The 55,568-nt window shown below is 61.8% G+C and carries 53 protein-coding genes (2 of these 53 cut by a window edge); 30 read left to right on the top strand and 23 right to left on the bottom strand.

Annotated features, from left to right (window positions below):
* The 5 genes from PG881_RS15960 to def all read right to left on the bottom strand — a co-directional run.
* Positions 1 to 760, bottom strand: partial view of a TrkH family potassium uptake protein gene (locus PG881_RS15960; protein ID WP_166464622.1) — the 5' portion only. Its footprint begins 683 nt before the window's first position; only the first 760 of its 1,443 coding nucleotides appear in the window; it begins with the start codon at positions 758 to 760; its stop codon lies off the left edge, out of view.
* A 96-nt stretch (positions 761 to 856) separates the two neighbouring features.
* Positions 857 to 2,233 (bottom strand): Trk system potassium transporter TrkA, encoded by a 1,377-nt coding sequence (gene trkA, locus PG881_RS15965; RefSeq protein WP_011704263.1) that lies wholly within the window; start codon positions 2,231 to 2,233, stop codon positions 857 to 859.
* A gap of 147 nt (positions 2,234 to 2,380) precedes the next feature.
* Complete coding sequence (rsmB, locus tag PG881_RS15970; RefSeq protein ID WP_124252680.1) at positions 2,381 to 3,673, bottom strand: 16S rRNA (cytosine(967)-C(5))-methyltransferase RsmB; 1,293 nt, start codon at positions 3,671 to 3,673, stop codon at positions 2,381 to 2,383.
* A gap of 56 nt (positions 3,674 to 3,729) precedes the next feature.
* Complete coding sequence (fmt, locus tag PG881_RS15975; protein WP_270801295.1) at positions 3,730 to 4,674, bottom strand: methionyl-tRNA formyltransferase; 945 nt, start codon at positions 4,672 to 4,674, stop codon at positions 3,730 to 3,732.
* 12 nt (positions 4,675 to 4,686) lie between these two features.
* Positions 4,687 to 5,199: a peptide deformylase gene (gene def / locus PG881_RS15980; RefSeq protein WP_011704266.1), complete on the bottom strand. Its 513-nt coding sequence runs from the start codon at positions 5,197 to 5,199 to the stop codon at positions 4,687 to 4,689.
* Positions 5,200 to 5,307: 108 nt separating this feature from the next.
* On the opposite strand from def, the gene PG881_RS15985 reads away from it, so the two are divergent.
* From PG881_RS15985 to PG881_RS16025, 9 genes are all read left to right on the top strand, one after another.
* On the top strand, positions 5,308 to 6,396 hold the full coding sequence (locus PG881_RS15985; RefSeq protein WP_039214794.1) for a LysM peptidoglycan-binding domain-containing protein: 1,089 nt from the start codon (positions 5,308 to 5,310) through the stop codon (positions 6,394 to 6,396).
* Between the two features lies 1 nt (position 6,397).
* The gene (gene dprA / locus PG881_RS15990; RefSeq protein ID WP_270801301.1) at positions 6,398 to 7,513 is read left to right on the top strand and encodes a DNA-processing protein DprA; all 1,116 of its coding nucleotides are present in this window, start codon (positions 6,398 to 6,400) and stop codon (positions 7,511 to 7,513) included.
* Positions 7,506 to 7,979, top strand: coding sequence for a DUF494 family protein (locus PG881_RS15995; RefSeq protein ID WP_011704269.1), 474 nt, complete (start codon positions 7,506 to 7,508; stop codon positions 7,977 to 7,979). The genes dprA and PG881_RS15995 overlap by 8 nt, the downstream gene beginning before the upstream one ends.
* Before the next feature lie 55 nt (positions 7,980 to 8,034).
* The gene (locus PG881_RS16000; protein ID WP_017410581.1) at positions 8,035 to 8,592 is read left to right on the top strand and encodes a DNA topoisomerase family protein; all 558 of its coding nucleotides are present in this window, start codon (positions 8,035 to 8,037) and stop codon (positions 8,590 to 8,592) included.
* A gap of 74 nt (positions 8,593 to 8,666) precedes the next feature.
* Positions 8,667 to 9,170 (top strand): 5-(carboxyamino)imidazole ribonucleotide mutase, encoded by a 504-nt coding sequence (purE, locus tag PG881_RS16005; protein ID WP_016349078.1) that lies wholly within the window; start codon positions 8,667 to 8,669, stop codon positions 9,168 to 9,170.
* Between the two features lie 138 nt (positions 9,171 to 9,308).
* On the top strand, positions 9,309 to 9,869 hold the full coding sequence (locus PG881_RS16010; protein ID WP_270801304.1) for a Sua5/YciO/YrdC/YwlC family protein: 561 nt from the start codon (positions 9,309 to 9,311) through the stop codon (positions 9,867 to 9,869).
* Positions 9,870 to 9,963: 94 nt separating this feature from the next.
* Positions 9,964 to 10,872: an oxygen-dependent coproporphyrinogen oxidase gene (gene hemF, locus PG881_RS16015; RefSeq protein WP_270801306.1), complete on the top strand. Its 909-nt coding sequence runs from the start codon at positions 9,964 to 9,966 to the stop codon at positions 10,870 to 10,872.
* A gap of 108 nt (positions 10,873 to 10,980) precedes the next feature.
* Positions 10,981 to 11,802: a shikimate dehydrogenase gene (aroE, locus tag PG881_RS16020; protein WP_139705519.1), complete on the top strand. Its 822-nt coding sequence runs from the start codon at positions 10,981 to 10,983 to the stop codon at positions 11,800 to 11,802.
* Complete coding sequence (locus PG881_RS16025) at positions 11,799 to 12,059, top strand: DUF1488 domain-containing protein (protein ID WP_016349082.1); 261 nt, start codon at positions 11,799 to 11,801, stop codon at positions 12,057 to 12,059. Before aroE ends, PG881_RS16025 begins: the two co-directional genes overlap by 4 nt.
* A 791-nt stretch (positions 12,060 to 12,850) precedes the next feature.
* Here PG881_RS16025 and yihA read toward each other — a convergent pair.
* Positions 12,851 to 13,501, bottom strand: a complete 651-nt coding sequence (yihA, locus tag PG881_RS16030; RefSeq protein ID WP_029302461.1) for a ribosome biogenesis GTP-binding protein YihA/YsxC — start codon at positions 13,499 to 13,501, stop codon at positions 12,851 to 12,853.
* 142 nt (positions 13,502 to 13,643) lie between these two features.
* Here yihA and PG881_RS16035 point away from each other — a divergent pair, with 142 nt between their 5' ends.
* From PG881_RS16035 to hemN, 4 genes are all read left to right on the top strand, one after another.
* The gene (locus tag PG881_RS16035; RefSeq protein WP_270801314.1) at positions 13,644 to 14,261 is read left to right on the top strand and encodes a c-type cytochrome; all 618 of its coding nucleotides are present in this window, start codon (positions 13,644 to 13,646) and stop codon (positions 14,259 to 14,261) included.
* A gap of 826 nt (positions 14,262 to 15,087) precedes the next feature.
* A complete protein-coding gene (gene yihI, locus PG881_RS16040) occupies positions 15,088 to 15,666 on the top strand; it encodes a Der GTPase-activating protein YihI (RefSeq protein WP_041217267.1) in 579 nt (192 codons plus the stop codon).
* Positions 15,667 to 15,677: 11 nt separating this feature from the next.
* Complete coding sequence (locus PG881_RS16045; RefSeq protein WP_016349087.1) at positions 15,678 to 16,118, top strand: DUF2489 domain-containing protein; 441 nt, start codon at positions 15,678 to 15,680, stop codon at positions 16,116 to 16,118.
* 27 nt (positions 16,119 to 16,145) lie between these two features.
* Positions 16,146 to 17,519 carry an oxygen-independent coproporphyrinogen III oxidase gene (gene hemN / locus PG881_RS16050; protein ID WP_043163388.1) on the top strand — a complete coding sequence of 458 codons (1,374 nt, stop codon included), beginning with the start codon at positions 16,146 to 16,148 and terminating at the stop codon, positions 17,517 to 17,519.
* 68 nt (positions 17,520 to 17,587) lie between these two features.
* Here hemN and add read toward each other — a convergent pair whose 3' ends face one another.
* The 5 genes from add to glnA all read right to left on the bottom strand — a co-directional run bounded on the left by add (position 17,588) and on the right by glnA (position 23,377).
* Positions 17,588 to 18,589 (bottom strand): adenosine deaminase, encoded by a 1,002-nt coding sequence (add, locus tag PG881_RS16055; RefSeq protein WP_270801317.1) that lies wholly within the window; start codon positions 18,587 to 18,589, stop codon positions 17,588 to 17,590.
* A 141-nt stretch (positions 18,590 to 18,730) separates the two neighbouring features.
* Positions 18,731 to 20,149, bottom strand: a complete 1,419-nt coding sequence (gene glnG, locus PG881_RS16060; RefSeq protein ID WP_010635441.1) for a nitrogen regulation protein NR(I) — start codon at positions 20,147 to 20,149, stop codon at positions 18,731 to 18,733.
* A 9-nt stretch (positions 20,150 to 20,158) separates the two neighbouring features.
* On the bottom strand, positions 20,159 to 21,214 hold the full coding sequence (glnL, locus tag PG881_RS16065) for a nitrogen regulation protein NR(II) (protein WP_011704282.1): 1,056 nt from the start codon (positions 21,212 to 21,214) through the stop codon (positions 20,159 to 20,161).
* A gap of 80 nt (positions 21,215 to 21,294) precedes the next feature.
* A complete protein-coding gene (locus tag PG881_RS16070; protein WP_016349091.1) occupies positions 21,295 to 21,876 on the bottom strand; it encodes a DUF4124 domain-containing protein in 582 nt (193 codons plus the stop codon).
* Positions 21,877 to 21,967: 91 nt separating this feature from the next.
* Positions 21,968 to 23,377 carry a glutamate--ammonia ligase gene (gene glnA / locus PG881_RS16075; RefSeq protein WP_011704284.1) on the bottom strand — a complete coding sequence of 470 codons (1,410 nt, stop codon included), beginning with the start codon at positions 23,375 to 23,377 and terminating at the stop codon, positions 21,968 to 21,970.
* A 351-nt stretch (positions 23,378 to 23,728) separates the two neighbouring features.
* On the opposite strand from glnA, the gene typA reads away from it, so the two are divergent.
* The 3 genes from typA to dtd all read left to right on the top strand — a co-directional run bounded on the left by typA (position 23,729) and on the right by dtd (position 27,240).
* Entirely contained in the window at positions 23,729 to 25,540 is a 1,812-nt protein-coding gene (gene typA, locus PG881_RS16080) for a translational GTPase TypA (RefSeq protein ID WP_011704285.1), read from the top strand.
* 173 nt (positions 25,541 to 25,713) lie between these two features.
* Positions 25,714 to 26,586 (top strand): virulence factor BrkB family protein, encoded by an 873-nt coding sequence (locus tag PG881_RS16085; RefSeq protein ID WP_017410593.1) that lies wholly within the window; start codon positions 25,714 to 25,716, stop codon positions 26,584 to 26,586.
* Positions 26,587 to 26,802: 216 nt separating this feature from the next.
* Positions 26,803 to 27,240 (top strand): D-aminoacyl-tRNA deacylase, encoded by a 438-nt coding sequence (dtd, locus tag PG881_RS16090; RefSeq protein WP_076362588.1) that lies wholly within the window; start codon positions 26,803 to 26,805, stop codon positions 27,238 to 27,240.
* Here dtd and PG881_RS16095 read toward each other — a convergent pair.
* Positions 27,229 to 27,906 (bottom strand): spermidine synthase, encoded by a 678-nt coding sequence (locus PG881_RS16095; protein ID WP_044801139.1) that lies wholly within the window; start codon positions 27,904 to 27,906, stop codon positions 27,229 to 27,231. The two genes, dtd and PG881_RS16095, sit on opposite strands and share 12 nt — an antisense overlap.
* A 173-nt stretch (positions 27,907 to 28,079) precedes the next feature.
* Between PG881_RS16095 and PG881_RS16100 the strand changes: the two genes are divergently transcribed.
* The gene (locus PG881_RS16100; RefSeq protein WP_206819153.1) at positions 28,080 to 28,988 is read left to right on the top strand and encodes a bifunctional GNAT family N-acetyltransferase/hotdog fold thioesterase; all 909 of its coding nucleotides are present in this window, start codon (positions 28,080 to 28,082) and stop codon (positions 28,986 to 28,988) included.
* A 62-nt stretch (positions 28,989 to 29,050) separates the two neighbouring features.
* On the opposite strand, the gene PG881_RS16105 is transcribed toward PG881_RS16100, so the two are convergent.
* The 4 genes from PG881_RS16105 to gntU form a co-directional block, all read right to left on the bottom strand.
* Positions 29,051 to 31,117, bottom strand: coding sequence for an AsmA-like C-terminal region-containing protein (locus PG881_RS16105; protein WP_270801332.1), 2,067 nt, complete (start codon positions 31,115 to 31,117; stop codon positions 29,051 to 29,053).
* A 30-nt stretch (positions 31,118 to 31,147) separates the two neighbouring features.
* Positions 31,148 to 33,217 (bottom strand): ATP-dependent DNA helicase RecG, encoded by a 2,070-nt coding sequence (gene recG / locus PG881_RS16110; protein ID WP_270801334.1) that lies wholly within the window; start codon positions 33,215 to 33,217, stop codon positions 31,148 to 31,150.
* Positions 33,218 to 33,396: 179 nt separating this feature from the next.
* Positions 33,397 to 34,746 carry a CDP-diacylglycerol--serine O-phosphatidyltransferase gene (gene pssA / locus PG881_RS16115; RefSeq protein WP_016349097.1) on the bottom strand — a complete coding sequence of 450 codons (1,350 nt, stop codon included), beginning with the start codon at positions 34,744 to 34,746 and terminating at the stop codon, positions 33,397 to 33,399.
* Between the two features lie 146 nt (positions 34,747 to 34,892).
* Complete coding sequence (gntU, locus tag PG881_RS16120) at positions 34,893 to 36,233, bottom strand: gluconate transporter (RefSeq protein ID WP_017410600.1); 1,341 nt, start codon at positions 36,231 to 36,233, stop codon at positions 34,893 to 34,895.
* Positions 36,234 to 36,478: 245 nt separating this feature from the next.
* Between gntU and PG881_RS16125 the strand changes: the two genes are divergently transcribed.
* The 3 genes from PG881_RS16125 to PG881_RS16135 are packed head-to-tail and all read left to right on the top strand — an operon-like array spanning position 36,479 to position 39,443.
* Positions 36,479 to 36,988, top strand: coding sequence for a gluconokinase (locus tag PG881_RS16125; protein WP_039215262.1), 510 nt, complete (start codon positions 36,479 to 36,481; stop codon positions 36,986 to 36,988).
* Positions 36,985 to 38,781, top strand: a complete 1,797-nt coding sequence (edd, locus tag PG881_RS16130) for a phosphogluconate dehydratase (RefSeq protein WP_270801338.1) — start codon at positions 36,985 to 36,987, stop codon at positions 38,779 to 38,781. Before PG881_RS16125 ends, edd begins: the two co-directional genes overlap by 4 nt.
* Positions 38,782 to 38,801: 20 nt before the next feature.
* Positions 38,802 to 39,443: a bifunctional 4-hydroxy-2-oxoglutarate aldolase/2-dehydro-3-deoxy-phosphogluconate aldolase gene (locus tag PG881_RS16135; RefSeq protein WP_043162453.1), complete on the top strand. Its 642-nt coding sequence runs from the start codon at positions 38,802 to 38,804 to the stop codon at positions 39,441 to 39,443.
* 97 nt (positions 39,444 to 39,540) lie between these two features.
* Here the strand turns inward: PG881_RS16135 and PG881_RS16140 are convergent, their stop codons facing one another.
* Positions 39,541 to 40,548, bottom strand: coding sequence for a substrate-binding domain-containing protein (locus PG881_RS16140; RefSeq protein WP_263680846.1), 1,008 nt, complete (start codon positions 40,546 to 40,548; stop codon positions 39,541 to 39,543).
* A 90-nt stretch (positions 40,549 to 40,638) separates the two neighbouring features.
* Here PG881_RS16140 and PG881_RS16145 point away from each other — a divergent pair, with 90 nt between their 5' ends.
* Positions 40,639 to 41,289, top strand: a complete 651-nt coding sequence (locus PG881_RS16145) for a Qnr family pentapeptide repeat protein (RefSeq protein WP_270801341.1) — start codon at positions 40,639 to 40,641, stop codon at positions 41,287 to 41,289.
* A gap of 121 nt (positions 41,290 to 41,410) precedes the next feature.
* Here the strand turns inward: PG881_RS16145 and envC are convergent, their stop codons facing one another.
* Positions 41,411 to 42,760, bottom strand: coding sequence for a murein hydrolase activator EnvC (envC, locus tag PG881_RS16150; RefSeq protein WP_113995361.1), 1,350 nt, complete (start codon positions 42,758 to 42,760; stop codon positions 41,411 to 41,413).
* 9 nt (positions 42,761 to 42,769) lie between these two features.
* Positions 42,770 to 44,299, bottom strand: a complete 1,530-nt coding sequence (gene gpmM, locus PG881_RS16155) for a 2,3-bisphosphoglycerate-independent phosphoglycerate mutase (RefSeq protein WP_041217283.1) — start codon at positions 44,297 to 44,299, stop codon at positions 42,770 to 42,772.
* A 325-nt stretch (positions 44,300 to 44,624) separates the two neighbouring features.
* Here gpmM and PG881_RS16160 point away from each other — a divergent pair, with 325 nt between their 5' ends.
* The 3 genes from PG881_RS16160 to gpsA are packed head-to-tail and all read left to right on the top strand — an operon-like array spanning position 44,625 to position 46,587.
* Positions 44,625 to 45,056 carry a rhodanese-like domain-containing protein gene (locus PG881_RS16160; protein WP_124252696.1) on the top strand — a complete coding sequence of 144 codons (432 nt, stop codon included), beginning with the start codon at positions 44,625 to 44,627 and terminating at the stop codon, positions 45,054 to 45,056.
* A gap of 47 nt (positions 45,057 to 45,103) precedes the next feature.
* The gene (secB, locus tag PG881_RS16165) at positions 45,104 to 45,580 is read left to right on the top strand and encodes a protein-export chaperone SecB (protein WP_270801351.1); all 477 of its coding nucleotides are present in this window, start codon (positions 45,104 to 45,106) and stop codon (positions 45,578 to 45,580) included.
* 2 nt (positions 45,581 to 45,582) lie between these two features.
* A complete protein-coding gene (gpsA, locus tag PG881_RS16170; protein WP_039215255.1) occupies positions 45,583 to 46,587 on the top strand; it encodes an NAD(P)H-dependent glycerol-3-phosphate dehydrogenase in 1,005 nt (334 codons plus the stop codon).
* A 70-nt stretch (positions 46,588 to 46,657) separates the two neighbouring features.
* On the opposite strand, the gene nfuA is transcribed toward gpsA, so the two are convergent.
* Entirely contained in the window at positions 46,658 to 47,236 is a 579-nt protein-coding gene (gene nfuA, locus PG881_RS16175; RefSeq protein ID WP_011704302.1) for a Fe-S biogenesis protein NfuA, read from the bottom strand.
* An 80-nt stretch (positions 47,237 to 47,316) separates the two neighbouring features.
* Positions 47,317 to 48,045 (bottom strand): ComF family protein, encoded by a 729-nt coding sequence (locus PG881_RS16180; protein ID WP_270801354.1) that lies wholly within the window; start codon positions 48,043 to 48,045, stop codon positions 47,317 to 47,319.
* A 36-nt stretch (positions 48,046 to 48,081) separates the two neighbouring features.
* On the opposite strand from PG881_RS16180, the gene bioH reads away from it, so the two are divergent.
* The 4 genes from bioH to PG881_RS16200 all read left to right on the top strand — a co-directional run bounded on the left by bioH (position 48,082) and on the right by PG881_RS16200 (position 50,325).
* On the top strand, positions 48,082 to 48,846 hold the full coding sequence (bioH, locus tag PG881_RS16185) for a pimeloyl-ACP methyl ester esterase BioH (protein WP_270801356.1): 765 nt from the start codon (positions 48,082 to 48,084) through the stop codon (positions 48,844 to 48,846).
* A 71-nt stretch (positions 48,847 to 48,917) separates the two neighbouring features.
* Positions 48,918 to 49,151, top strand: coding sequence for a flagellar hook protein FlgE (locus PG881_RS16190; RefSeq protein WP_029302481.1), 234 nt, complete (start codon positions 48,918 to 48,920; stop codon positions 49,149 to 49,151).
* A 1-nt stretch (position 49,152) separates the two neighbouring features.
* Positions 49,153 to 49,950, top strand: a complete 798-nt coding sequence (locus tag PG881_RS16195; RefSeq protein WP_045528721.1) for a putative metalloprotease CJM1_0395 family protein — start codon at positions 49,153 to 49,155, stop codon at positions 49,948 to 49,950.
* 96 nt (positions 49,951 to 50,046) lie between these two features.
* Positions 50,047 to 50,325, top strand: coding sequence for a hypothetical protein (locus PG881_RS16200; RefSeq protein WP_011704307.1), 279 nt, complete (start codon positions 50,047 to 50,049; stop codon positions 50,323 to 50,325).
* 55 nt (positions 50,326 to 50,380) lie between these two features.
* Here PG881_RS16200 and PG881_RS16205 read toward each other — a convergent pair whose 3' ends face one another.
* On the bottom strand, positions 50,381 to 52,687 hold the full coding sequence (locus PG881_RS16205) for a Tex family protein (protein ID WP_270801361.1): 2,307 nt from the start codon (positions 52,685 to 52,687) through the stop codon (positions 50,381 to 50,383).
* A gap of 268 nt (positions 52,688 to 52,955) precedes the next feature.
* Positions 52,956 to 53,429 (bottom strand): transcription elongation factor GreB, encoded by a 474-nt coding sequence (gene greB / locus PG881_RS16210; protein ID WP_011704309.1) that lies wholly within the window; start codon positions 53,427 to 53,429, stop codon positions 52,956 to 52,958.
* A 236-nt stretch (positions 53,430 to 53,665) separates the two neighbouring features.
* Here greB and ompR point away from each other — a divergent pair, with 236 nt between their 5' ends.
* Together ompR and envZ are read left to right on the top strand one after the other, a co-directional pair.
* Positions 53,666 to 54,385 (top strand): osmolarity response regulator transcription factor OmpR, encoded by a 720-nt coding sequence (gene ompR, locus PG881_RS16215; protein WP_005307934.1) that lies wholly within the window; start codon positions 53,666 to 53,668, stop codon positions 54,383 to 54,385.
* A protein-coding gene (envZ, locus tag PG881_RS16220; RefSeq protein WP_270801364.1) for a two-component system sensor histidine kinase EnvZ crosses the window boundary here: on the top strand, positions 54,382 to 55,568 show its 5' portion. The gene runs 124 nt beyond the window's last position; 1,187 of the gene's 1,311 nt are visible here — the first part of the coding sequence; its start codon is at positions 54,382 to 54,384; its stop codon lies off the right edge, out of view. Before ompR ends, envZ begins: the two co-directional genes overlap by 4 nt.

Here is a 55,568-nt window from a genome sequence, read left to right on the forward strand (position 1 = left end):
GCACATAGAGCAGGAAGGGCAGGCCGCCGAGGAACATGAAGACGGTACCGATCCAGTGCGCCGAGTTGGAGAAGTGGGACATGGATTGATCGGAGGTGGAGTAGCCGCCGGTGCTGAGGGTGGTCATCGAGTGGTTGACCGCCTCGAACAGGGTCATGCCGCTCACCCAGTAGGCGAGGAAGCAGAGCATGGAGAGCACCAGGTAGACCAGCACTATGTTGTTGGCCACTGTCTTGGCGCGCGGCGCACTCTTGTCGGACCAATCCGAGCTCTCGGTCTGGAACAGCTTCATGCCGCCTACGTTGAGGTAGGGCAGCACCGCCACCGCCATCACGATGAAGCCCACCCCGCCCAGCCACTGCAGGATGGAGCGCCACAGCAGTATGCTGTGGGCCATGCCGTCGAGCCCCGACAGCACGGTGGAGCCGGTGGTGGTGACCCCCGACATGGTCTCGAAGTAGGCGTCGGTGAAGTCGATGTGATTGATGAAGAAGAAGGGCAGGGCGCCGAAGATGCAGGCCACCACCCAGACCGAGGTGGTGAGCAGGAACATCTCCCGCACGCCGAGATGGAACACCGCCTTGCGGCCGTAATGCAGGCAGAGCAGAGCCGCGCCGTGGGTGATCAGCACCGACTTGAGAAACTCGACGAACCCCTCGGAGCCGGTCAGCAGGGCCAGCAGGGTGGGCAGCCACATGAACAGGGCCAGCTTGGAGAGCACCAGCCCGAGGGTGAAGATGATGGGACGCAGCTTGATCATGCAAGATAACCTGGTCGTTGATTGACAAAAGACCCGGACAATCCCTGGTAGAGGCTGTGCCGGGTCTGGGTTGTGCTGCCTGGGTGCATGGGCAGATTACAGGAAGAAGGGACTTGGCTGGAACAGACGTTCCACTTCCGGAATGTACTTCTTGTCCACCAGGAACATCACCACGTGGTCATCCTGCTGGATCTGGGTCCGGTCGTGGGCGATCAGCACCTCGTCACCGCGCACGATGGCGCCGATGGTGGTGCCGGGCGGCAGCTTGAGCTCGCCTACCGTCTTGCCGACCACCTTGGAGGTGTTCTCGTCCCCGTGGGCGATCGCCTCGATGGCCTCGGCCGCACCGCGGCGCAGGCTGTAGACGTTGGCGATGTCGGCCCGGCGCACGTGGGTCAGCAGGGCCGAGATGGTGGCCTGCTGCGGCGAGATGGCGATGTCGATGGAACCGCCCTGCACCAGATCCACGTAGGCGCTGCGCTGGATCAGCACCATGGTCTTCTTGGCGCCCATCTTCTTGGCGAGCAGGGCCGACATGATGTTGGCCTCGTCCTCGTTGGTCACCGCGATGAAGACGTCGATCTGGTCGATGTGCTCCTCCGCCAGCAGCTCCTGATCCGCCGCGTCGCCGCAGAAGACGATGGTGTTTTCCAGCACCTCGGAGAGCTGCTCCGCCCGCTTCTGGTTGCGCTCGATCAGCTTCACGCTGTAGCGCTTCTCCAGCTGGCGGGCGAGGCCGGCACCGATGTTGCCGCCGCCGACGATCATGATGCGCCGGTAGGGGCTCTCGAGCCGCTGCAGCTCCGACATCACGGCGCGGATATGGCCCGCCGCCGCCACGAAGAACACCTCGTCATCGGCCTCGATGATGGTGGTGCCCTGCGGGCGGATGGAGCGGCCCTGACGGAAGATCGCCGCTACCCGGGTCTCGATGTTGGGCATGTGATCCCGCAGGGTGGAGAGGGCGTTGCCCACCAGCGGGCCGCCGTAGTAGGCCTTGACCGCCACCAGTCCCACCTTGCCGCCGGCGAAGTCCACCACCTGCAGGGCACCCGGGTACTCGATCAGGCGGCGCACGTAGTCGGTCACCAGCTGCTCGGGGGCGATCAGGTGATCCACCGGCACGGATTCGGGCAGGAACAGCCGATCACGCTCCACCAGATAGGCCGGCGAGCGGATCCGCGCCACCTTGTTGGGGGTGTTGAACAGGGAGTAGGCCACCTGGCAGGCGACCATGTTGGTCTCGTCGCTGTTGGTGACCGCGACCAGCATGTCGGCATCCTGGGCACCCGCTTCACGCAGCACCTTGGGATGGGCGCCGTGGCCGTTCACCACCCGCAGGTCGAACTTGTCCTGCAGCTCGCGCAGCCGGTCGCTATCGGTGTCGACGATGGTGATGTCGTTGTTCTCGCCGGCCAGGTTCTCGGCCAGGGTGCCGCCGACCTGGCCGGCGCCCAGAATGATGATCTTCATAGGACGGCCTCATGAGCGTCGCCGTTGCAACGGCGGCCAGGGTGCGTGGGGACGGTCATCAACAGGATGAATCTCATAGGGAAAGCGCGCTCGATGTTGGGCAGTAATGGGTGCCGCAAGCGGCACCCGCCGTGATGATGGCCCTGCTTACCGCTTGATCAGCTTGGCATAGTAGAAGCCGTCCATCTCGGCCTCGCCCGGCAGAAACTGGCGACCCGGGCACTCCGGGGTGTCCTGCGCATGCAGCGGTACCAGGATGGCGTCCGGGGTGGCCGCGAGGAAGGCGCGGATCTGGTCGCGGTTCTCTTCCGGCAGCACGGAGCAGGTGGCATACAGCAGAGTACCGCCGCTTTTCAGTTTCGACCAGAGGGCGCCGAGGATGCGGTGTTGCAGCTCGGCCAGCTCGCGGATGTCCTGATCCCGACGCAGCCACTTGATGTCGGGGTGACGGCGGATGACGCCGGTGGCGGAGCAGGGGGCATCCAGCAGGATGCGGTCGAACTGACCCTCCGGCCACCACAGATCCGGGGTGCTGGCATCGCCGTGGATCACCTTGGCGGTGAGGCCGATGCGATCCAGGTTCTCCTGCACCCGCTTGAGGCGGTTGTCGTCGGCATCGACCGCCACCACGCCGGCCAGCGCGGGCTGGCGCTCCAGCAGGTGGGCGGTCTTGCCACCGGGGGCGGCGCAGGCATCCAACACCCACTCGCCCGGTTGCGGGTCGAGCAACGCGGCGGCTTGTTGTGCTGCGCCATCCTGTACCGAGCAGTCGCCGACCTCGAAGCCGGGCAGCTTGGTCACGTCGCAGGGACGTTCCAGCAGGATGCAATCTTCACCCTCTTCACCGGCCATCGCATTGATGCCGGCCTCGGCCATGCGGGCCAGCATCTGCTCGCGGCTCTGGCGCTGGCTGTTGTTGCGGATCCACATGGGCGGGCGCTGGTTGTTGGCCTCCATGATGAATTCCCACTCATCCGGATAGGCCTGGCGCAGCCGCTTGGTGAGCCACTCCGGGTGGCCGAGACGGATGCTGGGGACACGGTCGATGCGCAGCAGAATGACTTCGGCGCTGCGCTGGAAGTTGCGCAGCACACCGTTGATGAGGCCGCGCAAGGAGGTGCCCTTGAGCAGCTTGACGGCGTTGACGGTCTCGGCCACCGCGGCGTGAGCCGGAATGCGGGTGTAGATGAGCTGATAGAGACCGACCAGGATCAGGTAGTGGAAGATGCGGCTCTTGTTCTTGAGCGGCTTGTCCATCATCTCGCCGACCGCCGCATCGAGGCGGGGCAGCCAGCGCAGGGTGCCGTAGCAGAGTTCTTGCAGGAGGGCGCGATCGCGGGGCGCAACCTTCTCCTGGGCAGCAGGCAGAACGGCGGAGAGGGACTGGCCCTGATCCAGCACCTGTTGAATGACGAGAGCAGCCTGTGCGCGTGTTTTCATAGTGTTACCTTAGATGCGCAAGTCGGGGCCTGGGCCCCGCCTTGTGTCAATTCAGTTCAATTCAATTGCGTGCCGGGTTCAAACCAGTCGCGGCGAGAGTTGAGCAGGTCCGTCACGGACATGGCCTTCTTGCCGGGCGGCTGCAGGGTCAGCAGGCGCAGCACACCCTTGCCGGTGGCGATGTCGATCCCCTGTTTGTCAGCCTTGAGCAGGGTACCGGCCGCCTGGCCGTGATCCTGTGCGACGACCTCGGCCTGCCATACCTTGACGGTCTGGCCGGCGACTTCAAACCAGCTGATGGGCCAGGGGTTGAAAGCGCGGATGCAGCGCTCGATGGCGATGGCTTCCATCGACCAGTCGATGCGGGCCTCCTCCTTGGAGAGCTTCTCGGCGTAGTTGGCGAGCGCATCGTCCTGCGCTTCGGCGGCGGTGTTGCCGGCAGCCATGGCATTGACGGTGTCGACCAACGCCTGCGGGCCCAGTCCGGCCAGCTTGTCGTACAGGCTGGCGGAGGTTTCGTCGGCGACGATGGGGCAGCTCACCTTGCGGATCATGGCACCGGTATCCAGCCCCACATCCATCTGCATGATGGTGACACCGGTTTCGGCATCGCCCGCCCAGATGGAGCGCTGGATCGGCGCGGCACCGCGCCAGCGCGGCAGCAGGGAGCCGTGCACGTTGATACAGCCCAGACGCGGAGTGTCGAGCACGGCCTTGGGCAGGATCAGGCCGTAGGCGACCACTACCATCAGGTCGGCGCCAAGGGCGGCCAGTTCGGCCTGGGCCTCTTCCTTGCGCAGGGAGGCGGGTTGATAGACCGGCAGATCGTGGGCCAACGCCAGCTCCTTGACCGGGCTGGCGGTGAGCTTCTGGCCGCGGCCGGCAGGTTTGTCGGGCTGGGTATAAACGGCGACGACCTCGTGGTCGGAAGACAACAACGCCGCCAGGTGACGGGCGGCGAAGTCGGGAGTACCGGCAAAAATCAGTTTCAGCTTATTCAATGGGGCAGATCCTCAGAGGACTTTACGATCTTCACGGGCCATCTTTTCCAGCTTCTGGCGAATGCGCTGGCGCTTGAGCGGGGACAGGTAATCCACAAACAGCTTGCCGACCAGATGGTCCATCTCATGCTGGATGCAGATGGCGAGCAGATCGTCTGCTTCCAGCTCGAATGCCTTGCCGTGGCGATCCAGGGCGCGCACCTTGACCCACTCGGCGCGGGGTACCAGGGCACGGCTGCCGGGCACGGAGAGGCACCCTTCCTCGATGCCGGTGCTGCCGGCCTGTTCGATGATCTCGGGGTTGATCAATACCAGAGGATCTTCACGGTTTTCAGAGACATCGATCACTATGATGCGCTGATGAATGTCGACCTGAGTGGCGGCGAGGCCGATGCCTTCCTCCGCGTACATGGTTTCGAACATATCATCTACAATGTGTTGTAACTCGGGTGTAAAGGTCTCGACAGGGGCTGCGACGGTACGCAGACGCTCATCGGGGAAACGCAATACATCTAGAATGGCCATAGTTTTTTCTTTAGTTTCGTATAAATGCAGTCAATATTGGCGTAATTCTAGTCATTTACGCCGACAAAAAACAGCAACACTTTGCGCGCAGAAGTAACAGGGAGTGTTATGTATCTGAAGCAAACCATCCTCGCCTGTCTGTTGGCCACCCTGAGCCAGGGCGTGCTGGCCGACCAGCTGAAACTGAAAGCGGGTTATCCCGAGACCTATGTGGTGCAAAAAGGCGATACCCTCTGGGATATTTCCGGCCAGTATCTGGCGGAGCCTTGGCTATGGCCAAGGCTCTGGAATATTAACCCGCAGATCGCCAATCCACACTGGATCTACCCAGGCGATGTGCTGCACCTGAGTTGGGTCAACGGCGAGCCGCGGCTTGGCAAGGCGATGCAGGGCGGCAAGCAGGTTGTTCACCTCTCTCCCAAGAGTCGTTACGAGAACAAGGCCAACCCCATTCCAACCCTGCCGCTCAGCGAGATCGGCCCTTTCCTGCAAACCGACCATATTCTGGCTGACAGCCAGCAGGCAAAGCAGCTGCCTTATGTGCTGGGCAATGATGAGGCACACATCGGCATGCTGGAGGGGGATACCCTTTACGTACAGGGCTCGCTGATCCCGGGTCAGGACTATGGCATCTATCATCCGGGGACCATCTACAAAGACAAGAAGAGTGGCGAACAGCTGGGGCAAGAGGCGGTCTTCGTCGGCACGGCCAGAGCGGAAGCCCTGCTGCCGGACGGCCGCACCCGGGTAACCCTCAGCCACAACCAGCGCGAGGTGTATCAGGGCGACAAGCTGATGCCGTTCCCGCCGCAGGAGAGCCTCTCCGCCGTGTTCACTCCCAAGGCTGCCCCCGTCATCTCGCCCGGCTATATCGTCGATTTGCCGAGCAAGGCCCGCGGCGGTGGCAAGTTCGACGTCGTGCTCATCAACAAGGGCATACGTGATCAGGTGGCACCCGGTGATGTGCTGGAGATACTGCGGCCCGGCGCCCGGCTGGTGAGCAAGAATGGCAAGGTCGCCTATCGGGAGTACTCCTCCGTCTATGACAAGGCCTTCTATTCGGCCGGCAAGCCACCCCTGCCGTCGGAGGCCGTGGCTCGAGTCATGTTGTTCAAGGTGTACGACAAGCTGAGTTATGGCCTGATCCTGCAGAGTCAGGACATGGTCAGCACCGGTTATCAGGTCAGCAATTTCTGACGTGCCTCTTCCATCCGGGCGACTCGCGCTGTGGTTGACGCTGGATGCCGTCACTGGTATCGGTCCGGTCACCGCTGCTCGCCTGCTGGCCCATTTTGGCGGTGACATCGTCACCCTGTTCGACGCCGATGACGGCACCCTGCGAGCTCTTGGTCTGCAGAGCGCTCAAATCCAGCAGATGAGGTGGCCCCAGCCGGTTGTCGAGCAGGCGCTGAGCTGGGCCGCCGAGCCCGGCAATCACCTCCTGTGTCCGGATGACCCCGCCTATCCCACTTTGCTCAAAGAGATCCCCGCCGCCCCGCTGTTGCTCTACTGTCGTGGCAACCTGGCTACCCTGTCTGCTCCTCAGCTGGCGATGGTCGGCACGCGCCATCCCACCTATGCCGGCAAGGACAATGCTGTCCGCCTCTGCGCTGAGCTGGTCGCCTGTGGGCTGGCCATCACCTCCGGACTGGCTATTGGCATCGATGGAGTCTGTCATCAGCAGGCGTTGGCGACAGGGGGGACTACCCTGGCCGTGCTGGGCTCAGGGCTCGACTGCCTCTATCCGAAGCGCCATCAGGGGTTGGCCATGGAAATCCTGGCGCAAGGCGGCTTGCTTATCTCCGAGCTGGCCCCCGACAAGGGACCGCTGGCCGAGCACTTTCCACGGCGCAATCGCATCATCAGTGGCTTGTCGCTGGGTACCCTGGTGGTAGAGGCGGCCGAGCAGAGCGGTTCGCTCATCACGGCCCGTTATGCATTGGAACAGGGGCGAGAGGTCTTTGCCGTCCCTGGTGCCCCGCAAAATGTGCAGGCACTAGGTTGCAACAAATTAATCCAGCAGGGGGCCAAACTTGTATTGAGCGCGGCCGATATAGTGGAAGAGCTGCCCGGATTTGTCGGTCTGCTGCAGCAAGTGTCTGACTTGTCTGAGCATTCGAATAATAGCGAATTGCCTTATGCCGATTTGTTGGATAACGTAGATTATGAGACCACGAGCGTGGATACCGTTGCCGAACGGTCCCAGCTTCCTGTCGAAGTGGTATTGGGCAGGTTGGTAGAGCTGGAGCTGGCCGGTGCAGTGATGGCGGTAGCCGGTGGATACGTCAGAGCGAGGAGGGCGAATCATGTTTGATGTATTGATGTACCTTTTCGAGACCTACATCCACAGCGATGCAGATGTGATGGTCGAGCAGAATGAACTCACCGACGAACTGAGCCGGGCAGGTTTCGACAAAGACGAGATCGAGAAGGCGCTCAACTGGCTGGAGCGACTGGCCAACCTGCATGACAGCGAGCGGGAGGTCTACGTGGCCGCCAGCGCGCAAGGCTCTATGCGTATTTATGCTCCACAAGAACTGGCACGCCTCAGTACCGAGTGCCGTGGTTTCCTGCTGTTTCTGGAACAAGCCCAGGTACTCAATGCCGAAACCCGCGAAATCTGCATCGAGCGCCTGCTCGAGCTTGATAAACCGGATATCGAGCTGGACGATCTGAAGTGGGTCGTCATGATGGTGCTGTTCAACGTACCGGGCAGTGAAAATGCCTACCAGCAGATGGAAGAGCTGGTGTTTGACGAGTCAGACGGTGTCATCCACTGACAGCCCGGTGCCGCGCTGGTAGAATTCAGGTCATCTGGATTTCAAGGCGCGGCCCATGTCAAAAATCGATCATCACCTCTTTTCAGCCCACGAACATGCCTTCGAGCGCGAACCGTGCCCGCAGTGTGGGGCCGAGCTGGTGATCCGCCAGGGCAAGCATGGTCCCTTCCTCGGTTGTTCTGCCTATCCTGCCTGTGATTACATCCGCTCCCTGACCCCGTCCGGTCGTGACATCGAGAAGGTGCTTGAGGGCTCGGCCTGCCCGGACTGCGGCCAGCCGCTGGCGATCAAGAAGGGGCGTTATGGCCTGTTTGTCGGCTGCACCCAGTACCCGGCCTGCCAGCACATCGAATCCCTGCAGGAGAGCGACGATACCCAGATCCTCTGCCCGGAGTGTGGCAAGGGACACCTCATCAGCCGAACCTCTCGCTATGGCAAGCAGTTCTACTCTTGCGACGGTTACCCCCATTGCAAATATGTGGTGAATGACAAGCCGGTCCCCATGCCTTGCCCGCAATGTGGCTGGGGTATCATGGTCGAGAAAAAGGTGAGGGGAGCACTGCGCTGGATCTGTCCGCAAAAGAAATGCGGCCACCAGAGCGAGCAGGTATAATCCGGCCGCCACAAGCGAATTGAAACGTTTTCGGCTAACTTCAACCCCCCACTTGGAGTAAGGAAATTCCCACCATGAATAAACCCTTTGTTGCCGTATTGATGGGCTCTGATTCTGATTTTCCGGTGATGCAGACCACCCTCGAGGTGCTCAAGTCATTCGATATCGCGGTAGAAGTGAAAGTGACCTCCGCACACCGTACCCCGGCTGCGACTCATCAGTACGTGACCGACGCCGAAACCCGTGGCTGCAAGGTCTTTATCTGTGCCGCCGGTCTCGCCGCTCACCTGGCAGGTGCCGTGGCGGGTATCACGACTCGTCCTGTGATCGGTGTGCCCATCGATGGCGGCCCGCTCAAGGGGCTGGATGCGCTGCTTTCCACCGTGCAGATGCCGGGCGGGGTGCCGGTGGCGACCGTGGCGATCGGCAAGGCCGGTGCCAAGAATGCAGGCTATCTGGCAGCGCAGATGCTGGCAGTGGCGGATGATGAACTGGCGGCCAAGGTGCAGGCCGAACGCCAGAAAAATGCCGACGAGGTACTGGCCAAGGACGCCGCCTTGCAGGCCCTGCTCAAGTAAGCTCCGAGACGGCAACCCCCCCCCCCCCGTTCGCCACCGGCCTCTCGCTGGTCGATGAAGGGAGGGGCGACAGGGTCGCCGTTTCGTAGGCTCAATGTTAATCAATGATGAGGCGACAGCCCGGCTGTCGCATTTTTTATGCCCAATGAATTTGAACTTGCAGTTGCCGCCCTCCAGCGCGATGGGGTGATTGCCTATGCGACCGAGGCGGTATTTGGCCTGGGTTGTGATCCTGACTCCGAGTCGGCGGTACACCGTCTGCTGGCGATCAAGCAACGCCCGGTGGAGAAGGGACTGATCCTGATCGCCGCCGATCTGGCTCAGTTGCAGGATTACATCGATCTGGACCAGCTCACCAGCGAGCAGCTGGCCTGGGTGGAAGCGAGCTGGCCTGGTCCCTTCACCTGGATCATGCCGGCGCGCAGCAATACCCCGGCCTGGCTGACCGGTCAGTTCACTACCCTGGCGGTGCGTGTGACGGCCCATCCGCAGGTACAAGGGCTGTGTCGTGCCTTTGGCAAGCCACTGGTCTCTACCAGCGCCAACCTGACCGGTGAAGAGCCTGCCCGCAGGGTGGCGGATATCGGCGAATTGCTGGCGAGTCAGCTGGCCTATATCCTGCCCGGCGAAGTGGGGGGGCAGGCCAATCCGTCCGAGATCAAGGATGCCAGAACCGGCGCCATCATCCGCCCCTCTTGAACCGCTCGGAGAGCAGCAATGCGGATCGGCTTAGCCCATCCGGCGACATCACAATAATAGGGTCAGGCGACGATCCTGGCTGACTGGAGACAAGATGAGCAAACCGGATGTGGCCCAGGTCAAGGCCTTCCTGCTGCAGTTGCAGGACGAGATCTGCCGTGGTCTGGAACTGGCCGATGGCGTCGGACACTTTGTGGAAGATGCCTGGCGTCGTGAAGGAGGTGGCGGTGGCCGCACTCGCGTGCTGCGTCACGGTGCGGTGATCGAGCAGGGAGGGGTCAACTTCTCCCACGTTCATGGCGATGCCATGCCGGCCTCGGCAACGGCCCATCGGCCGGAACTGGCGGGCCGCCGGTTTGAGGCCATGGGGGTGTCGCTGGTGATCCACCCACACAATCCGTATGTGCCGACCAGCCACGCCAATGTGCGCTTCTTCATCGCCGAGAAAGAGGGGGAGGAGCCGATCTGGTGGTTTGGTGGCGGCTTCGATCTCACCCCGTTTTATCCGTTCGAAGAGGACGTGCGGCATTGGCATCAGGTCTCCCGCGATCTTTGTCAGCCGTTCGGCACCGATATTTATCCCGAGTTCAAATCCTGGTGTGATCGCTACTTCTTCCTCAAGCACCGGGACGAGACACGTGGCGTTGGCGGCCTCTTCTTCGATGATCTTAATCGCTGGCCGTTTGCCGACTGTTTCGCCTTTATGCAGGCGGTTGGCAAGGGCTATCTCGATGCCTATCTACCGATTGTCGAGCGCCGCAAGGCGCTGGCTTATGGCGAACGGGAGCGGGAATTCCAGCTCTATCGTCGTGGCCGCTATGTGGAGTTCAATCTGGTGTATGACCGTGGCACCCTGTTCGGTTTGCAGACTGGCGGGCGCACCGAGTCGATCCTGATGTCGATGCCGCCGCTGGCGCGCTGGGAATATGACTGGCAGCCGTCAGCGGGCAGCCCGGAAGCATTGCTCTACAGTGACTACCTAAAACCGCGCGAGTGGTTGTGACCAGAGGAGAGGGGCCATGATGGCCCCTTCTTATTGGCCGATATTCGGCTTGTTCCTGAGTGCGAAAACCCGTTAAATCGGGAGATTGCCCTCTGAAGGAACTCTTTGATGGATCGTTATCTGGTTTTTGGCCACCCGGTGCGCCACAGCAAATCTCCCTTTATTCATACCCTGTTTGCCAGGCAAACCCAGCAGGAGCTGGAATATGGTCTGGCCGAGCCGGCCGTCGAAGAGTTCGCCACCAGTCTGAGAGACTTCTTTGCCCAAGGTGGCAAGGGATGCAATGTCACCGTCCCCTTCAAGGAGCAGGCATTCGCCCTGGTCGATCGACTGAGTCCTCGTGCCCGGCGGGCGGGGGCCGTCAACACCATCAAGCTGACCGATGATGGCGTACTGCTGGGTGACAACACAGATGGTGCCGGGTTGGTGGCCGATCTCAAGGCGCATGGTGTGGCACTTGCTGGCAGCAGGATTCTGCTGCTGGGGGCGGGTGGCGCGGCGCGCGGTGCGCTGGCACCGCTGCTGGCCGAGCAACCCGAGGCATTGGTTATCGCCAACCGTACTCACGCCAGGGCAGAACAGCTGGCTGCCGAGTTTCGTGATCTGGGGGCGGTAAGTGCCCAGACCTATGAGCAGCTGGGCGGCCATTTCGATCTGATCATCAACTCCACCTCCGCCAGCCTGCAGGGAGAGTTGCCGCCGCTCCCTCCGGTGCTGATCCACGCCGATATCGCCATCTACGACATGATGTATGGCGCGACCGATACCCCCTTTATCGCCTGGGCCAAAGGGCAAGGGGCTCGCCAGACCGTAGATGGCCTCGGTATGCTGGTGGAACAGGCGGCAGAAGCCTTTACCGTGTGGCGCGGAATCCGGCCAGGGACTAAACAGGTATTGAGAGAACTGAAACGAAATCTGGGGACCTTATGAATCAAGGCATCTTGTTTCCCGAGCTGGCCGACTGGCAAGCGCATGAACAGCGGATCCACTTCCCTGCCCAGCAGATGGGGGCGCTGGTGGATTGCTACATCAGTCGCAGGCGTTTAGAGAAAATGACCGGGCTCTCCCTCGCCAGAGAGGAAGACATCCTGCGAGCTTTCGAAAGCGTGCGTTTTGACATCGAAGAGATTGCTGAAAAACTCATTGAGGAACAAGAGTTTGCAGAGGATGGCGCCATCTATCTCTGATTTTTTCAAGTTTTTTCTCAAAGCAGCGGAACTTGCGCCAAGTTGTGCTGACTAACTAGATAGTTGAGGAAGTGCTAGCTAGTCACCTTTATAACTCCCCGGTATTCGTACTGGGGATTTTTTTATCTATATGAAAAATAACATAATTTATGTAATTCATTTTTCGTGAAACTTAATTACATAAATTACTTTCACTTTCTGCTGCTTTGCTATACAGTTAGCAACGTAGGGTACAGAGGTAAGATGTTCTATCTTTCAGACCTTTTATTTCACGTAATTGAATGTGGCTGAATAGCGGCCCCGGTGAGTCATCATCGGGGTGTTTTTTTATGGGTTGCGTTTAGAGTAAATGCTTTAATGTTGGCGAATGTTTGTTAGAATGAAGGGGCTTCTTGAGGAAAACCAGTCGTCTTTGTTCTCAAGATTTAGCTTCTTCCCAATTTTTGAACTGATTGTTTAAGGCCGGTACTGCGCTTGCAGAACCGGCCTCATTTTTATCCTTTCCATTGACTGCTTTGTAATAAAATTTCACTTTGGTACTTATTTGGTGATGGAACGCCTCCGCCGGCGTCTATTTTTGAAAACGTTGCCAATGGGATGAAAAGTTAATTGTTATATAGAATTAACTGTTTATCCCATTGATAAAAATAGTGTTTCAAGAGCTCATCGTAGGGAGTGGGCGATGTCACTGGCGAGAGGGGGTTATGGCAAGCAGACTGAAAGCCTTTCAATCAGCGGAGGAGCTGCTCCGCCAATTGCAGGGTTTGGTTGTGGTGTATACAGGACGTAGCTTACTCCTCGAGCGGTGCTTGCTCATCGTCAGCCATTTCATCGGCGCCTGCGAGATACCAGCCAGTCAGCGTCTGTGCCAGTTTTTCGACCCCGATCTGGGTCAGGGAAGAGAAGGCTTCCACCTGGATCTGCGGACCCAGCTCGGCTACGGCCTGGCGTACCTTGATGACCTGATTGTTGCGCGGACCTGGGCTCAGCTTGTCGGCCTTGGTCAGCAGCAGCATGACCGGCAGTTTGCGGTGAGAGCTCCACTCCAGCATATTCATATCGGTATCTTTGAGCGGATGGCGGATGTCCATCAGGATCACCAGACCTTTCAATGACTCACGACGCTGCAGATATTCCGCCAGCGACTTTTGCCACTTGAGCTTCATTTCCAGCGGAACCTGCGCATAACCGTAGCCCGGCAGGTCGACCAGACGCTTGCCCGGTTCCAGCTCAAACAGGTTGATCAGCTGGGTGCGTCCCGGCGTCTTACTGGTGCGAGCCAGGTTCTTGTGCTTGGTCAAGGTATTCAATGCAGATGACTTACCGGCATTGGAACGGCCGGCAAACGCAATCTCGACACCCCCATCATTTGGCAGGTGACGGATGTCGGGTGCGCTGGTCACAAAATGCACCTTATTGAAATTCAGAGTTTGTGTATCCAACGTAAATTCCCCATAGAGATAGAGGGTTATAGAGTTACTTTTTTGTGAAATCGTGTAAAATGGCGTCGCTTAAACGCGTTTATTTTAACATGCCTTCAGCGGCATGGGATCTGGAAGCCTAATAACGAGAAGTTGGAACGCCATGAAGAACCTAGTCATTACTCTTGCTCTGATGGTTGGCGTAACGGGGATGGCACAAGCCAAGGGCGATGCCGCTGCGGGACAAACCAAGGCTGTCGTTTGCGCGGCTTGTCATGGACCGGACGGCAACAGCCTAGTCGATATGTACCCCAAGATTGCTGGTCAGCACGCATCATATATCAAAAAGCAGTTAGTTGAACTGAAGGCTGCAGCTTCTGGTCAAACTGGCCGGGTTGCACCCATCATGGGGCCGATGGCGCTTCCTCTGTCTGAACAGGACATGGAAGACCTGGCAGCCTACTTCTCCAGTCAGAAGGTGACGCCGCTCGCGGTACCCGATGACGCCGTCGCTGCAGGCAAGGCGCTGTACATGGGAGGGGACATGAGCCGTGGTCTGGCTGCCTGCACTGCCTGCCATGGTCCGCGCGGTTCGGGCGTCGAGCAGGCCAAGTATCCGAGCCTGTCCGGCCAGCATCCTGCCTACATCAAGGCCCAGCTCACGGCTTTTAGGGCCGCAGCCCGTGATAACGACCCGAACAGCATGATGCGGGACGTTGCCAAGAAGCTGACCGATCAGGATATCGAAGTACTGTCCAAATATGTGGCAGGTCTGCACTGATCAAGCCGATGACATTATCTCATTGATATTGACGAGGAGCCGCCGGCTCCTCGTTTCTTTTTGGCCTTTAACACCATTTGGCCAATTTTTTCTCGCATTGTTGTAAGAGATCTCCCATTCCTCAGCCTGGCCAGGGCTTAAACATTTTTAGAAAAATGCTTAGTAATTCATTAATTTCAATATGTTAAATGACAATAAGTTGTTTATCTCCGTTTGAAAACGTTCCTGATGGATTGAGTCACTTTATTAAATTGATACAGTGGATGCATGGAATGGCCCACGCGGTGGTTCACGACCGGGATGTCGTGAAGACAGGATGTCGATGAGGCTGGATGCCAAGGGCCACGCGAGTGGCAGGCAATGGATTGAAAGACCAGGATGGTGACCGTTCAGGAAGAGCGGGGCTGCGGGAAGCAACCACCCCAGAAGATGACCGGACGTCGTCTGCATGGGTCAGGCAAGCACACGCACATTCAGGATCGACCAATTAAGGTCAGGATGACCATACACAAGATATGATGCGCAGAGGTATCGCCACGGACAGGGTGATTTGCAGCCAGGGATGGGACTCGCATAAACATATCAAGGCAGCTTCGGCTGCCTTTTTTCTTTTGGGTCATTAACCCGCTTGGTCATTCTGTGTCAAAATACCAGCAACATGCCCAGAGGATGCCGATCCTGCGGTATTCGAAGGCCATTTATGGCCGGATTGGTGCGGGATCCCGCTCTGTTTCTAATCCATCGTCCCCCGTGTCAGCATCCTCTTCCGGACCTTTTCGAACCGGAAACGGGTTTCAATCCAGTTATTTGTCGGAGTCATTCATTCATGTCGGCTAAACAACCCAATCGCAAACCTGCCGGTAAGCGCAAAGAATCAGATGCCAGTGCCCAGGAAGGCCGTGAGCGCAAACGCGCCGCCAAGCGCAAGGGCTTGAAGGCAGGATCCCGCCAGCAGGTCGAGCAGGCCGGCAAGAAGAGTGGCACCAAACAGGCCAAGGATCCGCGCATCGGGTCCCGCAAGCCGGTTGCCCTGATCGTGGAAGAGAAGAGCAGCAAGCCGGTCGCGCCCAAGCAGATCAAAGAGAAGAAGCTGGTGATGACACCGGAGCAGGAGCTGGCCTCCATCGAGAATGATGATCGTCTGAATGACCTGCTGGATCGGCTCGATGCCGGTGAGACCCTGGAAGCAACCGAGCAAGCCTGGGTCGATCAGCGGGTTGACCGTTATCAGGAGCTGATGGACGAGCTTGGCATCATCGACACCGATGATGACGAAGACGAGGCTGATTTTGATGAGGCCGACTTTGACGAGCCGGGCCAGCCAGCCTCCGAAGAGGAGCTGTGGGATCGTTTCACCCAGGTCGACTATCAGCCAGAGCCCAAGCCTGAGCCGAAGAAAAAGTGATGAGTGGATGGATGCTGGCCGCCTTGTTGGGCGGCCTGATTTTGTTGGGGCTGGCTTGGTATGCCGGTACCTTGCTGGCACGTCTCAAGCGCCAGCACGACAGCCAGCAGCAGGCTATCGCGGCCCGCAATGAGCGGATCCTCGAGAGTGTCAGGGTGATTGCCCATGCGGTACGGGATGGTCAGTGTGACTACTCCGAGGGCGCCATCCGGCTGACCAATCTGCTGGATGCGTTGCAGATCAAGGGTGGTCGCGCCTTTGCCGGCGAATTTCCGGGTTTGTACGGTCTCTACGAGAAGGTGAAGGAGATGCCGACTCATGAGGCGAGACGGGCCCTCAAACGCAATGAAGTCATGAAGATGGATCTCGAACGCAGTGGCTATGAGGCCGAGCTGGAGGCGCAGATCCTCGAGGATGTGGCCAGACTGAAGGATTTTCAGTTAAGCCGGTGAGCCGATAACAAAAAAGAGGAAGCAAGCGTGCAAGCAGAACAGATTGTGTGGGATCAGGCCCTGATCGAGAAATATAACTACAGCGGTCCGCGTTACACCTCCTATCCCACCGCGCTGGAGTTCAACGAGGGTTTCGGTTATCCGGACTTCGTCCAGGCCGCGAGCCAGTATCCGGCGCGCAACCTGTCGCTCTACGTGCATATCCCCTTCTGTCACAAGCTCTGCTACTACTGCGGCTGCAACAAGGTGATCACCCGTCACCGCCACAAGGCCGATCAGTACCTCGATTTTCTCGAGCAGGAGATCAAGGCGCAGGCCCCGCTGTTCAAGCAGCGGTTGGTGACCCAGCTGCACTGGGGCGGCGGCACGCCCACCTATCTGGATGAACCCCAGACTCGCCGACTGATGGCCATGTTGCGGGAGCATTTCCACTTCGCCGAAGAGGGCGAAATCAGCATTGAAGTGGATCCGCGCGAGATCGAGCTCTCCATGCTGGACGTGCTGCGGGAGATCGGCTTCAACCGTATCAGCCTCGGCGTGCAGGACTTCAACAAGGAGGTCCAGGTCGCGGTCAACCGCGAGCAGGACAACGACTTCATCCGCGCCATGCTGGAACGGGCTCGTGAACTGGGCTTTCGTTCCACCAACCTGGATCTCATCTACGGCTTGCCGCACCAGAACCGGGAGAGCTTCCATCACACCCTGGAAGAGGTGCTCAAGACCGACCCGGCCCGTCTCTCCATCTTCAACTATGCCCACCTGCCCAGCCGTTTTGCCGCTCAGCATAAGCTGAAAGAGGCGGACATGCCGGCGCCGCAGGAAAAACTGGCCATGCTGCAGGACACCATCGCCTTCCTGACCGGCCGTGGTTATCAGTTCATCGGCATGGATCACTTCGCCAAGCCGGACGACGAGCTGGCGGTTGCCCAGCGTGAGGGCAAGCTGCACCGCAACTTCCAGGGCTATACCACCCAGGGGGATTGTGATCTGCTGGGGCTGGGGGTCTCCTCCATCAGCATGATCGGCGATGCCTATTCCCAGAACCAGAAAGAGCTCAAGGCCTACTATGGCCAGGTGGAAACGCTGGGGCATGCCCAGTGGAAGGGGTGCTCTCTCAATCAGGACGACCTGATCCGCCGCGAGGTGATCAAGCGCCTCATCTGCGATTTTCGCCTGAACTTTGCCGCCGTCGAGCAGGCCCATGGCCTGGCGTTCAGGGAGTACTTCGCGGAGGATCTCAAGCTGCTGCAGACCTTCATCGATGATGGCCTGGTGCGCATGACCGAAGAGGGGCTGGAGGTGGTCTCCACCGGTCAGCTGTTGATCCGCAACATCTGCATGTGCTTCGATGTCTACCTGCGCAACAAGGCGCGCCAGCAGCAGTTCTCCCGGGTGATCTAAGCCGGTCGATGTCGTTGGGAAATAAAAAAACCGCCTCTCGGCGGTTTTTTTATTGGGCTTGCCCCTGCTCAGCGCTGGGCGGCGCGGGCGCTCAACTCGGCCTTCTCGGTATCGCTCAGGAAGGCCAGGGTCAGGCCGTTCTGCTGGGCGGTGCGGATCTCGCTCACCGTCATGCCGGCAGCCGGGGCCGCCACCTCGTATTCGTGGGGCAGGTCGATGCCTTCCACCGCCGGGTCGTCGGTGTTGAGGCAAGCCAGCACGCCGGCGGCCAGGAACTGGCGGATCGGGTGTTCGGTCAGGCTCGCCACCGTGGTGGTCTGAACGTTGGAGGTGAGGCAGGACTCGATGCCGATGCGGTGCTCGGCCAGATAGGCCATCAGAGCCGGATCCTGAATGGCTTTGACGCCGTGACCGATACGCTCGGCCCCCAGCTCGCGAATGGCCTGCCACATGCTTTCGGGACCGGCGGCTTCACCGGCGTGCACGGTGACGCGCATGCCCGCATCACGTACCCGGCGGAAGTGGTCGGTGAACAGCTCGCCCGGGAAGCCCAGCTCGTCGCCGGCCAGATCGATGGCAACCAACCGATCACGATGGGCCAGGCATCCATCCAGTTCTTGCTTGCACTGCTCGGTGCCGAAGGTGCGGCTCATGATGCCGATCAGGTTGGTCTTGATGCCGAAGTCGCGGCTGCCGGCCGCTACGCCATCGATGATGGCTTCGACCACGCCCTGCGGGTGCAGCTTGTGGGCCATCGCCATGTAGGCCGGGCTGAAACGCAGCTCGGCATAGTCGATGCCGGCGCGCAGCAAGTCTTCCACGTTTTCGTAGGCGACCCGGCGGCAGGCGTCGTAGTCGGCCAGCACGGCCACGCCCCAGTCCAGTTTCTTGAGGAAGGCGACCAGGCTCGGTTCATTCTCGACGATCTGCACATGGGGGCGCAGCGCCTCCAGCTCGAAGGCGGGCAGTTGGATATTGTGCTGACGGCCCAGCTCGAGGATGGTCTGCGGGCGGATGTTGCCGTCCAGATGGCGGTGCAGGTCGGTCAGGGGAAGAGATCTGTCAATCATGATGGCGCCTTCTTCGAGTCGGGTGTGAAAGCCTGCCATTCTAGGCAGGGATCTCAAAAAAGATACCCCGTTTGAAATCAAACGGGGCCTTATTGGTCAGTGATTTGCCAAGGCGTGATGGGAATCGTTTTTCCCAAGGACTCAGGAGAGGTCGAGTTCCTTCAGCTTGCGGGTGAGGGTGTTGCGCCCCCAACCGAGCAGCCTGGCCGCCTCCTGCTTGTGACCATGGGTATGGTCCAGCGCGGTTTCCAGCATGATCCGCTCGAACTGGGGCAGGGCATCGGCCAGGATATCGGTCTCCCCCAGCGCCAGCTTGGCGGCGACCCAATCCTGCAACTGCTGCTGCCAGCCGCCGGACAGGGCCGGCTGACCCGGTTCGGCGGTGCTGGTGATGGGGGTCAGCAGTTCGGTGGGCAGATCGCTCACCAGCACCTCCTGGCCCGAGGCCATCACGGTAAGCCAGCGGCAGACGTTCTCCAGCTGGCGCACGTTGCCCGGCCAGGGCAGGCGGCTGATGTAGGCCTGGGTATCCGGATGCAGGCTTTTGGCCTCCACGTTCAGCTCCTTGGCTGCCCGCAGCAGGAAGTGCTGGGCCAGCTGGGGAATGTCCTCGCGGCGCTCCTTGAGGGCGGGAATATGGATCCGGATGACATTCAGGCGGTGGAACAGGTCTTCCCGAAATTCACCGTCGGCCACCCGCTTCTCCAGATTCTGGTGGGTGGCGGCGATGATCCGCACATCCACCTGCACCGGCTGATGGCCGCCAACCCGGTAGAACTGGCCGTCGGCCAGTACCCGCAGCAGCCGGGTCTGCACATCCAGCGGCATGTCGCCGATCTCGTCGAGAAACAGGGTGCCGCCGTCGGCCTGTTCGAAGCGGCCGTGGCGAATGTTGTTGGCGCCGGTGAAGGCTCCCTTCTCATGGCCGAACAGTTCCGATTCGATGAGATCTTTCGGGATGGCGGCCATGTTGAGGGCGATGAAGTTCTTGTGGGCGCGCGGGCTGTGCTTGTGCAGGGCGTGGGCGACCAGCTCCTTGCCGGTGCCGCTCTGGCCGTTGATCAGCACCGAGATGCTGGAGCGCGACAGCCGGCCGATGGCGCGGAACACCTCCTGCATGGCCGGTGCCTCGCCGATGATCTCCGGGCTGCTGGCCGGATCCTGCTGGCGTGCCTTGCGCTTGGTACGCTGCTCCTTGAGGTGATTCTCGGCGCGGCGCACCAGGGTGACCGCCTCGTCGATGTCGAACGGCTTGGGCAGGTATTCGAAGGCACCGCGCTGGTAGGCATTGACCGCGCTGTCGAGATCCGAGTGGGCGGTCATGATGATGATGGGCAGGTCGGCCTGGCGGCGATGGATCTGCTCAAGCAGGCTGAGGCCGTCGATGCCGGGCATGCGGATGTCGGAGAGGATCACGTCCGGCGAGCGCATCTCCAGCGAGCTCAGCAGCGCCTCGCCATCGGCGAAGCTCTCGCACTCGAAACCTTCACTGCCGAGGGTGCGCTCCAGCACCCAGCGGATAGAACTGTCGTCATCGACGATCCACACTTTTGCTGTCATGACGTTCCCTTATTTGCGAAGCGGTAGAAAGATGGTGAATTCGGTGTGGCCGGGCCAGCTGATGCAATCGATCCGCCCCTTGTGCTGGTCGATCAGGTTCTGGGCGATGGAGAGGCCGAGCCCGGTGCCCCCCTCCTTGCCGGTGATCATCGGATAGAAGAGGGTGTCGCGGATGGCGTCCGGGATGCCGGGGCCGTTGTCGATGATCTTGATCTCGGCCGCCAGCCGGTAGCGCTGGCCGTGGATAGTGATCTGGAACGCGGTGCGGGTCTTGATGCGGATGAGGCCGGTCTGCTCGCCGATGGCCTCGGCGGCGTTGCGCACCATATTGAGGAAGGCCTGCTGCAGCTGGTCCGGCTCCATCTCGAACTCCGGGATGCTGGGATCGTAATCCCGCTCGATGCGCACCGTCGGTGGCAGCTCCAGCTCTACCAGCCGACGCACCTGCTCCAGTACCGAGTGGACGTTGTGCATCTGGTGACGACCCGGGCGCTGGGGACCGAGCAACCGATCGACCAGCACCCGCAGCCGGTCGGCCTGTTCGATGATGATGCCGGTGTATTCGCGCAGGGCGGGGTCGGGCAGCTCCTTTTGCAGCAGCTGGGCCGCGCCGCGCAGACCGCCGAGGGGATTCTTGATCTCGTGGGCCAGGCCGCGCACCAGCTCCTTGGCCGCCTGCTGTTGGGCATGCTGCTGCAGCTCCTGGCTGATCTTCTTCTGCTGGTCGATCTTGCGCAGCTCCACCACCATCAGCCGTTGCTCATGATCGGCCAGCGGGCTGACGCTCATCTCCACCAGTCTGGGCTCTCCTTCCACCACCAGGGTCACTTCGCTATCGGTGAAGCCCTGCCCCGAGCTGAGGCACTGCTTTAGCCTCTGCAGATCGAGAGAGATATGCTCCAGCAGGTGGGGCAGTTCGATACCGATCAGCCGGCGCTGACTGAGGGAGAGCAGCTGCTCGGCGGCAGGGTTGACGAACTGGATGCAGAGCCGTTCATCCATCAGGATGACGGCGGTCAGCAAGTTATCGAGCAGTATCTTGGCTTGATCCGGGCGGGTTGGCACAGGTTTCTCCCTAAAACGGTGCTATACACCAGCAATGCACCAATGTGGTGCATTTAGTCTACCCGTATCGAGGCACAGGATCACCCCTTGTTGTTGAGGGGGGTCACTTTGGGTGCAGGATTGATGCTGGCCCGGTGCAGGTAGAAGGTGACTGGCTTGGATTTAGCAAGGATCGTACCGTCTTTGGCGAGCAGCTCGAGCTGGGCCTCATGGGCACCGCGATCGAGGTTTTCGACCCGGATGGCGAGGGAGTTTTTAACGATGGGGGCCGCCTTGCCGTCCAGGGTCAGGCGCACATCGTACTGGGTCGGCGGTTGGGGGCTGATCTGACCCTGAAACACCACGTTGCCGGTGTTGTCGCGCAGGGTGCTGCCCTGTTCCGGGGAGAGCAGTTCGATCACCAGCTTGGCCGCTTCCTTCTCTTTCTTGGCATCGACGCCGGTCAGGCTGTTGAAGTTGTCAACTTGCACCGAGCGGGGTGAACTGCCGATGAAGGGGGCAACGCGCAGATCGACCTCCTTGGCTTTCTGGCCGGGGGGAGGGGCATCCGTGTAGTGAACGACCCCCTGGCTGTCAGTCCAGGAGTATACCTTGGCAGCCTGGGCGCCGGTGGCGGCCAGCAGCAACAGGCTCAGCATCCATACTGGGTTGGCGTTTTTCATCCATCTCTCCTTGACGGGATTTTGCTTAATCCTATCAGAGAAAAAACCCGCCTGTCGGCGGGTTTGGTCAAGTTCTGAGCTGGCTTCCGGATTAAACGGAGTAGTACAGTTCGAACTCCAGCGGGTGCGGGGTCATGCGCACACGGTCAACGTCCTGCTGCTTCAGCTCCAGGTAGGAGTTGATGAAGTCGTCGCTGAATACGCCGCCGCGGGTCAGGAACTCGCGATCCGCATCCAGCGCGGCCAGGGCTTCGTCCAGAGAGCCGGCCACGGTCGGCACTTCGGCAGCTTCTTCCGGCGGCAGATCGTACAGGTTCTTGTCCATGGCATCGCCCGGATGGATCTTGTTGATGATGCCGTCCAGACCGGCCATCAGCTGGGCTGCGAAGGCCAGGTACGGGTTGGCAGCCGGATCCGGGAAGCGCACTTCGATGCGGCGAGCTTTCGGGCTCGGCACGACCGGGATACGGATGGAGGCAGAACGGTTGCGGGCAGAGTAGGCCAGCATGACTGGTGCTTCATAACCCGGTACCAGACGCTTGTAGGAGTTGGTGGTCGGGTTGGCGAAGGCGTTGATGGCCTTGGCGTGCTTGATGATGCCGCCGATGTAGTGCAGCGCCATCTCGGACAGACCGCCGTACAGGTCGCCAGCGAACAGGTTGACGCCGTTCTTGGCCAGGGACTGGTGGCAGTGCATGCCGGAGCCGTTGTCACCGAACATGGGTTTCGGCATGAAGGTGACGGTCTTGTTGTAGGCGTGGGCCACGTTGTGGATCACGTACTTCAGTACCTGCACTTCATCCGCTTTCAGGGTGAGGGTGTTGAAACGGGTCGCGATCTCGTTCTGACCGGCAGTCGCCACTTCGTGGTGGTGAGCTTCAACGACCTGGCCCATCTCTTCCAGCACCAGACACATGGCGGCACGGATGTCCTGAGAGGAGTCAACCGGTGCAACCGGGAAGTAGCCACCCTTGACGAAAGGACGGTGACCCTTGTTGCCGTGCTCGTAATCGGTACCGGAGTTCCAGGCGGCTTCTTCGGATTCGATCTTCACGAAGCTGTGGCCCATGGTGTTCGAGAAGGTGATGTTGTCGAACATGAAGAATTCCGGCTCCGGCCCGAACAGCACGGTGTCGGCGATGCCGCTGGACTTCAGGAAGTCTTCGGCACGCTTGGCGATGGAGCGCGGATCGCGGTCGTAGCCCTGCATGGTGGCCGGTTCCAGCACGTCACAGACGATGTTCAGGGTGGTCTCTTCGGTGAACGGATCCAGTTTGGCGGAGGCCGCATCCGGCATCAGCACCATGTCTGATTCGTTGATGCCCTTCCAGCCGCCGATGGAGGAACCATCGAACATCTTGCCGTCTTCGAAGAAATCTTCGTCAACCTGATGGGAAGGGATGGATACGTGCTGCTCTTTACCCTTGGTGTCGGTAAAGCGCAGGTCGACAAACTTGACTTCGTGTTCCTGGATCAGGGCCAAAACGTTCTGGGCTGACATGCTAAGTAACCTCCGGTGTTAAAACTCTTAGGGTGAATGCGTCATCACATTCACATAAGCCAGTATCGTGCCAAGTTTGTGACAGCTTGATTTCAGGGCATTTGGGACTATAAGCCAGCCCTGAGACCCGCCATCTCAGCGCGTTACGCCTCAAAGTAGTGCATCCATGGATCGTTTTGGTGCACTAAAATGGTGCGCGTTATACGGTCAGCCCCCATCTAAGCAGGCTTTGATCGGAAGGTCTATGATCCTGATCCCCTGTTGTGCGCGAATGTACTGCAATTCTGCTAGGCAGATCACAAAGGCGAGAGTACAATTAGCGCCCAATTTTACCCGGTGATTGAGGCGAGAATGTTAGAGAATTTACGCAATATTGCGATTATTGCGCACGTTGACCACGGCAAAACGACTCTGGTTGATAAGCTGCTGCAGCAGTCCGGCACCCTGGACCGCTCCACGGAAGGCCAGGAACGGATCATGGACTCCAATGATCTGGAACGGGAACGTGGCATCACCATTCTCGCCAAGAACACTGCGATCCGCTGGAACGACTACCGCATCAACATCGTTGATACCCCGGGTCACGCCGACTTCGGTGGTGAGGTAGAGCGCGTACTGTCCATGGTTGACTCCGTGCTGCTGCTGGTTGACGCCGTTGACGGCCCGATGCCGCAAACCCGTTTCGTGACCCAGAAGGCATTCGCCCAGGGTCTGAAGCCGATCGTGGTCATCAACAAGATCGACCGTCCGGGTGCTCGTCCTGACTGGGTAATGGATCAGGTATTCGATCTGTTCGACAACCTGGGTGCCACCGACGAACAGCTGGACTTCAAAGTTGTTTACGCCTCTGCACTGAACGGTTGGGCCACCATGGATCAGGACGTTGAGTCCGATAACATGGAACCCCTGTTCCAGGCCATCGTCGACAACGTGGAAGCGCCCAAGGCTGATGCCGACGGTGGTTTCCAGATGCAGATCTCCCAGCTGGACTACAACTCCTATGTTGGCGTCATCGGTATCGGCCGCATCACCCGTGGTCGCGTCAAGACCAACCAGCAGGTCACCATCGTCGGTGCCGACGGCAAGTCCCGTACCGGCAAGGTCGGTCAGGTGCTGGGTTATCTGGGTCTGTCCCGTACCGAAGTGGCCGATGCGCAAGCTGGCGACATCATCGCCATCACCGGTCTGGGCGAGCTGAAGATCTCCGACACCATCTGTGACAACGGCGCCGTTGAAGCGCTGCCGCCGCTCTCCGTTGACGAGCCGACCGTGAACATGACCTTCCAGGTCAACACCTCACCGTTCGCCGGCAAAGAGGGCAAGTTCGTGACCTCCCGCAACATCCTGGAGCGTCTGAACCAGGAGCTGGTCCACAACGTGGCCCTGCGCGTGGAAGAGACCGATGATCCGGACAAGTTCCGTGTCTCCGGCCGTGGTGAACTGCACCTGTCCATCCTGATCGAAAACATGCGTCGTGAAGGTTACGAGCTGGCGGTATCCCGTCCGGAAGTTATCCTGCGCACCGTAGACGGCGTCCTGCAAGAACCGTTCGAAACCGTAACCGTGGACGTGGAAGAAGCGCACCAGGGTTCAGTGATGGAGCAACTCGGCCTGCGTAAGGGCGAGATGACCAACATGACTCCGGATGGCAAAGGCCGTGTTCGCCTGGACTTCATGATCCCGAGCCGTGGCCTGATCGGCTTCCAGACCGAGTTCATGACCCTGACTTCCGGTACCGGTCTGCTGTACCACACCTTCGACCACTACGGTCCGCACAAGGGTGGCAGCATCGGCGAGCGTCAGAACGGCGTGCTGATCTCCAACGCTACCGGCAAGGCGCTGACCTATGCCCTGTTCGGTCTGCAAGACCGCGGTCGTCTGTTCATCGGTCACGCGACCGAAGTGTACGAAGGCCAGGTGATCGGTATTCACTCCCGTTCCAACGACCTGACCGTAAACTGCCTGAAGGGCAAGCAGCTGACCAACATGCGTGCCTCCGGTACCGACGAAGCCCAGGTGCTGACTCCGCCGATCCGCATGTCGCTGGAACAGGCTCTGGAGTTCATCGACAACGACGAACTGGTTGAAGTCACTCCGAAGAGCATCCGTATCCGCAAGAAACTGCTGACCGAGATGGATCGCAAGCGCGCCGGTCGTGCTTGATATCTGTTCATCGACAGACAGAGAGAGGCCTTCGGGCCTCTTTTTTTATGCCTGCTCGCCGCGGGCAGGCGGCTGCAGGTGCCGGTGCGAGTCGCACCCGGCTGGCCCATGGGTGGTCAAATGACCATGCTATCTGACACAATGTCTGCACTATGAAGACGTTGGGAGCGACAATGCAGCAGAAATTCGGCGGCCGTCTTGGCCATGCCCTCTCTTTTTTACGCCACGATGGTGGCCACTTCGCCCAGTTCGTCTGGGGCCGTTTCCAGCAAGACAGGCTGACGGTCACCGCCGGTTATCTGGCCTATGTGACCCTGCTCTCCCTGGTGCCGATGATCGCCGTGGTATTCGGCATGATGTCGGCCTTTCCGGTGTTTCAGAGCCTGAAGCAGGCGATGGAGCAGTTCGTCTATCACAACTTCGTGCCCACCGCCGGCGAGATGCTCAAGGAGTACATCGACGGCTTCGTGGCCAACGCCACCAACACCACGGCAGTCGGTATCGGCGCTCTGATCGTGGTGGCACTGATGCTGATCTCGGCCATCGACAAGAACCTCAACTACATCTGGCGCTCCACCCAGAGCCGGCCGCTGGCCCAAGCATTCGCCATGTACTGGATGATCCTGACACTGGGGCCGGTGCTCATCGGGGCCAGCATCGCCATCTCCTCCTACATTTTCTCGCTGCGGCTGTTCGGGGCCGAGAGCCTGTTCGGCATCGGCTATCTGTTGCTGCGTGGCCTGCCGTTCCTGTTCTCGGTGCTCACCTTCCTGCTGGTCTATACCGTGGTGCCCAACTGCAAGGTGCGGCTGATGCACGCCTTCATCGGCGCCCTAGTGGCGGCCACCCTGTTCGAGCTGGCCAAGCGCGGCTTTGCCATCTACATCACCAACTTCCCCTCCTATCAGGCCATCTATGGCGCCCTGGCGACCATCCCCATCCTGTTTGTCTGGGTCTACCTGAGCTGGCTGGTGGTCTTGCTTGGCGCCGAGACCACTGCCTGCCTTGGTGAATATGAGCGGCCTGCCTCAGAAGAGCTGGCTTGAACCTTGTTGTTGGCATTGGCGACCATGCTGTTTGTCTGGGCCTATGTGCCTGAGCTGGCTGGTGGTCTTGCTTGGTGCGGAAACCACCGCCTGCCTCGGCGAATATGAGCGACCGGGCGCCGATGAGTTGGCCTGACCCGGTCCCTTGCTGTTAGCATCGACGACCGCCCCCATCAGCAGATGGGGGCGGTCGTTTCGTTTTGAGAGGAGAGGGATGTGATTGCACTGATTCAGCGGGTCAGCGAGGCCAGCGTAACGGTAGAGGGCGAGGTGACCGGGGCCATCGGCCAGGGTCTGCTGGTGCTGCTCGGGGTGGAGCAGGGGGATGACGAGGCCAAGGCCGACAAGCTGCTGCACAAGGTGAGCGGTTACCGCATCTTCTCCGATGAGAATGGCAAGATGAACCTCAACGTAAGCCAGGCTGGCGGCAGCCTGCTGGTGGTCTCTCAGTTCACCCTGGCGGCGGATACCAACAAGGGGATGAGGCCCAGCTTCTCCAGCGGCGCCCATCCGGTCGAGGCCGAGCGGCTGTATGACTATTTCGTGGCGCAGGCCGCCGCCAGTGGCATCCCGACCGCCACCGGCCGCTTCGCCGCCGACATGAAGGTGGCGCTGGTCAACGACGGGCCGGTTACCTTCTGGCTACAGGTCTGACGCCAGCTCGTAGCGGGGGGCCGTGTGCAGCAGGACGTTGCGCAGCCCCGGCACCGGGTAGGGGGTGGTGGGGCCGACCCACTGCTCCAGCAGCATCAGTACCCGGGTCAGCTCGAGGCGGGTGCGCGGCAGCAGGTTGATGATGAGCTCACCGTTCAGGCGGGGAGCCAGCGCCTGATAGATGCGCTCCTGGAACAGCAGCGGCGGATTGCCGTCCTGGCTGAACAGATCGAGCAGGATGAGGTCGTACTGCGCCTCGCTCTGTTCCAGAAAGGCGAGGGCATCGGCCTGGTGCAGGGTCGGCGTGCGCTGCGGGTGGTGGTCGGGCTGAAAGAACAGCTGATAGAGGGTGATCACCTCTTCATCGAGATCGACGCACTCGTGACGGGCATCGGGCCAGCGCTGGTGCAGATGGCGGGTGAGATCGCCGCCTCCCAGCCCCAGCTCGAGGATGCTGCCGGCCTGCTCGGGCAGCAGACAGGCGATCACCTGCTGATGTGGCAGGCAGAGGGTGGCGGGTTCGGCCAGGGACATGGCCGACTGCACCACGCCGTCGATCTCCAGCCAGCGATGATGGGCATTTTCCTGCACGGTGAGCCGGCGCTGGGGCTTGGCGCTGAGGTGCAATAAGTGGTCGGCTTGGTACGCTTGCAGATTGAAGTCCATGAATTTGCACGGCAAGATGGTTTTCGACCAGTGTAACTCAAGGATGGAACTATGTACCGGGTGGTCACCCCCCAGATGGCAGCCGAACCGGATGCCCATTATCAGTTGAGCTGGGATGCATGGGTGCGCAAGCCCTTCAATGTGCCCGTCGGCGCTAACTCAAGGATCGCTTTATGTACCGGGTAGTCACTCCTCAAACGGCCGCCGAGCTGGACGCTTACTACCAGTTGCGCTGGGAACTACTGCGTAAACCCTTCAATCTGCCCGTCGGTTCCGAGCGGGATGAATACGATACCGTCGCCATTCACCGGTTGATGCTGGCCCCGGACGGCACGCCCATCGCGGTGGGGCGGCTGTTTGTCGGCGGTGACGAGGCCCAGATCCGCTTCATGGCGCTGCGCCCCGAATTTCGCGGTCAGGGGCTGGGTGTCCGCATGGTGGAAGATCTCGAACAGCTGGCCCGCAGCGAGAAGGTGAAGCGGCTGGTGATGAATGCGCGCCAGGAGGCGGTGGAGTTCTACCGCAAGTGCGGCTTTCTCGAGGTGGGGGAAGGCCCCGTTTCCTTCGGCCGCATCCCGCACCGCCAGATGATCAAGTCCCTGAGCCCGCTGCAGACCATCCAGTACCGGCCGGAGTGGTGTCAGGACCTCACTACCCGCTGGTCGCGCGGCATTCCCATCAGCGAGAAGATGGGGGTGCACATCACCCACTACGACGGCCAGACCTTCCACCTCAAGGCCAATCTGGCGGCCAATCTCAACGTGCACGACACCATGTTCGCCGGCAGCATCTACAGCCAGTGCGTGCTGGCGGGCTGGGGCCTGATCTGGCTGCAGCTCAAGGAGGCGGGGCTGGTAGGGGATACGGTGCTGGCGGAGGGCAACATCAAGTACTACCGGCCGGTCAAGGAGGAGCCGGAGGCGCGGGTGGCGCGCGAAGGCATGCCTGCCGTGCTCGAGCCGCTCAAGGCCGGCGAATCCGCCAAGTTCAGCCTCAAGATCAAACTGTTCAGCGGTGACAAGCTGGCGGCCGAGTTCCTCGGTCACTACGTGGTGCAGCCGGTGAAGCGGCCGGGCCAGTAGCCCCGCACGGGATCCCATCAAGCAACAAGGCCTCATCACGAGGCCTTGTTGCTTTCTGTCGGCTAGCCGTTGGCCGCCTGTGCGGCCGGGGCCTTCGGCGCCGGTCGCCAGAGCGGGCTGCTGTTGCCTTGGGGTGGGTAGCGTACGCCGGTCTCCCAGCCACAGCCGCTTGGTTTTTGCTGGAAGCCCCAGCTGAGGGTCGGCTCGGCGAGCGGCCCGCGCCACTGGCCGAGCAGCTCGGCGCAGTGCTGGCCGTTGAGGACGCCCAGATCCAGCTGCCACTGTTCATTGACCAGATCGACGCTGCCCTGCACCCCCAGCAGGTGGGTGATGGTGGAAGCGCCGGCCTGCTCGATCTTCAGCTGGCCCTGCGCCACCTTGCCCTGCAGCTTGATGCGATAGAAGGGAGTGTCACCCTCCTGCATCGCCTGCCAGAGCTCGGCCGGGGTGAGGGTTGGCGCCGCTGCCTGCTTGAACCACTGATCCAGCAGCGGATCTATCTTCACCTTGTCCCAGAACGGCTCGGTGGCATCGAGGGCAAAATTCCCCTGCAGGGAGCTGCGCCAGGCGCCCGGGGTGCCGCCGTGCAGCGCCTGCAGATCGGCGCTCAGGTCCATCTTGCCAGCGAAGGAGACGGGGGAGTGGAGGATCTTGCCCCACTGCACCAGATCCAGTTTCTCGCCCTTGAGCTGCAACCGGCTGGTCTGGCCCGGCTCGCGTCCCCACTGGCCGCTCAGGCTGAGGCTGCCCTCATCCGGCAGCGAGCTGGTGAGCTTGTTGAGCTGCCAGGAGCCGGCCGTCAGCTCGCCATCCAGCTCGCCGTTGCGGGCACTGAGGCCGTCCCACACCAGTTCGAACCAGGCGCTCTCGAGCCGGGCCCGGCCCAGCAGCGGGCCCGGCTGGTTGCCGCGCAGGCTGAGATCGGTCAGATAGAACTGCCAGCCGGTCAGCGACAGGGGCAGGGTATCGTCGAAGGAGAGCACCTTGAGCTTGTCGAAGGCCAGCTTGCGGATGTCGATCTGCTGCGGGCGCCAGCTCTGCCAATCCTGCCACCACCCTTCCGGCAGACTGATGTCCATGCCGCTCAGCGCCATGTCCTTGAGGGTCAGCTTCTGCTGCAGGGGATCGAGGGAGAGTTCCAGGTTGAACTCTCCTTCATAGGCCTTGCCCTGCAACTCGGCATCCAGCTGCTGGGGCGAGAAGGCGACCTTGCCCTGGATGGATTCCAGCTGGAACAGGCCACGGCCGAGATCGCCGAGGGTCCCCGAGAAGTAGCCGCTAGGCGTGCTGCCAGCCTGCCAGTTGAAGGCGGTCAGCTGGCCGCTGAGGTTGTTGAGGGCCAGCTCCTGCTCGATGTCATTGAAGCTGAGATCCCGGATCTGGCCGAGATCCAGGCTGACCTGGCGCAGGGGGGATTCGGCTTTGGCAAGGGTGCCCCACTCGATGCGCATGCCCTGGCTCTTGAGGTTGTTCAGCCGCAGACTGCGGGCGGGCCAGTCGAGCACCATGCCGGTTTCGAGCAGACCGTCGAACAGGTTGGCGGTCAGCTTGTCGGTACTCAGCACCTGCCCCTCCAGCCGGCCGGCCAGGTTGAGACGGGAGAGGGCCCAGGCCGGGGTTGCCAGCTCAGTGATGTTGAGGGTCAGGTTGGCCTGGGGCGGGCGCACCGGATTGAGCAGCTGCCAGTCGCTCAGGGTGGCGTTGAGGCCGCGCAGGGTCAGCCCGTCGCTCTCAAGGCTGAGCCGATCTATGGTGCTGTCGGCGATGGTGAGGGAGTGCACCGGCAGGCTTGGCAGCTGGTTGGGCAGTGGCAGCTTGATGGCCGGGCGAATGAGGTCGAGATGGGCGATGCGCACATCGCGGCTCAGCCAGTCGATGCTCTCTATTTCGAGATAGATCTTGTCGAGGGTCACGGCGTTGCCGTAACTCACCTGCTCTGCCAGCAGGGTGTAGGGGTGAAGCGGGTTGAACACCAGCCGGCCTATGGTGACCGGCACGCCGGTCTGCTGGCTGAGCCAGCCGGCGATGGGCCCCTTGGCCCGCTCGGCGTCGAACAGGCCGAGCCCGACCCAGACAAAGAGCAACAGGAAGGCAAAGGTGTAGAGCAGGCCGCGTAGCCAGGAATTCATCAGTGCTTTCCTCCTGTTTCTGTTGCTTGGTCAGGCATTGGAGTAGTGGTCCCGCAGGCCGAGCCAGCGTCGTATCAAGGGCTCGACATGGCTTGGATGGCGGTCCATCAAGAAGCGCGCCATCTTCTGCACCTGCGGGATGAGCGATTGGTCGCGTACCAGATCGGCGATCTTGAGATCGGCCAGACCGGTCTGGCGGGTGCCGAGCAGTTCCCCCGGGCCGCGTAGCTCCAGATCCCGCTGGGCGATGAGAAAGCCGTCGTTGGTTTCCCGCAGCACTCCGAGCCGGCTCTGGGCCGTCTTTGACAAGGGGGCATGATAGAGCAGCACGCAGTGGGAGGCCACCGAGCCGCGCCCGACCCGGCCGCGCAGCTGGTGCAGCTGCGCCAGCCCCAGTCGCTCCGGGTTTTCGATGATCATCAGGCTGGCGTTGGGCACGTCCACCCCCACCTCGATGACGGTGGTGGCGACCAGCAGTTGCAGTATGCCCGCCTTGAACTCTTCCATCACCCGCTGTTTCTCGACCGGCCGCATCCGGCCGTGCACCAGCCCGATGTGCAGGCCGGGCAGCAGGTTCTGCAGCTCGGCGGCGGTATCCTCGGCGGCCTGGCACTCCAGCACCTCCGACTCCTCGATCAGGGTGCAGACCCAGTAGGCCTGCTTGCCTTCCTCGCAGGCCAGTCTGACCCGTTCGATCACGTCCTGGCGGCGGCTGTCCGGCAGCGCCACCGTGGTGATAGGAGTGCGGCCCGGTGGCAGCTCGTCGATGATGGAGGTATCGAGGTCGGCATAGGCGGTCATCGCCAGGGTGCGGGGGATGGGGGTAGCGGTCATGATGAGCTGATGGGGATGCACCCCTTCCCGCTCCCCTTTTTCCCGCAGGGCGAGGCGCTGATGCACGCCGAATCTGTGTTGTTCGTCGATGATGACCAGGGCGAGGCGCTGGAACACCACCTGCTCCTGAAAGATGGCGTGGGTGCCCACCACCATCTTGACGCTGCCATCGGCGATGGCGGCCAGCGCTTCTTCTCGTGCCTTGCCCTTCTGCTTGCCCGCCAGCCAGCCGACCCCGATGCCGAGCGGTTCCAGCCACTTGGCGAAGTTGATGGCGTGCTGTTCGGCCAGCAGTTCGGTCGGCGCCATCAGCCCCACCTGACAGCCGTTGCCGATGGCCTGCAGGGCGGCCAGCGCCGCGACCAGCGTTTTACCTGAGCCCACGTCCCCCTGTACCAGTCGCATCATGGGATGGCTCTGTTGCAGATCCCGGCCGATCTCCGCCACCACCCGGTTCTGGGCGCCGGTGGGGGTGAACGGTAGGGCGCCGAGCAGCTGTTCCACCAGCGCCGGGGCCGGCTTGAGGGCGCGGGCGAGCTGGGTTTGTGCTTGGGCCCGCACCTTCAATACCGAGAGGTTGTGGGCCAGCAGCTCTTCCAGCACCAGCCGCTGCTGGGCCGGGTGCTGGCCGCTCTCGAGCAGGGCCAGCGCCACCGAGGGGGGCGGACGGTGCAGCAGTTTCAGGGCCGCGGCCAGATCGATCTGCTGGGGATAGAGGCCGGCGGGCAGCAGCTCCTCCACGCCGTATAGTTCGAGCTGGGCCAGCGCCTGATCGGTGAGGCTGCGCAGGGTGAGCTGGCGCAGCCCTTCGGTGGTCGGGTAGACGGGGGTGAGCGCCTCTTCGGTCTGGCCGGCCTGCTCCTCGCCGAGCAGCTTGTACTCGGGGTGGGCCATCTCCAGCCCGTACTTGCCGGGGCGCACTTCGCCGAAGCAGCGCATCAGCCGGCCCGGACTCAGGCTGTTCTTCTGGGCGGCGGTGAAGTTGAAGAAGCGCAGGGTGAGGGTGCCGGTTCCGTCGCTGATGCGGCAGACCAGCATGCGGCGGCGCCCCATCACCAGCTGAGTGTCCTGGATCTCCCCCTCGACGGCGCCGTGCAGGCCGGGCGGCAGATCGCCGATGGGCCACACCTGGGTGCGGTCCTCGTAGCGCAGGGGGAGGTGGAACAGCAGATCCTGCACCGTGGCCAGCCCCAGCCGTTCGAGCTTTTCCTGCATCTTGCTGCCGACGCCCTTGAGGCTGTCGAGGGAGATTTTATCCAATTTCATCAATTAGATGCCCGAAAACACTGTAAATATGTCCAGATGATAGGGTTTATTGCTGTCTCGACGCAAGCCGCGTCGTGCGGTTGGGGCTCGGTTGGTGGGCAGCGGAGCCCCCAATGACAAGGGCCTGCCGATGTGCGGCAGGCCCTTGTGAGGATCCCCGAGGGCGCGATGCGCACCGGTCAGATAATGCGCTTGAGCAGGATATGGGCCTTGACCCTGTGGATCCGGGCCAGCAGCTTGCGCACCTGATCCGGGTAGTCCTGGATCTGCTCGATCTGATCGAAGTGGCTGATGCGCTTGGTGTTGGCCAGGATGTTCTCGCGCTCGGCGTTGAACTGGGGCCGCAGCAGGTGACGGCGATCGTAGACCAGCAGGCCGTTCTCCAGATCCAGCGCCCAGGCGCGGGGATTGAGGTTGTTGCCGGTGAGCAGGGCCCACTCGTCATCCACGAAGATCCCCTTGAGGTGGTAGGAGTTGCGCTCGCAGCACCAGAGCATCAGGTTGAGACGGCCGGCATCGATGTGATGCTGGTTGCGCTCGGCGAACTTGCGCAGGTTGGTCTCGTACAGATAGGGCAGGCCGCCGATGGTGGAGAATTTCTCCTCCGGCGGAATGAAGAAGTCGTTGGCGGTCTTGTCGCCCACCACGATCGTCACCTTGCAGCCGCGCTTGAGCAGGGCCTCGATATCCTTGTTCAACTCCTTGGGCGGGTTGAAGTAGGGGGTGCAGATGAAGATCTCCCGCTCGGTGGCCCGCACCAGGGTACGGATCATCTTGTTGAGCTGGTTGCCGCGCTTGCCCAGGCCGCTCATCGGGGTGATGGCCACCTCCTGGCTGTTGACCGGCATGGTGTCGAAGCGATACTGGCCGAGGCGCAGGTTGTGCTTGAAGCGGCGGATCGGCCCCTTCAGCTGCTTGGCGCTGGGGATGTCGGTGCGATCCAGTCGCTGCACCGCCTCGCTGCGCAGGAACAGGTCATCCACGTAGTTGACCATGCTGCGGGTCAGCTCCGGGCTGGTGATCTGGTGATAGCGGTCGAAACGGTAGCGATCCTGCTGGTGCAGGTAGATGTCGTTGAGACTGGCACCGGAGTAGAGCAGGGTGTCATCGAAGATGAAGCCCTTGAGGTGCAGCACCCCGAGCAGTTCACGCCCCTTCACCGGCACGCCGTAGATGGCGATCTGGTGCTCGTGGCGGGCAGCCATCTCCTGATACATCAGGTGGTTGCCGCCTTGCTTGCCCTTGCCGATCAGGCCGCGCTGGGCACGGTGGAAGTCGACGAAGACCTTGACATCGAGGGCCGGGTTGCGCTGCTTGGCGGCGTAGAGGGCGGAGAGGATCTCCCGTCCCGCCTCGTCATCCTGCAGATAGAGCGCCACCAGATAGATGCGCTGACGCGCGCTGGCGATGAGCGAAAGGATCCGGCTCTTGAAGTCCTTGGCGCTGTTGAGCACTTCAAACTGGTCTGCGGCGACGGCGATCTGGGGCAGGCGCGCCAGCAGCTGTCGATAATGTGCCGATGAATGCATAGAGAAACCTGAAATCACTGCGTTAAGCGTTCCACTCGGAGCGATGGATAGGCGATTCTAGCAATCTCGCCCTGTTAGCCAAAGAAAGAATCGTCATAAAGATGAAAAAGGCCTCACATTGGAGGCCTTTTTCCGCACGGTTGCGATCAGAGGAAGCTGTAGATGATCATCGCCATCACGCCGCCGGTGGTGCCTATGATGGTCTCCATCACGGTCCAGGTCTGCAGGGTCTGCTTCTCGGTGAGGCCGAGGTAGCGGTTGGCCAGCCAGAAGCCGGAGTCATTGACGTGGGAGAGCACGATGGCCCCGCCGCCGATGGCGATGGTGACCGCCGCCAGCTGGGCGCCGTTCAGGCCGAGCGGTTCCAGCATCGGCAGCACCAGACCGCAGGCAGTCAGCATGGCGACGGTGGCGGAACCCTGAATGACCCGCACCGCGGCCGCCAGGATGAAGGCCAGCGCGACGATGGGCAGGCCGGAGTCCGCCAGCATGTTGCCAAGGGCGGCACCGACACCGGAATCCACCAGGATCTGCTTGAACACGCCACCGGCACCGGTCACCAGGATGATGACGCCGGCCGGCTGGATGGCGCTGTTGCAGACGTTCATCACCTCGTCACGGGACATGCCGCGACGGATCCCCAGCAGGTAGAAGGCGGCCAGACAGGCGACCATGATGGCGGTGAAGGGGTGGCCGATGAACTCCAGCCAGCCGTGCAGGGGTGTGCCGGCCTCGACGAAGCGGCCAACGATGGTCTTGAGACCGATCAGCAGCAGCGGCAGGCCGATCAGGCCCATGGCCAGCCCGAAGGAGGGCAGGTTCTGGCCGTCGTCGTGGGCGCTGCTCTGGGCGTCGGCCGGCAGCGGCACGTCGACCACCTTGCTGATCAGCTCGCCAAACAGCGGGCCGGCCAGGATCAGGGCCGGAACGGCGGCGATCAGGCCGAACAGGATCATGTAGCCGAAGTCGGCGCCCAGCTGGGACGCCACTAGGATGGGGCCCGGCGCCGGGATCAGGAAGGCCTGGCAGGTGGCGATGCCCGCCAGCAGGGCGATGCCGATCTTCACCACGCTGCCGCCACCGCGGCGGACGATGGCGAAGGCGACACCGATCAGCAGTACCACGGCCACGTCGAAGAACAGCGGCAGTGCGCAGACGAAGCCGGTCAGCGCCATGGCCCAGTTGGCGCGCTTGACGCCGAACTTGCCGAGCAGGGTGTGGGCCACCCGGTCGAGGGCGCCTGTGACTTCCATCACCTTGCCGAACATGGCGCCCAGTGCCACCACCACGGCGACGAAACCGAGGGTGCCACCCATCCCTTTCTGGATGGTGGCGGCGATGTCGGCCGGGTTCATGCCGGCGGCGAGCCCCGCCACCATGGAGACCAGGATGAGGGAGACGACCGCGTGCAGGCGGGCCTTCATCACCAGAAAGAGCAGCAGCACGATGGAGCCGGCGGCCGTCATGATCAGGGAGAGGTCAGACATTGTTGTGCATTCCTTGTTCCAAGTTCAGTGTCGACACCCTGCCGATCCGTCGGCAGACCATATCTTTATGATTTATTTAGATTTATGGCCAGGGCTCAAACTCGATTGCCCAGGTGACTATGAGTGCGCTCAGTCTGTGGCAGACTTCACAATTCTTGTTGTTACCGGTAACATGTTACCGGTAACGTGCTAAGTTAGAACCCATCGACAGCACGTTTTTTGAAAAATGAGATAGAGGTCAAACAATGGCGGGTAAGAGCATTATCGTGATGGGTGTATGTGGTAGCGGCAAGTCCAGCGTGGGCCTCAAGGTGGCCGACGTGCTGGGCGCCAAGTTCATCGACGGTGATGATCTGCACCCCAGGGCCAATATCCAGAAGATGGCCGGCGGCAACCCGCTCAACGACGAGGACCGCGCCCCCTGGCTGGAGCGGATCCGCGACGCGGCCTACAGCCTGGAGCAGAAGAACGAGGTGGGCGTCATCGTCTGCTCGGCCCTCAAGAAGCAGTACCGCGACCAGATCCGTGAAGGCAACGAGTCGGTCAGCTTCCTCTTCCTCGACGGCAGCCAGCCGCTGATCCTCGAGCGGATGCGGGCCCGCAAGGGCCACTTCATGCGCGAAAGCATGGTACAAAGTCAGTTCGATACCCTGGAGCGCCCGGACGGCGAAGCCGGTGTATTCCACATCGATATCGACGGCACCTTCGAACAGGTGGTTGATCGCGCCGTCACAGCATTGGAGCAAGCCCAATGATCCATCAGGTCATTTCCAGCGTCACCGCCCGCATTCGCGAACGCAGTGCCGCCCGTCGCCAGGCCTTCCTGGCCCGCATCCAGCGTCAGGCCGATCAGGGCAAGACCCGCGCCGCGCTGGCCTGCGGCAACCTGGCCCACGCCGTGGCCGCTTCCAGCTGTGACGAGAAGGGGCGCATCCTCGACATGACCCGCGCCAACGTCGGCATCGTCACCGCCTACAACGACATGCTGAGCGCCCATCAGCCCTATCAGGGCTATCCGGACATCATCAAGGCCGCGCTGGCCGAGCTGGGCCACAGCGCCCAGGTGGCCGGCGGTGTGCCCGCCATGTGCGACGGCGTGACCCAGGGGCAGCCGGGGATGGACATGTCCCTGTTCTCCCGCGATCTGATCGCCCAGGCGACCGCGCTGTCGCTGTCCCACAACACCTTCGACGCCACCCTGCTGCTCGGCATCTGCGACAAGATAGCGCCGGGCCAGATCATGGGGGCGCTCTCCCACGCTCACCTGCCCACCGCCTTCGTGCCGGCCGGCCCGATGGCGAGCGGCATCAGCAACGACGAGAAGGTGAAGGTGCGCCAGCAGTACGCCGCCGGCGAAGTGGGCCGTGACGCCCTGCTGCAGATGGAGTGCGGTGCCTACCACGCGGCGGGCACCTGCACCTTCTACGGCACCGCCAACACCAACCAGCTGGTGTTCGAGGCCATGGGTCTGATGCTGCCGGGCTCCGCCTTCGTCCACCCGCACAGTGAGCTGCGCCGCGCCCTCACCGAGGAGGCGGCCCGCCGCATCAGCGCCATGATCCCGGGTTCCCCGGCCTATCGCCCCCTGAGTGTGGTGATCGACGAGCGCTCGCTGGTTAACGGGCTGGTGGCCCTGCTCGCCTCCGGCGGCAGCACCAACCACAGCATCCACATGGTGGCGCTGGCCCGTGCCGCCGGCCTGCACCTGACCTGGGACGACATCAGTGATCTCTCCGACGTGGTGCCGCTCTTGGTGCGCATGTACCCGAACGGCCCGGCCGACGTCAACGCCTTCGAACAGGCGGGCGGCGTGCCCGGCCTGATGCGCCGGCTGGCGCAAGAGGGGCTGATCCACCTGGATGCCACTCCGGTGTTTGGCGAGATGCAGGATTACCTCAGCCGTCCGGCTCTGGTCGATGGCCAGCTGGTGTGGCAGCCGGTGGGTGAGAGCGGTGATGCGAGCGTGTTGTCGCCTTCCGGCAGCGTATTTCAGGCCACCGGCGGTACCAAGCTGCTGGCAGGTAACCTGGGCCGCGCCGTGGTCAAGGTCTCCGCCGTGGCTCCCGAGTATCGGGTGATTGAAGCGCCGGCGCGGGTCTTCTCCTCCCAGCATGCGGTGGAAGCGGCCTACAAGGCGGGTGATCTCAATCAAGATGCCGTCATCGTGGTGCGTCACAATGGCCCGGCCGCCAACGGCATGCCGGAGCTGCACAAGCTGATGCCGGTGCTCGGCAACCTGCAAAAAGCCGGTTACAAGGTGGCGCTGGTCACCGATGGCCGTCTCTCCGGCGCCTCCGGCAAGATCCCGGCCGCCATCCACGTCACCCCGGAAGCGTTGCACGGCGGGGCCATCGGCCTGCTTGCCGATGGCGACCTGCTGCGGGTGGACGCGGTAAACGGCAGCCTCGACTGCCTGACCGATTTGAGTGGCCGTACCCAGGCTGAGATCGACCTCACTCTGGAACAAGAGGGGTGGGGCCGTGAACTGTTCAGCGTGATGCGTCGCGCGGTATCGAGCGCCGAGTGCGGCGCCACCATCTTTGATTAAGAGCTGACTAAGGAAGAGCTATGCAGAACTGGAAAGTGACCCCGGCCGAGGTGTTTGCCGCCTCCCCGCTGGTACCCGTGATGGTCATCAATGAGCTGGAGCAGGCCCTGCCGATGGCCAAGGCGCTGCTGGACGGCGGCATCTCGGTGTTCGAGATCACCCTGCGCACCCCGGTCGCGCTGGAGGCCATTGCTCTCATCGCCAAAGCGATGCCGGATGCCATGGTCGGTGCCGGTACCGTGCTCAACTGCGCGCAGTTTGACGCTGCCGTGGCCGCCGGTGCCCGCTTCGTCATCTCCCCGGGGATGACCCCGGCCCTGCTGGCCCACGCGGCCAACAGCACGGCGCCGCTGATCCCGGGCGTGGCCACCCCGTCCGAGGTGATGCAGGCGCTGGAAGCCGGTTACGACCACCTCAAATTCTTCCCGGCTGAAGCGAACGGCGGCACCAAGGCGCTCTCCGCCATCGCCGCGCCGCTGCCCCAGGTGAAGTTCTGCCCCACCGGCGGTATCGGCCCGAAAAACGTGGCCGACTACTTGGCGCTCAAGTGCGTGGCCACCGTCGGCGGCTCCTGGATGCTGCCGGCCGAGGCCGTCAAGAACGGTAACTGGGAAGAGGTGACCCGCCTCTCCCGCGAAGCCGTCGCCCTGGTCGCATCCTGATTTGACGCCGGCGTGAGCCGGACCTTCCGTTTGCCAAGCAAGCAGGCCACCCTCGGGTGGCCTGCTCTGTTCTGGTTGAATGGCGGGGATCTGGCCCTCAGCCCAGGCTGTCCCCCTCGTAGAGGGAGAAGCCCATGTCGAGCCGGGTGTCGGCCAGTGGCTGGCCGTTGAGGCGGGCCAACAGCATGGTGGCGGCCGCACGGCCGATCTCCTTGCGCGGCGTGACGATACTGGCCAGCTTGGGGGTCATGGCGTGGCCGATGTCGAGGGCGTTGCTGCCGGCGATGGCGATCTGCTGGGGCACGGGTATCCACTTGGCCTGACACTGCAGCAGGGCGCCCACCGCCAGGTCATCGTTGGTGCAGAACAGGCCGTCCAGATCGGGATAACGCACCAGCGCCTGCTCCAGCAGCTGGCCGCCGAGGGTGAAGCTGGAGGATTGCTCGGTCAGCAGGTGCTGGCCGCTCAGGCCGAAATCCTGCATCGCCTGGTAGTAGCCTTCCATCCGCAGCTGGGTGCGCACGTCGAGCCGCGCGCCGAGGTAGACCAGCTTGCGTCGGCCCCGGCGCAGCATCTCTGTTACCATGGCCCGGGCGGCTGCCCGGTGATCCATGCCGACCACCATGTCGATGGGGCTCTGCGGCAGATCCATGGTCTCCACCACCGGGATGCCGGCGGTGGCGATCATCTTGCGAGTGCGCTCGGTGTGCTGGCTGTCGGAGAGGATCAGCCCATCCACGTGATAGGAGAGCAGGGAAGCGACCTGCTCCTCTTCCCGATCCGGGCTGTAGCCGTAGTGGGCCAGCAGGGTCTGGTAGCCGGCTGGCCGGGTCACCGATTCGATGCCGTGCACCACGGCGGAGAAGACCTGGTTGGAGAGGGAGGGGATCAGGATACCGATCGCTTTGCTGGTGGCGTTGGAGAGAATGTCCGGCGCCCGGTTGGGAATGTAGCCGAGCTCCTCCACCGCGGCGGCGATCCGCTCGCGGGTGCCCTCGGCCACGGCCTGCGGGTCGCGCAGGTAGCGACTGACAGTCATCTTGGTGACCCCGGTCAGGTCGGCTATGTCCTGCAGGGTGGGGCGGCGCTTGCGGGTGTCGTTCATCTCGGGATCCGGCAAAAATGTTACACGTAACATTACCGTTTTTATTTAACAAAGTCAGCATATGACGCCATCAACAGGGGGAGTCGCGGGATGATCAAGGACAAGTGCTTCGAGGGCGTGCGCTTCGAGCAACAAGACCTGGAGGGGGAGCAGTTCCAGGGTTGCCGTTTCATCGGCTGCAACTTCTCCTGGCTCGATCTGGCCGAATGCCGCTTCGTCGACTGCAGCTTCTATGACAGGGAGAGCGAGCAGAGCTGTTTGCTGCAGGGTTGCGACCTGCGTGAGGCCAGCTTTCTGCGCTGCGATCTCACCATGGCCGACTGCAGCCAAAGCCAATGTCTGGGGCTGGAGCTGCGCGACTGTCAGGCGCTGGGGATCAACTTCTCCCGTGCCAGCTTTGCCAACCAGATCACCGCCAAGAGCTACTTCTGCGAGGCGCACCTGACCGGCAACAACTTCAGTTACGCCAATTTCGAAGGGTGCCTGCTGGAGCAATGCGAATTGAGCGGCAATCGCTGGCAGGGGGCCAACCTGTTCGGCGCCTCGCTGGTGGGTTCCGATCTCAGCGGTTCCGAGTTTGGCCAGATAGACTGGGCCAGCGTCAACCTGCAGGGTTGTGACCTGCGCCAGTGCGATCTGCCGGGGCTGGATCTGCGGCGGGTCAATCTGGACGGGGTGCAGATCAACGAAGATCAGCAGCAGGCCTTGCTGGAGCAGATCGGGCTGATCGTCTTCCCCTAAGCCGGCAGGAAAAGAGGTAAGTTTTCGTCATCCGCCGTCTTGCCCGCTGCCGGCGGCGCTCAAAAAAGCCTGCATGATGCAGGCTTTTCTGGATGACAGGTTGGTGGTCGGGTGGCAGTGATCAGCGCTTGGCCAGCCACTTGGTGGGGTTGATCGCCTCGCCCTGATAGCGGATCTCGAAGTAGAGGCCGGGTCTGTCCTGGCCGCCACTGTCGCCGACCAGCGCCACCGGTTCACCCTGTTCCACGTTCTGGCCCACCTGGCGCAGCAGCGACTGGTTGTGACCGTAGAGGCTCATGTAGCCGCGGCCGTGATCGATCACCAGCAGCATGCCGAAGCCGTCGAGCCAGTCGGCGTAGACCACCTGGCCCGGTGCCACCGCCTTGACCTGGGTACCTTCACTGGCGCCTATCAGGGTGCCTTTCCACTTCAGTTCGGCGGTGCGCGGCGAGCCGTAGGCGATGAGGATGGGGCCCTGCACCGGCCAGCGCAGGCTGCCATTGGTCTTGAGTCCGCTGTAATAGCCGGCGCTGCTGATCCCAGAGCCTCGCTCGGGTTTGCTGCTGGCCACTTCCTCGGTCGGTTGCTGTTGCTGGGCCGCCTTGTTCTGTTGGGCGGCGAGCCGCTGTTGTTCAGCACGGCGCTGCTCTGCCAGCTTGCGCTGCCGCTCCTGCTCCGCCTTCAGCTTGGCGAGGCGTTCCCGCTCGGCCCGTTCGCGCCGTTCCTGCTCTTCCCGCTGGCGGCGCAGCTCTTCCAGCCGGGCCTTCAAGGTTTTTTCCGCCTTGACCAGTTTGCTCAGCTTCTGCTCGTCATCCTGTACCGATTGCTGCAGCTGGTTGCGCACCTTGGCGCGGCTCTGCTGGCTGGCCAGCAGGCTCTGGTGATGTTGCTGCTGTTCGCTCAGCAGGCTTTGCAGCCGGCTTTCGGTCTCTTTGGTGGCCTGCTGGTTTTTGGCCAGCTTGGTGCGGGTGGCACGCAGCGCCTCGATGGCTTCGATGCGAGCCTTGTTGAGGTAGTCGTAGTAGTCGAGGGAGCGGCTCAGTTTGGCCGGATCCTGCTGATTGAGCAGCAGTTTGAGGTAATCGTGGTTGCCGGCGGTGAAGGCGCTCTCGGCCTGCTTGGCCAGCAACTGCTTCTGATGGCTGGCCTGCTGTTCCAGATCCAGCTTGTCCTGCTGCAGCCCCACCAGTTTCTGCTGGTTCTCTCTGAGCTGCTGCTTGGTCTGCTCGAGCTTGGCGGCGGCGGCCGAGATGGCCTGCTCATCAGCCTTGAGCTGGGTGTTGAGCTTGGCAAGCTCCTGCTTGCTGAGCTTGATGGTCTGCTGCTGTTCCTTGATCTGGGACTGCATGGCACCGAGCTGCTGGTTGGCAGCCCGGGCCGTGGCCGGCCCGAACGACAGGCAAAAAAACAGCGCGCCGGCCAACAGGCCGACGCGACTGGTTTTGGTTGAAATAACTTCGCATCCCCGCATGGGGAAGGATTATTTCAGAATCATCAGGGGCTTGCCAGTCATTTCCGGCGGTACCGGCAGACCCATCAGGGTCAGCATGGTGGGGGCCAGATCGGACAATTTGCCGCCTTCAGCCACTTCGGCCTTGCGACCGAAATAGATGAGCGGAACCGGCAGATTGGTGTGGGCGGTGTGGGCCTGACCGGTCTCTTCGTCCATCATCTTCTCGGCGTTGCCGTGGTCGGCGGTGATCAGGCACTCGCCACCCACTTCGGCCAGCGCCTCGGTGACGCGACCGATGCAGTGGTCGACCGCTTCACAGGCCTTGACTGCGGCGTCGAACACGCCGGTGTGGCCGACCATGTCGCCGTTCGGGTAGTTGCAGATGATGACGTCGTACTTGCCGCTCTTGATGGCGCCGACCAGCTTGTCGGTCAGCTCTTCGGAGCTCATCTCCGGTTGCAGGTCATAGGTGGCCACTTTCGGGCTGGCGACGATCTCGCGATCTTCACCAGTGAAGCAGGCCTCTTCGCCGCCGTTGAAGAAGAAGGTGACGTGGGCGTACTTCTCGGTTTCGGAGATGCGCAGCTGGGTCTTGCCCTGCTTGGCCAGCCATTCACCCAGGGTGTTGACCAGCGCGGTCGGCGGGTAGGCACAGGCGGTTTTGATGTCGGCCGCGTACTCGGTCAGCATCACGAAGTTCAGCGCCGGGGTGGCGGTGCGGGCGAAGCCGGTGAAGTCGCTGTCGACGAAGGCGCGGGTGATCTCGCGGGCACGGTCGGCACGGAAGTTCATGAAGATCAATGCATCGCCATCCTGCATGGGAGCGGCGGCACCGATGCGGGTGGCTTTGACGAATTCGTCGTTCTCGTCGCGAGCGTAGGCGGCGGCCAGGGCTTCGCTGGCGCTGTCGGCGGTGAACTCACCCTTGCCCTGGGTCATCAGGTCATAGGCTTGCTGCACGCGATCCCAGCGGTTGTCGCGGTCCATGGCGTAGTAACGGCCGATCATGGAGGCGAAGCGACCCTTGCCCAGACGGGCGAACAGGGCATCGAACTGCTCGATGGAGGACTGGGCGGAGCGCGGCGGCACGTCACGGCCATCCAGGAAGGCGTGGAAGTAGATCTGCTCGGCGCCACGCTTGGCGGCCATTTCGATCATGCCCATGATGTGCTCTTCGTGGCTGTGCACGCCACCCGGAGACATCAGACCCATGATGTGTACGGCCTTGCCCTTGGTCACGGCAGCATCGACAGCCTTGGCCAGCTCGACGTTCTGGAAGAAGTCGCCGTCCTGGATGTCTTTGGAGATGCGGGTCAGTTCCTGATAGACGATGCGACCGGCGCCGATGTTGACGTGGCCTACTTCGGAGTTCCCCATCTGACCATCAGGCAGACCCACGTCCAGGCCGGAGCCGGAGATCAGGGTGCTGGTGTAGTCACGGGCGAGACGGTCGAGGTTGGGAGTCTTGGCGGCAGCGACGGCGTTGTGTTCTTGCTTGGTGCTGTAGCCCCAACCGTCCATGATGACCAGAACCAAAGGTTTCTTAGCTGTTGACATAAGGCTATGTCCTCTCGGATAGGAATGAATTGCGGGAAGTGAAACTAGCGTAATATTACTACATCTGCCGAAATAGTCACCTGATAGCCAAGCCCCGTCCGGCGGGGGCCGCACGCTGTTGCCGAGCTGTTTCTTCTTTGTCGCCGGCTTGTCGCACCACTCGACGAATCCTCCCCCTAGCGAGCCGAATGCCACTTTTTATGCCGCCGCTTTCCCCCGTCCCCGTCTGGTGGGAGCCCGCTCCCGCTTTGCCGCCAAGATGGCTGATCTTGGCTGGGTCCCCATGTATACTCGGGCACTTGTCTTGGTCCCTGGATAGTAGAAGATGCAAGAGTATTTGGATTTTGCGGCCCGCAACCCGCTGCTGACCGCAGCCTGGTTCGGCCTGGCAGGCACCCTGGTTTACACCACGGTGCGTGCTCGTTTTTCTCCGGTGAAGTCGGTGAACAACCACACCGCAACCCTGCTGATCAACCGTGAAAACGCCACCGTGGTGGACATTCGCAGTCAGGAAGAGTTTGCCAAGGGCCATCTGGCCGGTGCCCAGCACCTGCCGCTCAGCCAGATCCAGAGCAATAATCTGGGCCAGGTTGAAAAGCATAAAGATGCCCCCATCATAGTGGTGTGCGAGTCGGGGATGACCGCTGGTGGCGCGGGTCGCCAATTGAGCAAAGCCGGCTTCAAGCAGGTGTATGTGCTCAGCGGTGGCATGGCCCAGTGGCGTGCAGAGAATCTGCCGGTGACCAAAAAACGCTGATTTAAGGGCCTGCGCCCACCTATTTTCATAAAAAGGAATCAAACAAAATGGCTGAAGAGATCAACAACCAGGAAGTACAACCGGAATTCCACATCCAGCGCGTCTACACCAAGGACGTCTCCTTCGAAGCGCCGAATACCCCGCACATCTTCCAGAAAGAGTGGCAGCCGGACGTCAAGCTGGACATGGACACCAAGACCAACATCCTGGCCGACAGCGTCTATGAAGTGGTACTGACCCTGACCCTGACCGTAACCTGCAAGCTGGAAACCGAAACTGCCTTCCTGTGTGAAGTTCAGCAAGCCGGTATCTTCACCATCGGCAACCTGCCGGAGCCGCAACTGGCTCACTGCCTGGCTGCCTTCTGCCCGAACATCCTGTTCCCGTATGCCCGCGAAGCGGTGTCCAACCTGGTGAGCAAGGGTTCCTTCCCGCAGCTGAACCTGGCACCGGTCAACTTCGATGCCCTGTTTGCCCAGCACATGGCGCAGGCACAGGCCCAGCAGGCGACTGCGGAAGCCTGATAATGGCCGACCAGATCGCTATCTCGGTCTTGGGGGCGGGGTCTTATGGCTCCGCCCTTGCCATTTCTCTGGCGCGCAACGGTCATCCGACCCTGCTGTGGGGTCACGACCCTGCCCATGTCGCCGAGCTGGAACAAGACCGCTGCAACAAGGCTTTTCTGCCGGATGTCCCTTTTCCTGCCGATCTGCAGCTGACCGCCGATCTGCAACAGGCGGTACAAGCCGCTCCCGTGCTGCTGCTGGTGGTGCCGAGCCATGTGTTCGGGCAGGTACTGGCCCAGGTCAAACCCTTCCTGCGCCCGGATACCCGTATCGCTTGGGCCACCAAGGGGCTGGAGCCGGACAGCGGCCGTCTGCTGCAAGACGTGGCACGCGAGGTGCTGGGTGACGAGATGCCGCTGGCGGTCATCTCCGGCCCCACCTTCGCCAAGGAGCTGGCCGCGGGTCTGCCGACCGCCATCTCGGTCGCATCGACCCACGACGACTTCGCCGACGATCTCTCCCTGCTGCTGCACTGCGGCCGTTCGTTCCGGGTCTATACCAATCCGGACTTCATCGGCCTGCAACTGGGCGGGGCGGTCAAGAACGTCATCGCCATCGGTGCCGGTCTCTCCGACGGGCTGGGTTTTGGCGCCAACGCCAGGACTGCGCTCATCACCCGGGGTCTGGTAGAGATGCAGCGCCTGGGCGCCGCGCTCGGCGCCGACGCCAAGACCTTCATGGGGATGGCCGGGCTCGGGGATCTGGTGCTGACCTGTACCGACAACCAGTCGCGCAACCGTCGCTTCGGGCTGGCCCTCGGGGCCGGCAAGGATGTGAACACCGCCATGACCGAGATCGGCCAGGTGGTGGAAGGCTATCGCAACACCAAGGAGGTGCATCTGCTGGCGGCCCGCTGTGGCGTCGAGATGCCCATCTGCGAGCAGATCTTCAAGGTGCTGTACGAAGGCAAGAATCCGAAAGAGGCGGCCATCGCCCTGCTGTCGCGAGACAAGAAGGACGAGTGATCCGCCCGCCACAGAATGCAAAAGGCCCCGCCAGCTGGCGGGGCCTTTTCTTTGCGGCAAGAGCAGCAAATCAGTAGTAGGAGTGATCGCCGCGCTGGTGCTCGGTGGCATCCTTGACGCCGTTGAGCTCGCCCGGGAATTTCTCCAGCAGCTGCTTCTCGATCCCCTCTTTCAGGGTGTAGTCGACCATGGAGCAACCGTTGCAACCGCCGCCGAACTGCAGGATGGCCAGCTTGTCCTCGGTCAGCTCGACCAGGGTGACCTTGCCGCCATGACCGGCCAGCATGGGGTTCACCTCGGACATCAACACGTACTCGATACGGTCGATCAGCGGAGCGTCGTCGGCCACTTTGCGCATCTTGGCGTTCGGGGCTTTCAGGGTGAGCTGGGAGCCCATCTGATCGGTGACGAAATCGATGGTGGCATCTACCAGGAAGGGGGCGCTCAGGGGATCGACCAGGCAGTCGAAGCCGCTGAAGGGCAGGTGTTGATCTTCCGGATCGACCGCGTCGGGTGGGCAATATGATACGCCGCACTCGGCATTCTGGGTTCCCGGATTGACCACAAACACCCGGATATTGGTGCCATCAGGCTGTTTTTCCAGCAGTTTACGGAAATGGGCCTGGGCGGTGTCGGAAATGCTGATCATCACTATCCTCATAAACCTGAGTGTACGACTAGGGTATTCATGATAACTCTCTTGGCAAGGCTTGGGTAGCATGCCGATGGTTACTTGAGATGCTTGAGGGTGCGACAGACGGCCCACACTTCCACCTTTGTGACCCCGCTCTCATGGAGCAAACGGGTGAGATGGCCAGCGGTCGCGCCCGTGGTGACCACGTCATCGAGCAGCGCCACGTGCTGATAGGCGTGTGGTCTGATCTGGAAGGCGCCGCGCAGATTGCGCCGCCGCTGGCCGGCACTGAGCCTGGTCTGCTGCGGGGTTGCCCTGACCCGGCGCAGCAGGCGCTTGTCATAAGGAATGCCGGTCAGCTCGCTGAGAGTGAGGGCTATCTCTTCCGCCTGATTGAAGCCGCGCCACCATTTGCGCCACCAGTGCAGAGGCACCGGAATGATGGCCTCTGGCAGCTCGCTGAGATCCAGATGATCGGCAAGCAACCGGGCAAGCAGCGGGGCCAGCAGGATCTGGCCGGAATACTTCAGCCGGGGGATCAACATGGGGTAGGGTGGCCGGTAGTCACCGATGACCTGCAGCCGCTCCCATGGCGGCGGCCTGCGCAGGCAGCGGCCGCAGATCGGCAGGCGTTCTTCATGCAATGTCGGCAAGGGAGCGGCACACAAGCGGCAGGTGTGCTCAGCTTGCTGCAGGGCCTGCCGGCACCAGCTGCACAGCAAGGGGTCAACATCGCAAGGCTGCTGGCAGAGCAGACAGTTGCCCTGCCAGTCGGCATGGCGGCCGAGGATCGGACTTGCTTTGGCGAGCAGCCGCTTTAACATGCTGACCCCAACAGAGTGAACAGGATCTGAGTCTAGATGAGCGTGTCGGTTGAGCGGTTTGGTCAGGGGCCCGATCTGGTGCTGTTGCACGGATGGGGAATGAATGGCGCGGTCTGGCATGGCATTGTGCCGGCTCTGGCGTCTCGCTATCGCGTCCATCTGGTGGATCTGCCCGGCTTTGGCAACAGTCCGCTGGCGGGCGGAATAGAGTACAGTCTGCCCTGGCTGGCTGAACAGGTGGCAGCCATTCTGCCGGAGCAGTGCCATTTGCTGGGGTGGTCCCTCGGTGGCTTGGTGGCAAGCCAGTTGGCCTTGAGTCATCCCGAGCGATTGCACTCTCTCATCACGGTGGCCAGTTCCCCCTGTTTCATGGCCCGCGGCGAGTGGCCGGGGATCGCCCCCAAGGTGCTGACCGGTTTCAACCAGATGCTGGCGGGGGACTTCAAGCAGACCATCGAACGCTTCCTGGCGATCCAGGCCATGGGCAGCGAACATGCCAGGGACGACATCCGCCAGTTGCGCCACTGGTTGGCGGAGCGGCCCGCTCCCCAGCTAGCCGCGCTGGAGGCAGGGCTCGGTTTGCTGGCCGAGGTCGATCTGCGCGATGAGCTGACACCATTGAGCCTGCCTTGGCTGCGGATCTATGGTCGGCTGGATTCGCTGGTGCCCAAGGCATCCATCCCTCTGCTGGACGAGCGTTACCCAAGCAGCCGCAGTGTGGTGCTGGAAAAGGCCTCACACGCGCCCTTTATTTCCCATCCACAACAGTTCATTGAAATTATTGAACATTTTGTAGGTTGAAAAATAGCCAATTTGCTTCATTAATCCTCTGGCGTGGCGGATAATTAATCCAGTGTCAGAGGAGAGTTGTCATGCGTATAGATTCAGCATTGAACAGCGGTGTGCAAGGCTTTCAGCGTGCGGAGCAGATCGCTGACAAGGCGTCCAGCCAGATCGCCAGGCTCAACACCCCGAGCGGTGACAAGGTTCAGCTGCCCGATGAGCTGGTCAATCTCAAGGTGGCCGAGGTGCAGGCCGGTGCCTCTGCCAAGGTGATCCAGACCGCCAGCGACATGATGGGAACCCTGATCGACATTCGGGTGTGACATGAACATCAATGTCAGTCTGCCGACCATCATTCCCAACCAGCTGCAACCGCAGACGGAATCGGCACGCACTGACAATCGCCGCGCGGCACTCATCCCCCAGAGCCGTCAGAGCGAGGCTTTCAACGCCGAGTCCGAGGTCGGCTCCCAGAAAGAGAAGTCCAGAGCCAGCCAGGCCAATCCCAATCAGACTTCCCAGCAGGCGCGAGAAGGCTCCCAGACCGGCAACCCGCAGGCGGCGATCGACAATCGCTTCGTCGAGGCCACCGGTGAGGACGGTCAGCGCAACAAGCAGCAGGATCCCAAGCAGCAGGAGCAACAGCAGAAGCAGGAGCTGCAGGTCAAGGAGCTGGCCGACAGGGATCAGGAGGTGCGCACTCATGAGCAGGCGCACCAGAGTACCGGCGGTCAGTATGCCGGCAGCCCTACCTATGAGTTTGCCATGGGGCCGGATGGCAAGCGTTACGCAACCGGCGGTGGCGTCTCCATCGACATCGGAACCATCCCCGGCGATCCCAGAGCCACCATCGCCAAGATGCAACAGGTGCGGGCCGCCGCACTGGCGCCTGCCGAGCCCTCTTCTCAGGATCTGAGCGTAGCCAGAAGTGCTGCGGCCAAGGAAGCGCAGGCCCGCAAGGCGCTGCTTTCATCCGACCCTGATACCGCCCTGGCTGCCGATGGCAGCGCCAAGACGGGCGTGCTGAACGGCTACATGGAGCAGCGCAACCAGGTCATCGCCCAACGTTATCAGCAGGCAGTCAAGCCTGCGGCCCAGCAGAACCTGAGCCTGAGTGTCTGAGTTTTCCACCGTATTTCCGCCCGGTTTTTTTCCCTCGCGAGCAGGCATTTGCAACTAATCTGAGGGGTAATCCCATCCACGCTCACAGGAGTCGTCATGCACTTTGATGAAGTCAAACCGGAAGATTTTGCCACCTTCTCCCGTGTACCACCGCCGCACCTCCAGATGGAGCAGTTCTTGATGCAGCTTGGCGGGGGCGGCACCGAAGGCACCCATTTCAAGAAGAAGGTGATGCTGGCGGCAGGCTGGAGTCATACCGGCGTGGTTTCCTATGGCAAGTATCCGCAAGAGGCCTGCAAGGCATTCAACCGGCTGCGGGAGGTACTGGCAGCCCATCGGGAGGCTGACGCCATTCTGGCTGCGCTGGCCCAATGAGGCTGAACAACGGCGACAAAAAAGCCCCTCGCGGGGCTTTTTGCATTCTGGGGGCTTATTTCTTCAGTTTCGACAGGGCAGCCGCGAAGGCATTGCCCATGGCGCCATCGGCCGGGGGGCTCTGACGCGGCGCTTGCTTCGGCTTGGCGTTGCCGGTGTGGCGCGGCTCGGCCGGTTTGCGTGCCGGCTGGCCGGCTTTTTCATCCAGACGCATGGTCAGACTGATGCGTTTGCGCGGTACGTCGACCTCCAGCACCTTGACCCGGACGATGTCGCCGGCCTTGACTACCTCGCGGGGATCCTTGACGAAGCGATCGGTGAGGGAGGAGATATGCACCAGCCCGTCCTGATGGACACCTATGTCGACGAAGGCGCCAAAGTTGGTGACGTTGGTGACCACCCCCTCCAGCACCATCTCGGGTACCAGATCGCTGATTTTCTCCACCCCTTCCTTGAAGGTGGCAGTCTTGAACTCGGGACGGGGGTCGCGGCCAGGCTTGTCCAGCTCACCGATGATGTCGGTGACGGTAGGCACCCCGAACTGCTCGTCGGTGTAGTCGGCGGGCTTGAGAGTGCGCAGCAGGCTGCTGTTGCCGAGCAGGCTGTCCACGGTCTGCTCCAGCTTGGCGAGGATCCGCTCCACCACAGGGTAGGATTCCGGGTGCACCGCCGAGCCGTCCAGCGGGTTGCTGCCGCCCCGAATGCGCAGGAAGCCGGCGCACTGTTCGAATGCCTTGGGCCCGAGTCGGCTCACTTTCAGCAATTGCTGACGATGCTGGAAAGCGCCGTTCTCGTCGCGGTAGGCGACGATGTTCTGGGCCAGGGTCTGGGAGAGGCCGGAAACCCGGTTGAGCAGCGCGACCGAGGCGGTATTTACATCCACCCCGACCGCGTTCACGCAATCCTCGACCACCGCATCGAGCCGGCGGGCCAGCTGGCTCTGGCCGACGTCGTGCTGGTACTGGCCGACACCTATGCTCTTGGGCTCGATCTTGACCAGCTCGGCCAGCGGATCCTGCAGCCGGCGGGCGATGGAGACGGCGCCACGAATGGAGACGTCGAGATCAGGGAACTCCTGGGAGGCGAGCTCGGAGGCGGAGTAGACCGAGGCCCCCGCCTCGCTCACCACAATCTTCTGCGCCTTGGCGGCCGGGTAGCGCTCGAACAGATCGCTCACCAGGCGGTCGGTTTCCCGCGAGGCGGTGCCGTTGCCGATGCTGATGAGTTCGACCTTGTGCTTCTGGCACAGCTCGCTCAGGATCTTGAGACTCTGGTCAACCTGGCGCTTGGGTTCGAACGGATAGATGGTCGCGTGATCGACCAGCTTGCCGGTGGCATCGACCACCGCCACCTTGACCCCGGTGCGGATGCCGGGATCCAGCCCCATGGTGCAGCGCATGCCGGCCGGCGCTGCCATCAGCAGATCCTTGAGGTTCATGGCGAATACCTTGATCGCCTCGTCTTCTGCTGACTCGCGGATGCGGCCGATCAGCTCGGTCTCCATCTGCAAGGAGAGTTTGATCTTCCAGGTCCAGCTCACTACCCCCTGCAGCCACTTGTCGGCCGGGCGGTGTTGCAGGTTGAGCCTGAGGTGATGGGCAATGATCCCTTCGCAGGGGCTGGCACCCTCATCGTCGCCGGCAACCAGCGCCAGGTTGAGGATCCCCTCGTTGCGGCCGCGCAACATGGCCAGCACCCGGTGGGAGGGGGCCTTGTGCAGCGGTTCGTCGTGCTCGAAGTAATCCTTGAACTTGGCCCCTTCCTGCTCCTTGCCGGCCACCACGCGGGCGCGCAGGGTGGCGTTGTGCCACAGGTAGTCGCGCAGCTTCTCCAGCAGGTCAGCCTGCTCGGCGAAGCGCTCCATCAGGATGTAGCGGGCACCGTCGAGGGCGGCCTTGCCGTCGGTGATCCCCTGCCCGGCATTGAGGAAGCGAACCGCCTCCTGTTCGGGATCCTTCAGCGGATCGCTCAGCAGCAGGTCGGCCAGAGGCTCCAGCCCCGCCTCGATGGCCATCTGTCCCTTGGTGCGGCGCTTGGGCTTGTAGGGGAGGTAGAGGTCTTCCAGCCGGGTCGTGCTGTCGGCATCGTTCAGCTCGCGGGCCAGTTCCGGGGTCAGTTTGCCCTGCTCTTCGATGGAGCGCAGGATCACCTGGCGGCGATCCGCCAGTTCACGCAGGTAGCCGAGGCGGCTCTCCAGGGTACGCAGCTGGCTGTCGTCCAGACCGCCGGTCACCTCTTTGCGGTAACGGGCGATGAAGGGGACGGTGGCGCCTTCGTCCAGCAGGCGAACGGCGGCCTGCACCTGCTCTGGGCGGGCATTCAGCTCACCGGCAATCTGATGTTCTATTACGTGGCTTTGCATCGAGGGTCTCTTGGTCGGGTCCTGGTCAACGGGCAGGCGCGAGGCGATGTCGCCGGGCAGGGGTCTGTCCTGGCGGTACTCAAGGTACCAGCCGGACCACTGCCGCGCGGGCCGGTTGGCGCCGCAAGGCGCCGGGTGTGAGCACTATATGGGGTCGGGCAGCGGGATGCCACCCCGGCTAAAACGACGCTTGTCATACCCGGTGGGCGGACATGCTCGGTCTCTCCTGGCCTCGTCAGCCGATTTGGCAGTCAGGGCCGGAGCTGGCTTATTTGGGATAGCTGATCTCATTGATGTACCAGCAGGCGTCACCGACTGGCGTACGCACTATGGCCTCGTCCCCCACCTCTTTCTTGAGCAGGGCGCGGGCCATGGGGGAGTCGATGGAGATGTAATCCTTGCGCTCGAAGATCTCGTCATAGCCGACGATGCGAAAGCGCTTGGTCTCTCCCTCTTCGTTTTCCACCTCGACCCAGGCACCGAAAAAGACCTTGCCCTCCTGGGCGGGGGAGTAGTCGACGATCCCCAGCTCCTCGAGGCACTTGCGCAGGTAACGGACCCGCCGGTCGATCTCCCGCAGCCGTTTCTTGTTGTATTGGTAGTCGGCATTCTCGCTGCGATCACCGAGGCTGGCCGCCCAGGCCACTTTGCGGGTGGTCTCGGGGCGCTCCTCGCGCCAGAGGAAATCGAGCTCCTGTTTGAGCTTGTTGTAGCCTTCACGGGTGATCAGCTTGGTCTTCATCGGTCGTTACCTGTGTCAGTGGGGCTGATGAGCCTCTTATGGCTCGGCAGATCTTATCCGTTGTCGCCTTGCTGTCGAGCAAAAACTGGGGTGTCTGAGGAGGCGCCTGAGTGATGAGGTACGGGATGCAGGGGCGTAAAATCGGCTGAATGGGCAATAACCGGTAACATATTTAGGCTTGGCCGTTACGAGCCCGAGCTCTAGTATTGGCAGCATATCGAGAGGAGAGGCAAGCAATGAGTCAGCAATACAAGGTTCTGGTCGTCGACGATGATTTGAAATTACGTTCCCTGCTGGAGCGCTACCTGACCGAACAGGGGTTCGTGGTTCGGGGCGTCGCCAATGGTGAACAGGCCGACCGCCTGCTGACCCGTGAGAACTTCAGCCTGATGGTGCTGGATTTGATGCTGCCGGGGGAAGACGGCCTCTCCATCTGCCGCCGTCTGCGCGAGGCTGGCAACCAGATCCCGGTGCTGATGCTGACCGCCAAGGGGGATGAGGTGGATCGCATCGTCGGGCTCGAGATGGGTGCCGATGATTACCTGCCCAAGCCGTTCAACCCCCGTGAGCTGCTGGCCCGGATCCGTGCCGTGCTGCGCCGGCACACCGTCGAGTTGCCGGGTGCCCCCTCTACCGCTGAGAAGGTGGTGAGCTTTGGCAGCTATCAGCTCAACTTGGCGACCCGCGAGCTGAGCCGCGATGGTGATCCAGTTGCACTGACCAGCGGCGAATTTGCCGTGCTCAAGGTGCTGGTGAGCCATCCGCGCGAGCCTCTCTCCCGCGACAAGCTGATGAACCTGGCCCGCGGTCGCGAATATACCGCCACCGAGCGCAGCATCGACGTGCAGGTCTCCCGCCTGCGTCGCCTGCTGGAGCAGGATCCGGCCCAGCCCCGTTATCTGCAGACCGTCTGGGGTCTGGGCTATGTGTTCGTGCCGGACGGTGATGGCGAATGAAGAAAGTGAGCAGCATGTTCTCCCGCATGCTCTGGTTTTTGGCCGCCGTGCTGGTGGTCTATCAGTTTGTCTCCTATGCCACCTTCTACAACTATCTGCTGGCGCCGACCGTCAAGCAGATCAGTCACCTGCTGGCCAACCAGGTCAAGCTCATCTTCCCGGTCGAGAGCAACCAGCTGGCGTTGAGTGAAGACGCCGAGGCGCTGGTCTATGTGGCGACCGGCAGCGACATCTATACCCAGACCGAGGCGGAGCAGCACGGGCTCAACGAGTCCAAGCCCTACACCTATCTGGAGGAGAGCATCAGCCGTGAACTGGGGGGCAAGACCAAGGTCAGGGTCGAGATCCAGGATCACTACATCATCTGGATCCAGCCGCCCCAGGCCAACAAGGTGTGGGTGCGCATCCCGCTGACCGAGATCGAGGATGACGAGATCGAGCCGCTGATCCTCTACATGAGCGTGCTGCTGGTGGTGACCCTGTTCGCGGCCTGGCGCTTTGCCCGCCAGCTGGTGCGGCCGCTGGAGGATCTGGAGGCGGGTGCCGTGGCGGTGGCGCGCGGCAATTTTCCCGATGCATTGGGGGAGCAGGGCTCGCGGGAGGTGCGTCGGCTGACTCGCACCTTCAATCACATGTCGAGCTCCATCAAGGGCCTGATCGAGGAGCGCAATCTGATGATGGCGGGCGTCTCCCACGATCTGCGTACCCCGCTGACCCGTATCCGGCTGGCGACCGAGATGATGTCCTCCGGCGATGAGTATCTCAAGGAGAGCATCAACGCTGACATTGACGAGTCCAATGGCATCATCGATCAGTTCATCGACTACATTCGGCCGGACGAGGGGCTGGATACCCAGCAGATCGACCTGACCCAGCTGATCCACGACAGCTTGCTGGTGCAGACCGATCAGGGACTGGAGGTGGAGCTCGAGTTGCCGGCCGAGGCGGTACGGGTGGCCTGCAACCCCATCAGCATCCGCCGCATCCTCAACAACCTGTCGGGCAACTCCTTGCGCTACGGTGCGAGCCGGCTGCAGGCCGAGCTCAAGGATGATGGTCACTGGGTGCGGCTGCGCTTGTCGGATGACGGCCCCGGCATTCCGGAGCAGGATTACTACCGGGTGCTCAAGCCCTTCACCCAGGGTAACGAGGCTCGTACCGGCAGCGGCAGCGGCCTGGGGTT

The sequence above is a fragment of the Aeromonas sp. QDB54 genome (assembly GCF_027707385.1).
In the GTDB taxonomy this organism is placed as follows: Bacteria; Pseudomonadota; Gammaproteobacteria; order Enterobacterales; family Aeromonadaceae; genus Aeromonas; species Aeromonas hydrophila.

Excerpts from the sequence above, each read along its gene's own strand:
- glnG (WP_010635441.1), bottom strand. The coding sequence starts at position 20,149 with ATGACAGCAAAAGTGTGGATCGTCGATGACGACAGTTCTATCCGCTGG.
- gpmM (WP_041217283.1), bottom strand. The coding sequence starts at position 44,299 with ATGTCAACAGCTAAGAAACCTTTGGTTCTGGTCATCATGGACGGTTGG.
- PG881_RS16095 (WP_044801139.1), bottom strand. The coding sequence starts at position 27,906 with ATGGACTTCAATCTGCAAGCGTACCAAGCCGACCACTTATTGCACCTC.
- ompR (WP_005307934.1), top strand. The coding sequence starts at position 53,666 with ATGAGTCAGCAATACAAGGTTCTGGTCGTCGACGATGATTTGAAATTA.
- PG881_RS16200 (WP_011704307.1), top strand. The coding sequence starts at position 50,047 with ATGCACTTTGATGAAGTCAAACCGGAAGATTTTGCCACCTTCTCCCGT.
- PG881_RS16105 (WP_270801332.1), bottom strand. The coding sequence starts at position 31,117 with ATGAATTCCTGGCTACGCGGCCTGCTCTACACCTTTGCCTTCCTGTTG.
- PG881_RS16035 (WP_270801314.1), top strand. The coding sequence starts at position 13,644 with ATGAAGAACCTAGTCATTACTCTTGCTCTGATGGTTGGCGTAACGGGG.
- yihI (WP_041217267.1), top strand. The coding sequence starts at position 15,088 with ATGTCGGCTAAACAACCCAATCGCAAACCTGCCGGTAAGCGCAAAGAA.
- PG881_RS16140 (WP_263680846.1), bottom strand. The coding sequence starts at position 40,548 with ATGAACGACACCCGCAAGCGCCGCCCCACCCTGCAGGACATAGCCGAC.
- PG881_RS16025 (WP_016349082.1), top strand. The coding sequence starts at position 11,799 with ATGAATCAAGGCATCTTGTTTCCCGAGCTGGCCGACTGGCAAGCGCAT.
- pssA (WP_016349097.1), bottom strand. The coding sequence starts at position 34,746 with ATGCATTCATCGGCACATTATCGACAGCTGCTGGCGCGCCTGCCCCAG.
- PG881_RS16145 (WP_270801341.1), top strand. The coding sequence starts at position 40,639 with ATGATCAAGGACAAGTGCTTCGAGGGCGTGCGCTTCGAGCAACAAGAC.
- PG881_RS16100 (WP_206819153.1), top strand. The coding sequence starts at position 28,080 with ATGTACCGGGTAGTCACTCCTCAAACGGCCGCCGAGCTGGACGCTTAC.
- aroE (WP_139705519.1), top strand. The coding sequence starts at position 10,981 with ATGGATCGTTATCTGGTTTTTGGCCACCCGGTGCGCCACAGCAAATCT.
- bioH (WP_270801356.1), top strand. The coding sequence starts at position 48,082 with ATGAGCGTGTCGGTTGAGCGGTTTGGTCAGGGGCCCGATCTGGTGCTG.
- PG881_RS16160 (WP_124252696.1), top strand. The coding sequence starts at position 44,625 with ATGCAAGAGTATTTGGATTTTGCGGCCCGCAACCCGCTGCTGACCGCA.
- PG881_RS16195 (WP_045528721.1), top strand. The coding sequence starts at position 49,153 with ATGAACATCAATGTCAGTCTGCCGACCATCATTCCCAACCAGCTGCAA.
- secB (WP_270801351.1), top strand. The coding sequence starts at position 45,104 with ATGGCTGAAGAGATCAACAACCAGGAAGTACAACCGGAATTCCACATC.
- PG881_RS16190 (WP_029302481.1), top strand. The coding sequence starts at position 48,918 with ATGCGTATAGATTCAGCATTGAACAGCGGTGTGCAAGGCTTTCAGCGT.
- PG881_RS16010 (WP_270801304.1), top strand. The coding sequence starts at position 9,309 with ATGCCCAATGAATTTGAACTTGCAGTTGCCGCCCTCCAGCGCGATGGG.
- PG881_RS16125 (WP_039215262.1), top strand. The coding sequence starts at position 36,479 with ATGGCGGGTAAGAGCATTATCGTGATGGGTGTATGTGGTAGCGGCAAG.
- glnA (WP_011704284.1), bottom strand. The coding sequence starts at position 23,377 with ATGTCAGCCCAGAACGTTTTGGCCCTGATCCAGGAACACGAAGTCAAG.
- PG881_RS15995 (WP_011704269.1), top strand. The coding sequence starts at position 7,506 with ATGTTTGATGTATTGATGTACCTTTTCGAGACCTACATCCACAGCGAT.
- nfuA (WP_011704302.1), bottom strand. The coding sequence starts at position 47,236 with ATGATCAGCATTTCCGACACCGCCCAGGCCCATTTCCGTAAACTGCTG.
- typA (WP_011704285.1), top strand. The coding sequence starts at position 23,729 with ATGTTAGAGAATTTACGCAATATTGCGATTATTGCGCACGTTGACCAC.
- greB (WP_011704309.1), bottom strand. The coding sequence starts at position 53,429 with ATGAAGACCAAGCTGATCACCCGTGAAGGCTACAACAAGCTCAAACAG.
- rsmB (WP_124252680.1), bottom strand. The coding sequence starts at position 3,673 with ATGAAAACACGCGCACAGGCTGCTCTCGTCATTCAACAGGTGCTGGAT.
- recG (WP_270801334.1), bottom strand. The coding sequence starts at position 33,217 with ATGAAATTGGATAAAATCTCCCTCGACAGCCTCAAGGGCGTCGGCAGC.
- gpsA (WP_039215255.1), top strand. The coding sequence starts at position 45,583 with ATGGCCGACCAGATCGCTATCTCGGTCTTGGGGGCGGGGTCTTATGGC.
- PG881_RS16000 (WP_017410581.1), top strand. The coding sequence starts at position 8,035 with ATGTCAAAAATCGATCATCACCTCTTTTCAGCCCACGAACATGCCTTC.
- PG881_RS16135 (WP_043162453.1), top strand. The coding sequence starts at position 38,802 with ATGCAGAACTGGAAAGTGACCCCGGCCGAGGTGTTTGCCGCCTCCCCG.
- add (WP_270801317.1), bottom strand. The coding sequence starts at position 18,589 with ATGATTGACAGATCTCTTCCCCTGACCGACCTGCACCGCCATCTGGAC.
- PG881_RS16180 (WP_270801354.1), bottom strand. The coding sequence starts at position 48,045 with ATGTTAAAGCGGCTGCTCGCCAAAGCAAGTCCGATCCTCGGCCGCCAT.
- hemF (WP_270801306.1), top strand. The coding sequence starts at position 9,964 with ATGAGCAAACCGGATGTGGCCCAGGTCAAGGCCTTCCTGCTGCAGTTG.
- PG881_RS16205 (WP_270801361.1), bottom strand. The coding sequence starts at position 52,687 with ATGCAAAGCCACGTAATAGAACATCAGATTGCCGGTGAGCTGAATGCC.
- PG881_RS16085 (WP_017410593.1), top strand. The coding sequence starts at position 25,714 with ATGCAGCAGAAATTCGGCGGCCGTCTTGGCCATGCCCTCTCTTTTTTA.
- def (WP_011704266.1), bottom strand. The coding sequence starts at position 5,199 with ATGGCCATTCTAGATGTATTGCGTTTCCCCGATGAGCGTCTGCGTACC.
- PG881_RS15985 (WP_039214794.1), top strand. The coding sequence starts at position 5,308 with ATGTATCTGAAGCAAACCATCCTCGCCTGTCTGTTGGCCACCCTGAGC.
- PG881_RS16045 (WP_016349087.1), top strand. The coding sequence starts at position 15,678 with ATGCTGGCCGCCTTGTTGGGCGGCCTGATTTTGTTGGGGCTGGCTTGG.
- envC (WP_113995361.1), bottom strand. The coding sequence starts at position 42,760 with ATGCGGGGATGCGAAGTTATTTCAACCAAAACCAGTCGCGTCGGCCTG.
- gntU (WP_017410600.1), bottom strand. The coding sequence starts at position 36,233 with ATGTCTGACCTCTCCCTGATCATGACGGCCGCCGGCTCCATCGTGCTG.
- trkA (WP_011704263.1), bottom strand. The coding sequence starts at position 2,233 with ATGAAGATCATCATTCTGGGCGCCGGCCAGGTCGGCGGCACCCTGGCC.
- edd (WP_270801338.1), top strand. The coding sequence starts at position 36,985 with ATGATCCATCAGGTCATTTCCAGCGTCACCGCCCGCATTCGCGAACGC.
- PG881_RS16070 (WP_016349091.1), bottom strand. The coding sequence starts at position 21,876 with ATGAAAAACGCCAACCCAGTATGGATGCTGAGCCTGTTGCTGCTGGCC.
- purE (WP_016349078.1), top strand. The coding sequence starts at position 8,667 with ATGAATAAACCCTTTGTTGCCGTATTGATGGGCTCTGATTCTGATTTT.